Origin of the sequence: Janthinobacterium sp. 61, from assembly GCF_002846335.1 — a bacterium.
Lineage (GTDB): Bacteria > Pseudomonadota > Gammaproteobacteria > Burkholderiales > Burkholderiaceae_D > Janthinobacterium.
Genome location: NZ_PJMQ01000001.1, coordinates 566,269 through 623,358 on the forward strand (window position 1 = coordinate 566,269; position 57,090 = coordinate 623,358).

Here is a 57,090-nt window from a genome sequence, read left to right on the forward strand (position 1 = left end):
TTGAAAGGAAGCACCATGCAAGATCAACTGGAAAGACTGGCCGTCCCTGCCAAGCCTCCCATGAGCAAGCCCGCCATATCGTACCGGCTGCCCGAGCCGCTGGCCGAATTGCTGTCCAAGCTGCCGCCGTATCCCGCCTCCTGGCTGTTCGTGCAAGGCTTGAATCGCTTGCTGGCGCCGCAATTGCCCGACGATGTGCGGTGCAGCCTGGAAGGACGCAGCCTGCGCTTGCGCCTGTTGGACGCGGGCATCGCCTTCGATTTCGAGTGGCAGGGCACCGTGTTCGTGGCCGAGCGTTATGTGGACGTGCCGGACCTGTGCATCGCCGCCAGCGTGCACGATTTGATGCTGATGGCGCGGCGCCAGGAAGATCCGGACACGCTGTTCTTCAGCCGCCGCCTGAGCCTGGAAGGCGATACGGAGCTGGGCTTGCTGTTCAAGAATACGCTAGACGCCATCGAGCTGCCGCCATTCGACCTGCAGGCGCTGGGGCCGCGCCGCGTGCTGGCGCATCTGCGCGACCGGGGTGCGCGGGGAGGGTGAGCGGGGAGCTGGCGGCAGCAGGCGTTCAGTGGCGGCAGTGGCCGCAGGCGCCGCTGCACGAGGCCAGCTGTTCTACCGCCGTCGTCTCGCCCATGAAGCCGGCGTCATTGACGGCGGCCAGTAGGCGTTCCTGCGTGGCCAGCCGTTCGTCAAATTGCACCGTGGCGCCGTGGCGCGCCAGAGAGACGCACACGGTGGCCACGCCGGTGACGGCTTCGAGCGCGCCCGTGAGCCTGTCGGCGCAGCCTTCGTGATCCATCCCGATAATATTCAAGCGCGCTGTTTGCATGGGTTCCTCTTGTTTTTCAAATAAAAAACAGCGTAGGCGAGGGGCGTGCATGCCGTCCAGAGCGGCACGCAAGATTTATTTTTTTATTTACGAGTTTATTGATCTGGATTAACTCCCACCCCTCTTGCTTGGTCCGAAGTTGTTGTTTTTGTCTACATAGTCTGCCTATTCCAGTCGACAAGCACAGCATGCTGCGCGATACTGTCATTCAGATAAGAACGCTATGAAAGCGCTGGAAAGGAGGGGCCATGCAGCGCCGCCCCCTGCTCATGCTTGCCGGCCTGTGGCCGTTGGGCGCCACCGCCAATGCGCGGCTGCCGCCGTTACCGCTCGTATATCCGCGCCACCAGGCGCTCAATGATCCGCAGCAAGGTTACGTGACGGCCTTGCTGCAAATGGCGCTGGCGCGTTCGGGCCAGGCGTATGCATTGCGCCGTTCGGAACTGCGCATGGTGCAGACGCGTGCCATGCAGGAAATCGCCACGGCGTCGGGCAGCGTCGATGTCGTCTGGGCCATGACGAGCCGCGCGCGCGAAACGCAATTGTTGCCGGTGCGCATCCCCATCGACCGGGGCCTGATCGGCTGGCGCGTGGCCCTGATCCAGGCGCGCCAGCCGCAGCTGCTGCGGTCCGTACGCAGCATCACCGCCCTGGCGCGGCTGTCTGCCGGCCAGATGCGCGACTGGCCCGACTCCGCCATCCTGCAGGCGAACGGCTTGCGCCTCGATACCTCGAGCACCTACGAAGGCCTGTTCCAGCAACTGGCGGCAGGGCGCATCGATTACTTTCCCCGTTCCGTAATCGAGGTGCAAAGCGAGCTGGCCAGCCATGCGCAATTGCCGCTGGCACTCGATGCCCATCTGGTCATCCGCTACCCGGCGGCGCTGTATTTTTTTGTCGGCAAGCACCGGCCGGAACTGGTACGTCACATTGAAATCGGGCTGGAAACCATGCTCGCCGATGGCAGTTTCGCGCAGCTGTTCCAGCGGCATTTTGGTCGTCTCGCAGATGGCTTGAAGCTGTCCCATCGGTACGTGCTGGAACTGGCCAATCCCGACTTGCCCGAGGAGACGCCGCTGGCGCGCAAGGCACTCTGGTATCGTCCAAATCATCACTAGTGGTTTTGTTGATCGGTGTCAAACCACCGCTTCAATCGTGCGCAGGATGTTTGATGGCGTCAAGGTGCAGGCCACGCTGGAAATGGCAGGCCACTTTTTTCTCATGCTGGAAGCGCCCGTGCTGCAGGACCGAAAGTGAAGGCTCTTCCTCGTCACCCGTGGCAATCCGCCAGCCGTCAATTTCGATGACGACACCCTGGAATATATGGTCATGATCATCAAAGAGTGCCCGGACCTGATCATTTTGAACGATGATGTGTACGTCGCGTTTGCCGATAATTTCGTCACGCTGTTCGCCATCTGCCTGTCCAGCACCATCCTCGTGTATTCCTCCTCGAAATACTGCTGCGCGACGCGCTGGCGCATGGGCGTGGTGGCCACGCATGAAAACTAGGTGCTCGACGACACGATCGCCAAGTTGCCGGACGCCATCAAGAGGCAGCAGGACGCGCGCTATCATTCGCAGGGGCGGCTGAAAAAGATGACACCGAACGACGCGCTGTTCCGCCTGGCCGAGGAAACGGGCGTCAAGTAGGGGAAGCAGCATGTCGGTAGCCGCTTACTCCAAGTCAAGCGGGCACCCCGCAAGAGGAGCCCGTTTTGACATGGCAGCTACCGTAACCAATAGTGCAGGCTGGAATAGACATCCGTAGATATAATTGCTATTGTGAAAGTATAAACATGGCAACCCCGTGCTTTCCCCTCATTCATTGACTGGACGCTACATGGGCAGATTGCAAGGACACTTATCAGTATTGCTGGCGACGGCGCTAGGCGCGGCCCTGCCCGCCCTGGCGCAGATGCCGGGCGGTGCGCCGCTGACCTTCAGCGAAGCGCTGCAGCAAGCGGCAAAGGCTTCGGGCGCCGTGCAGGGCGCCGCGCTCGACGTGCGCGCAAAAACACTCAAAGCGGAAGCCTTGTCGAATATCGACGGACCTTCCGTGGACTTGACGGCGTTCCGCGGCCGTCTGTCGACGGACTTGAGTATCGATACGAGCGGCTTGTCGGGCGTGGTGGGCGGCATCGAATCAGTGCTGCCGCCCATCCCCGGCTTGCCCACGCCGCACATCCCCAATTCCCTGAACCGCGAAGTGGTGACGGATTTGACCTCGTTCGGCTTGCTGGGCATGTGGCCCATCTACACGGGCGGGCGACTGGACGCCGTCAAGGGACTCGCGTCCAGCCTGACCCTGGCCGCACACGCGGAGCGTACGGAAGCGGAAGAGCAACTGGCTACCCTGGTGGCGCAGCGCTATTTCCAGTTGTTGCTGGCCAAGCGTGTGGTGGCCGTGCGGGCCGAAGTGACGGTCGGCGTGACGCAGCACCAGCGCGACGCGGCCAAGCTGGAAAAGGGCGGCCTGATTTCGCGCGCGGAACGCTTGCGCGCCGACGTGGCCCTGGATAGCGCCCGCAGCGAGGAAGCGCAGGCGCGCAGCGATGAGGAAATCGCGCAAGTGGCGCTCGACCGTTTGCTTGCCGTCAACACGCAAGTGCGGCCCAGCACGCCGCTGTTCGTCAATAGCTTGCCGGTTGGCACCTTGCAATCGTTCATCAGCACGGGCATGCGCGAAAACGCGAACTGGAAAAAGATCGACAGCAAGCGCGTGCAGGCCGAGCAAGCCTTGAAGGTGCATGGCAAGGAATACGCGCCCACCGTGTTTGCCATCGGTAACTACAATTTGAATCGCGGCAACGAAAAACTCGTGCGCTCAAACTGGGCAGTCGGCCTGGTCGTGTCCGTGCCGCTGGTGCACCGCATCAATACAGGCAAGATGATCGCCGCCGCCAAGCTCGACCAGGAGCGGGTGGAAGTGGTGGCGCGCCAGGCTGAGCGAGACATTCCCACCTTGATCGAAAAGAACTGGCGCGCGCTGGAAAACGCCCGCATCCAGTATCTGTCCACGGCGTCGTCGGTGGAGCTGGCGCGCGAAAATATCCGTTTGCAAACGGTGGCCTTCCAGCAAGGGCAAGTGACCTCGCTGGAAGTCGTCGACGCGCGCCTGAACCTGGCCAAGGTGGAAACGCAGCGAGCGCAGACTGCCTATAACTATGTGATGGGGCTGGCGCAATTGCTGGAAGCGACAGGCGAGACGCAGCGCCTGGGCAGCCTGGCCGCTGCGGCCGATATCCAATTACCTGTGGACAAATAATAATGAGTACCTCCAAAAAACCATTGGCCATCGGCGCCGCCCTCATTGTTCTGGCCTTCGTGGGCTGGGGCCTGTACCAGGCATTTCAGCCGCAGCGCCTGCCTTTGCAGGGACAGATGGATGCGCAGGAAGTCAATGTGTCGTCGAAAGTGCCGGGCAGGGTGGGCGAACTGTACGTCAAGCTGGGCCAGACGGTGCCGAAAGGCCACTTGCTGTTCCAGCTGACGAGTCCGGAAGTCGATGCGAAGATAGCGCAAGCGACGGCCGCCACGCAGGCGGCCGATGCCGTGGCAAAGAAGGCGCAAGCGGGCGCACGGCCCGAGGAAGTGCGTGCCGCCAAAGCCAACTGGGAGCGGGCGCAAACGGGGGCGAATATTGCCAAAACCACTTATACCCGCGTCAACAATATGTTCGAGCAAGGTGTGATTGCCCAGCAGAAACGTGACGAGGCGCAAGCGCAATGGCGCGCCGCCGAGCAGCTGGCGCAAGCTGCCCGCGCGCAGTATGACATGGCGCAAACGGGCGCCCGTCCGGAAGACAAGACGGCCGCCGCCGCCCAGGCGCGCCAGGTGGGCGCCGTGTTGACGGAAGCGCAGATCGCTCTGGCGGAAACGAAGATCGCCGCGCCGGTGGCGGGCCAGGTCAGCAAGATCCAGATACAGCCGGGCGAACTGGCGCCGCAAGGTTTTCCCGTGATCACCCTGGTAAACCTGGACGATGCCTGGGCCGTGCTGCAAGTGCGCGAAGATGACATGGCGGCGTTTGGCATGGGCAGCACGCATGCGGCGAATGTGCCAGCGCTGAAACAGCAGGTGAGCTTCAAGGTCAGTTCCGTGGCCGTCCTGCCGGACTTCGCCACGTGGCGCGCGGCCCGTCCGGGCGGCACGGATTTGCGCACCTTCGAAATCCGTTTGCGCCCCGCCATCAAGGTCGAGGGCTTGCGTCCGGGCATGTCGGTCGTGTTTCCCCCGCACTGATAGCCGATGAGCGAAGCGGATAAAGAGCCGGTTTCAGCGCTGGCGCGCGAGTGGCGGCGCTTGCGCGGCGACTTTTGGGATGTCGGCATGCTCAGCTGGATTCCCATCGTGATGTGCGGCATGTTGTGGCTGGTGTTTTCTGCCGGCATCGCCCGCGACTTGCCCATCGTCGTCATCGATAACGACAACTCCACCCTGTCGCGCCAGCTGACGCGCTGGCTCGACGCCTCACCTGGTATCGAGGTCACGGCGAAAGTGGCGTCCAGCGACGAAGCCCTGCATCGCTTGCGCGAACGCACGGCGTTTGGCTATCTGCTGATCCCGAATGATTTTGAACAGAAATTGCTGGGTGGCCGCCAAGCCACCGTACAGTGGTTGTACAACGCGCAGTTTTCCTCGCATGCGGGCGCCTTGCTGCGTGATGTGCGTACGGTCAGCACGACCTTGTCGGCCGGCATCGAGATGACGGCGAGGATGAAAAAGGGCATGTCGGGCGTGCAGGCGGCGGCCCAGTTCGAACCGATACGCACGACCTTGAACAGTTTGTACAATGAAAACATCAGCTATGAAGCGTTTTTGACCTTGGCCCTGATGCCGGCCATGCTGCAGATTTTCATCGTCGTCGCCGTCGTCACCTCCATCGGACGCGAGTTGCGCGACGGCACGGTGCCGCAATGGCTGGCCTCGGCCAATGGTAGCTGGCTGCGCGCCGTCGGCGCCAAGCTGTTGTTTCCCCTCATCGCCTACAGTGCGCTGGCGCTGCTGTATCTGTTGTTTTTCAGCCTGGCGCGGGACTGGGCCGTGGCGGGCAGCTTGCCGGCCTTGCTGCTGAGCATGTTGCTGCTGGTGCTCGCCTACTGCGGTCTGGCCACTTTGTTGATAGCCGCTACCCTGTCCTTGCGCCTGGCCCTGTCGGGCGCGGCATTTATTACGGCGCCGGCGTTCGCGTTTGCGGGCCAGGCCTTTCCCTTGATGGCCATGCCGGCGCCGGCCCGCGCCTGGGCGGAAGCCTTGCCGCTCACGCACTATTTGCAGTTGCAAACCAAATACTGGCTGGCCGGCGCGCCGTGGCGCTATGGCGTGCAGGAAATGTTGATACTGGCTGGCTTTGCCATCGGCTGTGGCGCCGTGGGTGTATTCCTGCTGGCGCGCCGCGCGAATGCCCCGGATGCCTGGGGGCGCACATGAATAGCTGCTGGTCCGCCTTTATTGCCACCTGGCGCGCCATGCTGACAGACAAGGGCGCGCTGACCTTGCTGTTCATCGGCGGCATCATTTATTCCTTCTTTTATCCTTTGCCATACTCGACGGAAATCGTCCAGCGCGTGCCCGTGGCGGTCGTCGACCAGGACCGCAGTGCCATGTCGCGCCAGTTGACGCGCTTTGCCATGGCCCATCCGTCGCTGGACGTGATCGCCGTCACGCCGGACTTGCCGGTCGCGCAAGATTTATTGTGGCGCGACAAGGTCATGGGTGTGCTGATCCTCCCCGACGGCTTGCAGACAGATGTGCTGGCCGGCCGCGCCGCCCACGCGCAGGTGGCGGGCAATGGCTTGTATCTGATGCTCAACAAGGTGGCCCTGAATGGCCTGGCCGAAGTGGTGGGCACCGTGTCGGCCGGTATTGAGCTCAAGCGTTTGGGCGCGGGTACGCCGTCCACCATCCAGGCCAACCAGCAGCGCTCGCCCATCGCCTTCGCCGCCGTGCCCCTGTTTAACGTCAAGGAAGGCTATGGCGCGTATGTTGTGCCAGGAGTGGCTACTCTCATTGTGCAGCAGACCTTGCTGATCGGCATGACCATGCTGTTCGGCACCTGGTATCAGCGCAAGCGTTTTCCCCTTGCCGGCAAGCGCACGACGGGCGGCTATGCGGGCATGCTGCTGGCGTTTGCCTGCGTGGCATTCATCAACTGCTGCTATTTCTTCGGTTTCGTCTTCTGGTTCCAGGATTACCCACGTGGCGGCAACTTCGGCGGCATGCTCTTGCTGCTGGTGCTGTTCTCTCTGGCGGAAGCGGCTTTCGGCATGCTGCTGGGCATGCTGTTCCGCACGCGCGAACGGGGCACGCAGCTGATGATCGCCACCTCGATGCCCGTGCTGTTCCTCGCTGGCCTGACCTGGCCTGTGTCATCCATGCCCGTCGTGCTGCAATGGCTGCGCTGGCTGCTGCCATCCACGGCCGGCATCCAGGGCTTTGTCGCGCTCAACCAGATGGGCGCCTCGCTGTATGAAATCCGCCATGAAGTGGCGGGTTTGCTGGCCTTGCTGGTGGCCTGCGTGGCGCTGGGCTGGTGGCGCTGGCGCAAGCTGGAGGAAGCCGTTGTTGATTTGAACAAGGCGTAGTGGGAACGATATGCAATAATTTCGTACCCGGGGTCAGACCCGCCGGGTCTGACCCCATTTAAAGTAAACGAACCATGTCCGCCTTCAATTTGTTCCAGCGCCTGTCCCAAGCCCCCACCAAGCCCAAGGCCGCGCCTGCCGCGCGGCAGTTCGACGTGGCGGACCTATACCAGGGGCCCATCGCGCTGGGAGCAGAAGGCGAGGAGCAAGCGCGACCTTTCGATGAAAAACTGCGCCAGGCCTATTTCTGGATCGTCAACCACGCCATCATCAGCCCGCATTACGACATCGAGTACAACGATGGCCCGTCGCAGACGTATTCGGTGGGCGACAGCCGCCGCACCCTGAACTTGCCGTCGGCGCAAAGCTATTCCAGTTTTATTTTGTTGCCCCTGCTGACCTTTGCCACGCGCCGAAAATGCCTGTTCGTCGGCGGACCGGGGCGGGGCAAGACGGCCAGCGCCCTGCTGATGGGGGTGTTGGCCGGTTCGACCGTCAAGGAAGTCAAACGCGCCATGCAGCATGGCCACCCGCAGATGACGGTGGCCGACTTGCTGGGCAATCCGCTGCCCGCCGACCTGGTGAACGCGCAAAGCATGGACGAGATCCGCATCGCCTGGCGCGCCTGGCTGGGCATGCGCGTCAAAATCGTCGATGAATACAACCGCATCCCCACGCGCACGCAGAGCGCGCTGCTCACCGTCATGGGCGACAATTACGCGGAAGTGCTGAACCATATTTACGAATGCCCGGAAGCGGCCTGGTATTTGACGGCCAATGATGACCAGGGCGGAGGTACGTATCAGGTGATCGAAGCGCTGCGCGACCGGGTCGACGTGACGGTGCAGGCGCTGGCTTTCAATCCGCGCTTCCTGAATGAACTGCTGCTGCGCGTGGAAGAAAACGTGCGCCCCGAAGAACTTGTGCCGCCCGAGATCATCTTCACGGAAGGGGAGGTGGATCAAATTGGCGTATCCATCCGCCAGGTGGGCATACCCGACGCCGTGCGGCGCCGCCTGGAATTTTTCGCCAGCCAGTTCGAGCTGTTCGAGACGGCGGGCGGCCAGTTCGAATACATGACCAAGGATACGGCCCGCCTGGCCGGCGCCGACCGTGGCGCCGCGCAGGCGGCCGACAATGGGCGCGACCGCCTGAAGGACCTGGGCTGCCAGACCCTGAACGGCATCTCCGTGCGCACCCTGATGGCGCTGCTGATCTACGCCAAGGCCATGGCCTACTTCCGCGGTAACGGCGAGGTGGAGCTGGAAGACTTGCGCCAGGTGCTGCCCTTCGTCTTGCATAACAAGCTGCAGCCGGACCCGGACGCGCCCTTTTTCGCGCTGCCGGAAAACGCCGCCTACCGCAGCGATAGATTGGGCTGGCTGCGTCGCCTGTTCGATTTGTCGAACGATGAATTCAACCGCCTGGACCTGGACCGCGATGATCCGGTGGGCGTGCTGTCGGCCGAATTCGACCTGGGCCTCGATGGCGTCAGCGAGCGCGAAACCCTGGCGCGCCTGAACCGCATCGAAAAGCTGATCGGCGAACGCACGAAAGGGCGCAAGCTGTATGGCCCCCTGTACGACGACCTGCTCAAGCTCAAGTACCTGCATCAGCGCTATACGAATTACCGCAGCTGGCTGCGTTCGCAATGAATTACGCTCTGAATGTGGATCACTGCCGAGGTTTTCTCGGCGCGCTTGAGAGGCTGAACAGCGAGGCCAGCGACCTGTGCGCAAGCTACGAGCTGCAGCGCCTGCCCGACGCACCCGATCTCGCCACGGCGCTGGGCTTGCGCGTCGAAGATTATGCCTTGAACGTCATCGAGCCCGCACGCGACTTGCCGGCGCCCCTGTGGCACCTCAAGGTAGCGCCGTGCGGGCGCGCACAGCTGGAGCAGGTATGCCAGCGCTGGTTCTTCTCGTCGGACCACATGCAGACGGCGCCGCCGGGCCGTTTTCGCGCCTGCCTCGTCGACGCATTCCTCGAAGCGCTGGACATGTCGCTGGCCGGATTCACAGTGCATGTCGTGGAGATGGCGCCGCCGCCTGGTTTCTGGTACGCCATCCACTGGGATGAGATCGCGTTCGAACTGGGGGATGAACGCTATCTGCTGCACTTCTCGCACAGCGATTGAGGAGCGGCGATGATCTCTCCTGCTTTTGCCTCGATACTTGCCAGCGGCCGCGCCCAGTTCAACGGCCGCGCTGCGGAAGCGCGCCGGCGTTTTCCATCGCTGGACATGGCCGCCTTCGGCGCTTTCCTGCACGATGGCGTCGATCCGCTGGTAGTGGCCGTAGCCGCCGCTGCGCCTGAGCGCGCAGGCGGCGTCACCCTGGCCGCCTACGACATGGCCCTGGAGCTGGTGGGCCACGGCCTGGCAGGTCCGGCGGCGAAAAATCCCCTCCTCAATAGCGTCTGGCGCGAACTGGCGCCATCGTTTGCGCCGTTGCTGGCGACGGCGCCCGTCGAGGTGCTGGGCATGCTCAGCAACGCCGCCATCCACATGGCCTCCGTGGCGGGCGCGCGTCCCGCGCAGTGGCAGCGCGAGCTGGCTGCCCTGGCAGCGCAGATCGCCACGGTGGCGCAGCTGCGCGCCGTGGGCCAGGTGCTGGCCTGGCGCGCCGGTGTCGCGCATTTCCGCCTGGGCGCGCTGGCCGCCGCCGATACCTTGCCGCCTGCGCTGGCGCTGGCCGCCTTTGGCGAGCCGGCTGCGCACTGGCCGCAGGTGCATGCGCAGTTGCTGGCGAATCCCTGGCGCGGCAATGCCGAGGGCAGGGAGTTTGGCAGCTTCAGCGGCCTCGGTGGCGCTTTCGGCACGCCGCCGCAAGTGCGCGCGACAAACGACGGTTTTGTCGTGCGCAGCGCCGAGCGCCACTACCTGCTGGTGGCCGACGCCTGCGGCGCCGTGCTGCACAGCGCCACGGCGCAGGAGTTCGAGCAGGCGCCAAACGGGCAGCCATCGTCCGTGCGCGTCGATGGTGCGAGCCTGCATATCGGCGCGCGCAGCATCGTGCTCGATGTGCCGCCCGGCGACATCGCTATCGCCGCCAATGCGCATACAGTTGCCATCACGTCGCCGTGGACGCACGCGATCCGCTTGCTGCCGCTCGCATGAAGAAGGACGCCGAACCCGCCCTGATCGACGCCTGGCAGGCTGCCTGGCCCGAGGCCCTTGCCGTGTGGAGCAAATTTACGCGCCTGCGCGACCCGAGCCTGTGCACCAGCCACGTCCAGGCCAGCAAGAAGGGGCTGTCCGGCAGCTTTGCCATGATCCGCCTGCTGGACCAGAGCGTCGTGGTGGACTTGCCGCTGGTGACGGAGCTGGGGCTGGACGACTATGCGCTGGAAATCCTCGCCCATGAAATCGGCCACCACATCCTCGCGCCGGGCAGTGCCAGCGACCAGTTTCGCTTGCTGGCGCGCATGCGCCGTGCCTTGCCCACGCTGGAGCAGCACGCACCCATGGTGGCCAACCTGTATACGGACCTGTTCATCAACGACCGGCTGCAGCGCCAGGCGAATTTGCGCATGGCCGACATTTATCGCAAGCTGCAGCAGGGCCGCGAGCCTTCGCCGGACGGCAAGGCCAGGGCCAGCGGCGGCGTGTGGACCCTGTACATGCGCATCTATGAAAACCTGTGGCAGCTGGAAAAGGGTGAACTGGGCGGCGGCCAGGCCGACGAGCGCCTGGACACGGATGCCTGGCTGGGTGCGCGCCTGATCCGCGTCTACGCGAACGACTGGATGCTGGCGGCGGGGCGCTTCGCCACCTTGCTGTTGCCTTACCTGGTGGACGACACGGATGCCCTGGGTGGCAGTCTTGACCCCAGCCGCTACCTGCAGGACACGCGCGACGCGGCCCGTGGCTGCCAGACGTATGGCGCGCAGCAGATCGAGGATGACGAAGAGGGCGGCGCCATCCATCCCGTGCACGACAAGCGCATCTCCGGCCTCGACGGTGAAGAGCCGCAAGCCGAGGCGCCGGCCAGGGCGGGTGGCGGCCAGTTGCGCGAGCCGTTCGAGCTGGGCGACATTTTGAAGGCCTCGGGCATCAACCTGAGCGACCATGAGATCGCTATCCGCTACTACCGCGAACGCGCCTTGCCGCACCTGGTGGCGTTTCCCAGCCGCCCCGCGCCCGAGTCGCAGGAGCCGCAGATGGAAGGGCTGGAAGCGTGGGAGATCGGCGACCCTTTGGAAGACATCGACTGGCTGCAATCCGTGATGCAGTCGCCGCGCCCTGTGCCCGGCGTGACCACCATGCGCCGCGTGGTTGGCCGCGAACCGGCGCGCGCCATCGACGCCGTGCCCGTCGACCTGGACATGTACGTGGACAGTTCCGGCTCCATGCCCAACCCGCAGGCGCACACCTCGTTCCTGACCCTGGCTGGCGCCGTCATCGCCTTGTCCGCCCTGCGCGCTGGCGCGAAAGTGCAGGTGACCCTGTGGAGCGGCAAGAATGAGGTGATGCAGACGCCAGGTTTCGTGCGCGATGAAGACATGATCCTGGGCGTGCTGACGGAATTTTTTGGCGGCGGCACCTGTTTCCCCATCCATTGCCTGCGCAAGACGTATGCGGCCAGGCGCGAACGGCCCGTACACATCCTGATGATTTCCGACGATGGCATCACCACCATGTTCGACGACGATGAACTGGGCAACAGCGGCTGGGATATTTCCGCCAAGGCGCTGGCGCAGGGCGGTGCGGGTGGCACCATGGCCCTGAACCTGGAGCGCGGCTGGGATGGCGTGGCGGCCAACAAGTGGCTGCAGCAAACCTATGACGACCTGAAACGGGCGCGCCGCGAGCAGGGCTGGGATATCCACGCCGTCGAGCGCTACGAAGACTTGCTGGACTTTGCGCGGGCGTTTAGCCGCAGGCATTATGTGAAGAGTTAAATAAGATGAATATGCGCAGCAGAATTCCGGGGTCAGACCCGGCGGGTCTGACCCCAGCATTTGCCGTTGGGTTGAGGTAATGACATCATGATGCAAATCGGTCCCCACCTCGAAACACTGACCCACCGCCTGGCCGACACCCCCGTCGAGTTCCTCGCCGAGCCCCGCATCGCCGGCGTCGCCAACGCGCAGGCGGTGGCGGTTGCCGCACTGGTCAACGACATTTTGCTGCTGCATGGCACCCGCGCGCCGGCCGCGTCACTGCAGGGTTTTATCGGCGCGCAAGTGAAGGCGGACCGCAATCGCCTGGCGCTGGCCATGATCTTGTGCTGGCTGCTGGCCGACGAGTGGTTCATCGGCCAGCAATTGCGGCAGCAGGATTTGCTGCAGGTGCTGGGCGAGACGGCGCGCGAACTGGCCGCCGCCACGCCAGCCCACCAGTTCACGCACGACCCGGAGCGGCGCGAGGAGCTGGCGCGCATCGTGCTGGCGCGCCTGGCCTTTCGGCCCCGTGACGAAAGCGTGGCGCAGGCGACGGACAGATTGTCCGCCATCAGCGGCACGGAGCGCCGCCGCCTGCTCGAAGCGAGCCGGCTGGCCGAACAGCGCGCGCGGGAGATCCGCGAGGCGCTGGCGAAGAAGGCGGCCGAGGAATCGGCCGACAAGTGGTCGCGCGAATGACGCTCGCTGGCAAACCTGATGTCAATCTGCCGGGCGGCGCCTGGGAATCGGACCGCCACTACTGTCCCACGCTGACGCAAGCGGGTGCGCGCATGCTGGAAAGACTGCGCAGCCATCCGGCCGCCCCCCAGTACCGCAACCGCAGCGGCAACAAGCTGCTGGCGGCGGAAGTGGCTGCCCTGCGTGTCTATGAGCAGGAAGTCATGGATGCGGCGATCAGCTGGAGCCGCGCCGCGCCGCCATCCTGGCTGCCGGAGTTTCTCAGGGCGACTTATGCCACGGTGCCCTACTATCGTGCCTGCGGTTCGCCACCGGCGCGTCTCATCGATGCAACGCCCATCAGCCGCGCCGAACTGGCGCACGATATCGCCGCCTTCGTGCCCGACGATGCGGACTTGGCGCGCATGATCAATTTCCAGACCACGGGCACCACGGGGCACCCGTTGCTGATCGCTTCGCACCCGCTGGTGGCGGGGCGCTACCTGGCCTTCCACAAGCGCGCGCTGCGGCGTTTTGGCGTGACTTTACGCCATGGCGCGGGACAGGTGGGCGTCATGCTGCTGGGGCATCAGCGCCGCTGCTTCACCTATGTCTCCGTCACGCCCACGATGGACGAATCGGGCCTGGCGAAGATCAACCTGCACGTGGACGACTGGCGCGAGCCGGACGACCGCGCGCGCTACCTGGACGCCATGGCGCCCGAATTGATCGCGGGCGACCCCATCTCGTTTGCCGAGCTGCTGACCTTGCGCATGACGTACAGGCCGGCCGCGCTGCTGTCCGTGTCGATGATGCTGTTGCCCGGCATGCGGGCGCGCCTGGAAGAACGTTTCGGCTGCCCCGTGCTCGACATCTATTCGCTCAATGAAGTGGGTCCCGTGGCCGTCTACGACGAACAGGCGGGCGGCCACGTGCTGCTGCAGCACCGGCTGTACGTGGAAATCCTCGACAGGGAAGGGCGGCCCGTGGCCGACGGGGAGCGCGGCGAAATCACCGTGACGGGCGGTTTTAATTTTTGCCTGCCCCTGGTGCGCTACCGCACGGGCGATTACGCGTCGCTGATGCATGGACCGCACGGTCCCGTGCTGGTGGGCCTGGCGGGGCGCAGCCCCTTGCGCTACAGGATGATCAACGGCGAATGGATCAACAATATCGACATCACGCACGCCCTGAAGCCGCTGGCCATCGCCCTGTTCGGCGTGCACCAGCATGGCGACGGCAGTGTCGTACTGCGCCTGGCGCCGGGCGCCATGCCGCAAGCCGACCGGGCGCGCGCCTTGCTCGCCCCCTTTTTCGGCGCCATTACGGTCGAGACTTTGCAGGCGGAAGACAAGATCATTCAATACACCTCGGATTTGCAGGAAGCAGTGGCATGAACCTTTATAAACGCGGCCTCGTGGTGGGCAAATTCTGCCCGCTGCACAAGGGCCACGAACTGTTGATCAATCGTGCGCAGGAGGCCTGCGAAGAGCTGCTGTTGGTCAGCTACACCAAACCCGAATTTCCCGGCCTGGACCCGGCGCGCCGGGAAGGGTGGCTGCGGGCGCAATTTCCCCAGGCTGTGGTCGTCGCGCTGGACGATGCGCGCCTGGCCGCCCTGTGCGCGGTGCGCGGCGTGCCTGCGCGTTCGCTGCCGCACAATGACGACGAGGGCGACGAGCAACGCCACTTCATGGGCTGGCTGTGCTGGACGGTGCTGGCGCTGCCCGTCGATGCCGTGTTCAGCAGCGAAGACTATGGTCCCGGCTTTGCGGGCGTGCTGGAACGGCATTACGCGATGGGAGCGGTAGCGCATGTCAGCGTGGATCAGGCAAGAGCGCTGGTGCCCGTGTCCGGGACCTTGGTGCGGCAAGACCCGCAGGCGCACAGCGCCTTCCTGTCACCCATCGTGCGCGCCGATTTCGTCACGCGCGTGTGCGTGCTCGGTGGCGAATCGAGCGGCAAGACGACCTTGACGCAGGCGCTGGCGCGGCATTTCGAGACGGAATGGGTGGCCGAATATGGCCGCGAGCTGTGGGAAAGCCAGGATGGCGTGCTGGCCTATGATGATTTGCTGAAGATCGGCCGGGAACAGCTGCGCCGCGAAGCGCAGACGCTATTGGCTGCGCGGCGCTGGCTGTTTTGCGATACATCGCCCCTGACCACCTATTTTTACTGTGTCGAGATGTTCGGCAAGGCCGAGCTGGAGCTGGCGCAACTGGCCGAGCATCGCTACGACCTGGTGCTGCTGTGCGCGCCCGATTTCCCCTTCATCCAGGACGGCACCCGCCGCGACGGGGATTTCCGCGCGCGCCAGCATGCGTGGTACCAGGCAGAGCTGGCGCGGCGGGGGATCGCCTTTGTCAATGTCTCCGGCACGGTGGCCGAGAGGATCAGGCAGGTGGCGCAGTTGTTGGCGGAGCGTAATCCGACATGACCACTCCAGCGGCCGCACGGGAATGCAGATCTCGCAAGAGAATTCGCCGGTGGTCGGGTTCATCGCCGTGGCGGCGGAGAAGCGCTCGAAGCACGGGCGCTCATCCCACTGCAGGCCGCTGGCTGGCAGCCATTCGCGCGTGATGCGCTTCCACGTGCACGGCATTCATGCGCCGTGCATATTCGGTGCGGAACAGGCCGGAAGCAGCCTGTTCCGGCGATGGTAGCGGGAGTTCATGTTGCTGATTATGCCATGAAATTTCCCGCTGGCCGCATGAAGAAGGGCTTACGCCGCGTTCAAGGCCTGCTCCAGGTCTTCGCGCAAGTCGTCGATATGCTCGATGCCCACGGACAGGCGCAGCATGTCTTCGGAGACGCCCGCCTTGGCCAGTTCCGAGGCATTGAGCTGGCGGTGCGTGGTGGACGCCGGGTGGGTGGCCAGCGACTTGGCGTCGCCGATATTGACCAGGCGCGTGAACAGCTGCAGGGCGTCGAGCACGCGGGCGCCGGCCGCGCGCGGGTCCTCGCCAGCGGCCAGTTTCAGGCCGAACGACAAGATGCCCGAGGCGCGGCCATTCATGTATTTTTTCACCAGCGCGTGGTCCGGGTGGTCTTCCAGGCCCGCGTAATTGACCCACGCGACTTTCGGATGGTTTTTCAGGTGCTTGGCCAGGGCCAGGGTATTGTCGCAGATGCGGTCCATGCGCAGGGCCAGGGTTTCGATGCCCTGGATCAGCTGGAAAGCGCTCAAGGGCGAGATGGCGGCGCCCATATTGCGCAGCGGAACGACGCGCGCGCGGCCGATGAAGGCGGCGGGGCCGAATGCTTCCGTGTAGACGACGCCGTGATACGACACGTCCGGTTCATTCAGGCGCTTGAAGCGTTCCTTGTGTTCGGCCCACGGAAACTTGCCGCTGTCGACGATGGCGCCGCCCACGGTGGTGCCGTGGCCGCCCAGGTATTTGGTCAGCGAATGGACGACGATGTCGGCGCCATGCTCGATGGGGCGGAACAGATAGGGGCTGGGTACCGTGTTATCGACGATCAGCGGGATGCCGTGCGCATGCGCGATTTCGGCCAGTTTTGCCACGTCCGTCACATTGCCCAGCGGGTTGCCGATCGATTCGCAAAAGATGGCCTTGGTGCGGCTGTCGATCAGGGCTGCGAAGGTCTCGGGCTGGCGCGCGTCGGCAAAGCGCACTTCGATGCCGATCTGCGGCAGGGTGTGGGCAAACAGGTTGTAGGTGCCGCCGTACAGCTGGCTGGCGGAGATGAAATTGTCGCCCGCTTCGGTGATGGTCTGGATCGCGTAGGTGATGGCCGCCATGCCCGACGCCACGGCCAGCGCAGCTACGCCGCCTTCCAGCGCCGCGACGCGCTTTTCCAGCACGTCCTGCGTGGGATTCATGATGCGCGTGTAAATATTGCCGGCGACCTTGAGGTCGAACAGGTCGGCGCCATGCTGCGCATTGTCGAAGGCGTAGGCCACCGTCTGGTAGATGGGGACGGCGGCGGCCTTGGTGGTCGGGTCGGGGGTGTAGCCGGCGTGTACGGCCAGGGTTTCGATTCTCATGTGGTCTCCGGTATCGGTGGTATGCGGTGGTCAAATCCGCAGCCATTGTGCCATGCGCCCGTTAGCTCGATGCTACCCTTGATAGAATATTAAGCTATAAGCTAGTGCTGTCTTGATATAAGTCATGCAGCTGTGGCAGCCCGATGAACCGTTCATGCGTGCCATTCTGCGCGCAGGCAAACGCGCCGGCGATGGCGCCGCAGCGCATGGCAGTGTCCAGGCCTGCATCACCCAGCCAGGCGTGCAGGAAGGCGGCGACAAACGAATCGCCCGCGCCATTCGTGTCCACCACGGGCAACTTCAGGCCTGCCGCCGGAGTGTGCCGCACGGACGCGCTGCCCCGTTCCAGCACATACGCGCCCTGCGCGCCGGCCATGGCGATCACGGCCTGTGCGCGGCCTTCCGCGACTATCGTGCGCATGACGGATTCCGTGCGCTCGGCCAGCGCGGCCGTGCTGAGGAAGACCAGGTCGGCCCGCAGCGCGAACATCTTGTGGTGCGGGTTGATGCCATCCCAGTCGTGCAAATCGGTCGACACCGTGGTGCCGCACACTTGCGCGTCGTCAAACAGCGCCGCCACCCAGCCCATGATGGAAAAGTGCGCATGGCGGGCCGGGCCCAGGTAGGGCAGGTAGAAATTGGGCGGCATGCGCACGTCTTCCGGGTGGCGGCCGTCGTACAGCGACAGTCTGCGTCCTTGCGGGTCGACCAGGTTGACGCTGCGCCGCGTGCCGGACGGTTCGACGATGTGTGAAAAATCGAGCTTTGCCGCTTTGTAACGCTGCAGGATGGCCGCGCCTTGCGCATCGTCGCCGATGAAGTCGATGAACTTGCAGCGCAAGCCCAGCGCATGGCAGCCGAGCGCCACGCCATTGCCAGTGTGCGCCACGTAGTCGTGGATGGGTGGCACGTGTACGGAATCGGCGACGGGCAATTGCAGGTCGGGGACGCGCACGATGGTGTCGATGCCGGCGCCGCCGACTACTAAGACGTCATAGGTACTCATGGTGCAGCGTTCTCCAGCAGGACGGTGCCGGCCGCGTTCACGGCGACGGCGCCATCTTTGACGATATAGGTTTGATGCGTATAGGCGTCGCGCAGCTTGCTGCCATCGGCGAAAACGCCGTGTATCTTCAACGTGATGATCCCCTGCGCCTCGGGCACGGCGATGATGGCGTCATCCTGCGCCACGCGGGCAAACGCATACGGTTTCTCGTCGATCAGGCGATGCTCGCCGCGCGCCAGGGCAGGGTGGCGCAAACGGAACTGGCCCAGCTTGCGCGCATGCGCCAGGGTGGCAGCGTCCAGCGAGTCCCAGTTCATGTCGGAGCGGGTGGCCTGCTGTTCGTCGCCGATGGGTGCCGCGCCAGGCTGGCGGCCGCTTTCATCGCCGTAGAACAGCTGCACGCCACCGGGTGCCAGCAGCAGGGCGGACAATCCATGTTTCAGCTCCTTGCGCGGGAACAGGCTGGTATCGTGCGAAGAGATATACGACAGGATGTCGTAGCGGGGCTCATTGCCAATGCGCTTGCCCAGCAAGCCCGCGTACTGGCGGTAGACGCCATCGATGCTTTTCCAGTCGCCGCCAGCGCGGTGTTGAAAGTCGAAATTGATCATCGAGTCGAAGCCCGCGTCATGCCAGCTGCTGCGCTCTGGACCATGGCCCCACGCTTCTCCCGTCATCCAGAACGGGGCATCGTCGATTTTCTGTTCGGGATGGCGCGTTTTCCAGTCCTTCAATGCTTCCGTGGCGGCAGCGCGCAGGGCCAGCCAGCTGGCCGGCTCCACGTGCTTGACGGTGTCCGCCCTGAAACCGTCGACGCCGAATTCGCGCACCCAGTCGGCCAGCCAGTGGACCAGGTAAGCGCGCACGGTGGTGTCGGGCAGGGCGACGGCGCGCGTGTCGGACTTGCGCTGCAGGATAGGCGGCAAGCCCACGGCCTTGCCGCTTTCCGTGCGGAAGTCGGGCAGGAAGGCCAGCTGCATGGTGAAATCATCCTGGCCGCCGTCGGGATAGCCGGGCAAGCCCGCGCGCACCCAGTCCGGGCCCCACCACTGCTTGAATTCGAAGTTGTTGTAGTCGATGAAGCTATGATAGTCGCGCAGGGTGGCTTTTTCATGGCCGGGCCACAGCACGGGCACCTTGTACTGTGCCAGGGTGCGCAAGTCCGCGTAGCCGGGATGGTTCAGCACCACGTCGAACAGCACGCGGATGCCCTGCGCGTGGGCCGTGCTGATCATCTCGCGCAATTCTTCGCGCGTGCCCATGTTGGCGTCCATGGTGGTGTAGTCGAGCGCCCAGTAGCCGTGGTAGGCGTAGTGCTGGAATTGCTGCTTGCCGCCCACTACCCAGCCGTGGATCTGTTCATACGGCGCCGTGATCCACAGTGCGTTGACGCCCAGGTCTTGAAAATAGCCGGTTCTCAGCTGCTGCGTGATGCCGGCGATGTCGCCGCCGTGAAAGCTGCCCACATCGCCGCCTTGCGGGTCGGCCGCGCGGCCATAACTATGGTCGTTGCCGGGATTGCCGTTGGCGTAGCGATCTGTCACGGCAAAGTAGACGATAGGGTTGTCCGCGAAACTGCCCGCCTGCGCCGGTGCGCAGAAGAGCAAAGCGGCGAGGGCGGTCAGCATGGTCTTCATGTCAGCCCTTCACGCCGCCAGCCGTCAGGCCGGAGATCATCCACTTCTGCGCCAGCAGGAACACGGCCGTGATGGGCAAGCCGGACAAGATGGCTGCCGCGGCGAAGTCGCCCCACAGGTATTTTTGCTCGTACAGGAACAGTTTCGAGCCGACCGCCAGGGTCAGGTTGTTCTGTTCATGCAGCAGCACGGAAGCGATCGGATACTCGATGATGGCGCCGATGAATGACAGCAGGAATACCACCATGAGGATGGGCACCGTCATCGGCAGCAGCACGTAGACAAACGCTTGCCACTGCGTGGCGCCATCGACCTTGGCCGCTTCTTCGATCTCGATGGGGATGGTTTGATAGTATCCCTTGATGGTCCAGATATGCAGGGCGATGCCGCCCGTGTAAGCCAGCACCAGGCTGCCGTGGTGGTCGATGCCCAGCCATGGCACGTAGCTGCCCAGCACATCGAAGATGGCGTAGATGGCCACCAGGGCCAGCACGGCGGGGAACATTTGCAGCAGCATCAGCGCGGACAGGGTCTGCGACTTGAAGCGGAACTGCATGCGCGCGAATGCATACGCGCAGGTGGTCGACAGCAGCACGGTGACGGTGGCGCTCATGCTGGCCACCTTGATGGAATTCCACAGCCACAGCAGCACGGGAAAGTCCGGCTCGACCAGGGTGCCGTTGGGCGCCTGGTAAGACATGCCCAGCGCCAATCGCCAGTGCTCGAAGCTGATCTCGGGCGGTATCAAACTGCCCGAAGCGAAGTTGCCGGGCCGCAGGGAGATCGACAAAATCATCAGGAAGGGAAACATCACCAGCGCAATCAGCGCGATCACGGCGACATGGGCCGCCAGGATGCGCCAGCGGTTGGAACGGTCGACAACGATAGCCATGAACTGTCCTTTATGCTTTGTTCATGCGCGTCAGGCGCATGTTGACCAGCGAAATCGCGGCCACGAGGAAGAAGATCAGGGTCGAGATGGCAGCGGCCAGGCCAAAGTTCTGGCCGGAATCCTCGAACGCGATGCGATAGGTATAGGACACCAGCAAGTCCGTCGTGCCGGCAGGCAAGGTCGTGTCGAGGAAATCGGGACGCCCGCCCGTCAGCAAGCTGATCAGCACGAAGTTGTTGAAATTGAAACCAAGGCTGGCCACCATCAGCGGCGTGAGCGGCTTGATGATCAGTGGCAGGGTGATCTTGAAGAAATTCGTCAGCGGTCCCGCGCCGGCCAGGGCCGACGCTTCGTACAGGTCCGACGGGATCGCCTTGATCAGGCCCATGCACACCACCATCATGTAGGGGTAGCCGAGCCAGGTGTTGACGATCAGGATCATGGCCTTGGCCAGCGTGGTGTCCGAGAACCAGGCGGGCTTGATGCCGAAGAGCGCATCGAGCACCAGGTTGATTTCGCCAAAGTTATTGTTGAACAAGCCCTTGAAGACGAGGATGGAAATGAATCCGGGCACGGCATACGGCAGGAACAGCAGGGTGCGGTACAGGCCGCGGAAGCGCAGCGCATCCCAGTTCAGCAGCACGGCCAGCGCCATGCCCAGGCCCGTCGTGGTGGCCACGCTGATCAGGGCGAAGACGATGGTCCAGACGAAAATGCGCAGGAAGGGGCCGCGAAACGCTTCGTCGGAGAAAATCTTCACGAAGTTGGCGAAACCGACGTTGACCTTGAAGCCCGGTTCCAGTTTCGTGCCGTCCGGCATTTCATAAAATCCCGTCTTGAAATTCGGTGTCACGAGTTCGCCCGTGGCGATCTTCTTCAGCGTCTTGTCGGGGAGTTGCTTGTAGACATGCGCAACGGGGCCGAATTCACGCAAGCCCACCATGCGCAGCTCGATCCTGTTAGGCAGGATGAGTGTCAGCAGCTTCAAATCCTTTTGCAGGGCGATGATGTCCTTGATGGGCAGCGGCGGTGCCAGCACGGGTGCCTGCACGGGATCCGGCGGCGCCACCTCCACGTTCAGGGGGACGGCGCGCTTCAGGGCCAGCGGCTGTGTCAGCAGCACTTCGCCCGTGTCCGGGCTTTCCAGGCGCAAGCGGTATTCCTTGTTGTCCGGGTGCACGGTCAGTGCGTAGCCCGTGCTTTCCACGCGCTGTGTCTCGTCGAGCAGGTATTGCGTGGCCCGCTCATAGGTGAGCAGGTTGCGCGAACTGAAATTGGTAAAGCCGATCGACACCGTGTACACCATCGGCAGCAGCACGAAGACGATGACTGCCGTGATGCCGGGAAACAGGTAACGGTAGGCATAGGCGCGCGGCGACGTGAAGACAAACGTCGTCAGGGTCAGCAAGCCGAGGAAAATGGCGGCCAGCATGGTCTGGCCGGAAATGTACAACATGAAGAGCAGATACAGACCCAGCGCCATGCTGATGGTCAATACCGTAGGGCCGATAAACTTGCGCACGATGGATACCTGTGAAGATGGAATGATACGAGGTGGCGTAGGTCGGATTAGCGCTTGCGCGTAATCCGACAACACTGTTGGCTGCTGGTGTCGGATTACGGCCCTTCGGGCCTAATCCGACCTACGCCTTGACCTGCTTAATTGGCGGTCGTAATCCGCTTCGCCGCCGCATCCAGGCCATCCTTGGTGGTCTGGCGGCCTTGCGTGATGTTTTCCAGCGCCGATTGCATCGACGACCAGAAGCGGCCCATTTCCGGGTTGTTCGGCATCGGGCGGCCCGCTTGGGCGCTTTCCATCGTCGCCTGGATGTTCGGATTGGCTTTCAATTCCGCGAACAGCACTTTGTTGGCTGGCGTGCCCAGCGGGACGTCGGCGTTGATGGTTTTCAGGCCATTGAGCTGCAGCATCTGGTTTTCCAGGAATTCCGTCGCCAGGTCCTTGTTCGGGCTCGCCTTGGAAATCATTGCGCCCAGCACACCCACGAATGGGGTGGCCGTCTTGCCTGCCACGGTAGGAATCGTTGCCACGCCGTAATTGATCTTCGATTTGCGCGCATTGTCCCACGACCATGGGCCGTTGATCATCATGGCGATCTTGCCCTGGTTAAAGCCGGCTTCCATTTCCGCGTAGCCCGCGCCCTTCGGCATGGCGCCACTGTTGATCAAGGTCATCAGCGCATTCACGCCAGCTTGCGAACCGGCATTGTTGACACCCGTCTTGGCCGCATCGTAGCGCCCATCAGCCTTGACTTCAAACGGGAAACCGCCGCCCGCGCCCAGCAAAGGCCAGGTGAAATAGGTATTCGTGTAATCCCACAGGATGGCTTTCTTGCCTTGCGCAGACAGTTTTTTGTCCAGCGCGGCGATTTCCTCGAAGGTTTTTGGCGGCGTCGGCACCAGGTCCTTGTTGTAGACGAGGGCCACGGCTTCGATGGAGATCGGGTAGCCCCAGGTCTTGCCGCTAACGGTGAAGGCGTTCCAGGCCAGCGGCAGGATGGCGGCGCGCGCTTCCTTGCTTGGCGTCACTGGTTGCAGCAAGCCGGCGTCAATCCAGCCGCCGATACGGTCATGCGGCCAGATCCAGATGTCCGGGCCCTTGCCGGCGGCCGCCGCCTGCTGGAATTTGTTCGGTGCATCTTCCGGGTGCTCGACGACGACCTTGATGCCCGTCTTCTTGGTGAATTCTTCGCCGACCTTGGCCAGGCCCTTGTAGCCCTTGTCGCCATTGATCCAGATCAAGAGGGTACCTGCTTCGGCCGCGTGCGCCATGCTGACGGCGGCCAGGTTGCCGATGCCGGCCAGGGCGGCGGCGATCAGGGTGGTTTTGATGAAGCTGCGTTTCGGGTGTGTGAAGGACATGTCAATCTCCAGTGTCTTTTTTTATGTGAAGTATCAAGGCTGAAACGATGCAACCAGGCCAGGCGGCGCCTGTAGCGCCTGGCCCCTTAAATTCGGAATCAGTTACGGGTCTGGCCGTGCTCGTCGAACACGTGGACGCGGGCGGGCGCCACTTGCAGCGCCACGGACTGGCCGATGGCCCAGTCCGTGTCTGCATCGGCGCGCACCACCAGCGGCTCGTCGCCGCCCGGCACCTGCACATACAGATAGCTGATGTCGCCCAGTTTTTCCACCGCCTGCACGCTGGCCGTGATGGCGGCCGCAGCGCCGGGCGCGCACGCCTGCACGTGTTCAGGGCGGGCGCCGATGGTGACGGGGGTGCCGCTTGCCAGCGGCTGCTGGAGTGCCGCCTGCAGCAAGCCGCCTGCATTCGTGGCAATGGTGGCCACGCCGTCTGCGTAGCTGTGGATCTTGCCTTTGAGGAAGTTCATGCGGGGCGAACCGAGGAAGCCGGCCACGAACAGGTTGGCGGGATGGTGGTATAGCTCCAGCGGTGCGCCCACTTGTTCGATGCGGCCCGCGTTGAGTACGACGATGCGGTCGGCCAGGGTCATCGCTTCGACCTGATCATGCGTGACGTAAATCATGGTCGAGCGCAATTCGCGGTGCAAATTCGCCAGTTCGATGCGCATCTGCACGCGCAGCGAGGCGTCGAGATTCGACAGCGGTTCGTCGAACAGGAAGACGTCGGGTTTGCGGACGATGGCGCGGCCGATGGCCACGCGCTGGCGCTGGCCGCCTGACAAGTCTTTTGGCTTGCGTTCCAGCAAAGGTTCGATGCGCAGGATTTGCGCGGCGCGCTGCACGGCGTCAGCAATTTGTACCTTACTCATGCCGGCCAGTTTCAGGCCAAAGGCCATGTTTTGCGCCACGCTCATGTGCGGATACAGGGCGTAGCTCTGGAATACCATGGCGATGCCGCGTTTGGCGGGCGGCACGTCGTTCATGCGCGTCTTGCCAATATACAAGTCGCCGCCGCTGATTTCTTCCAGGCCGCAGATGCTGCGCAGCAAGGTGGACTTGCCGCAGCCCGACGGTCCCACGAACACCATGAATTCGCCGTCGGCGATCTCCAGGTCGATGCCGTGCAGGGTTTGCACGTCGCCGTATGCCTTTTTCAGGCCTGTTAACTTCAGTCCAGCCATGTCGTCCTCGTTCTCTCAATTTGGCCCCGCTGATGCGCGGGGCTCGTTATTGTAAATGGCGGCATGGCCGCCAAAGCCTGCGATTTACGCCAAGGTGCCGAACCAGCCGCCATGCGGAGGCAGACTGATCTGTTGGTCAACTTTACTGCCCGGTAAGCCATGACCGGCCAGGTCGGCCGCTGGCGCCGCATCGGGCCAGGTGAACGTCACGGCTTCCGTGCCCAGGTTGAAGGCGGCTAATACAGAAGGTTGGCCGGGCAAGTCGCGGCGCAGGGCCAGCACGGGTTCCGGCGCATCGAAGAAAACGATGTCGCCACGCAGCAATTGCGGCAGGGTGCGGCGCCAGGCGAGGATGTTCTGCGCAAACTGCAAAGGCGAGGCGGCGTCGCGCACTTCGACGTCAACGGCACGCGCAAGATGCTCGGGTGGCACGGGCAGCCAGGGTTTTGCATTGCTGAAGCCGCCGTGCGGCGCGTCGGCCACCCACGGCATCGGCGTGCGGCAGCCGTCGCGGCCCTTGAACTGGGGCCAGAACGGGATGCCGTACGGGTCCTGCAGCGCCTCGAAAGGAATGTCCGCTTCCGTCAGGGCCAGCTCGTCGCCCTGGTACAGGCACGGTGTGCCTTTCAGCGCCGCCTGCACGGCCAGCACCACCTTGGCCAGAGATGGCGATGGATTCTCGCCGCCCCAGCGCGTCATGACGCGCACGCTGTCGTGGTTGCCTACGGACCAGGAAGCCCAGCCGTCGGTCACTTTGGCTTCGAATTCTTCCACCTGCGTGCGGATGTGCGCGGCTGAAAACTCCGCCGTCAGCAAGTTGAAACTGTAAGCCATATGCAGCTTGTCGCCGCCCGTGGTGTAGGCGGCCATGGTGTCCAGCGCATTGTCGTCGCCCACTTCGCCGATGGAAATGGCTTGATATTCGTCAAGCACGGCGCGCACGCGCTGCAGGTAGGCGATGTTTTCCGGCTGCGTCTTGTCATACACGTGCGCTTGCATGCCATACGGGTTGATGGCCGACACGCTGCTCGCGTCGCGCTGCGCGGCTGGCGGATTATCGCGCAGCAACTGGTCGTGATACGGGAAGTTGCAGGAATCGAAGCGGAAGCCATCGACGCCGCGTTCCAGCCAGAACCGCAGGTTATCCAGCTGGGCCTGCTGAACGGCCGGATTGTGGAAATTCAGGTCGGGCTGGCTGGCGAGGAAATCGTGCAGGTAGTACTGGCCGCGGCGCGGCTCCCATTGCCAGGCGGAACCGCCAAACACGGACAGCCAGTTGTTTGGCGCCGTGCCGTCCGGTTTCTGGTCGGCCCACACATACCAGTCGGCCTTGGCATTGTCGCGGCTGGAGCGGCTTTCCACGAACCACGGGTGAAGGTCGGACGAGTGCGACAGCACCTGGTCGATCATCACTTTCAAGCCCAGTTCATGGGCGCGCGCCACCAGGCGGTCGAAATCGGCCAGACTGCCAAACATGGGGTCGACGTCGCAGAAGTCGGCCACGTCGTAGCCGAAGTCTTTCATCGGCGACGTAAAGAAGGGCGAGATCCACACGATGTCGGCGCCCAGGGCGGCGATGTATGCGAGCTTGGAGGTGATGCCGGGCAAGTCGCCGATGCCGTCGCCATTGCTGTCGAGGAAGCTGCGTGGATATACCTGGTAGATGACGGCGCTGCGCCACCAGTCGGCGGGCAGGTTGGCGAGATTGTTCTGGATGGTCGGCATGAATGATTTCTTAAAAGTTGCCTGTAGCCGTGGCTATCAGGGTGGCGCTGCTGGTTGGTAGGCGAACGTCTTATTTTAAAATTCAAAGCGCTTTGGGTATGAAATGAGTATAGTTCAAAGCGCTTTGAAAAGTAAAGCGATACACGCACCAGACATACGATTTTTTTATGAGGGTAATTCAGGACGGCGAGGCGGGAGAGCCGGGGTCAGACCCGCCGGGGGATTGCGTCCCAGTGGGACGCAATCCCCTCACGCAGTGACTGACCCTGGTATTTTACGGCTTGTGCGGCGAGAGGCTGAATCAGGAGGGTATTGCCGGTCCGGCCGACTCGCCCGGCAGCAGCTCGCACGGCCACAGTTCCTGCAGTTCGGTGACGGGCGTGCCGTCCATCAGGGCCAGCAGCATGTGGATCATCTTCGCGCCGGCGCCACGCGGGTCGGGCTGCACGACGGTGGTGACGTTGTGGCCGGCCAGGGAGTCTTCCATCACGCCCCAGACGATCAGGGACATCTCGCTGCCGATGGCGATGCCCGCGTCGAGCAGGGCGCGCACCGCGCCCACGCCCGACATGTGATTGTCGACGATGACGGCAGTAGGGCGGGGCGAGCGGGCCAGCAGGCGCTGCATGGCCTGGTAGCCGGCGCGGCGGTCGTGCGCATTGTCGACCAGGTTGTCCGGGTCGACGGCAAGGCCGCCCGCCTGCATAGCGTGCTGGAAACTCTCGACGCGCTGGCGCACGAAGTTCAGGTCCGGCGTGGCGCTGATCAGGCCGATGCGCTGGTGGCCCAGCTGTGCCAGGCGTTCGACGGCCAGGCGCATGCCCGCCTCATTGTCGTAGTCGAACCAGGCGTGCGGCTGGTTCAGCTGCGTGCGGCCATGGGCGACAAAGGGCATGCCCTGCTGCGCCAGGTAGGCGATGCGCTCGTCGAACGGTTTTGTCCGTCCGACCACCAGTCCGTCGATGCGGCGTCCCTTGACCATACGTTCATAGGTGTGGAATTCATTGGTGGCCGACGCGGGCGCGATCATCATGTCCATCTGCTGCGCTTCCAGCGCTTCCGACATGCCGCCCACGATCTCGATGAACATGGGGTCGGCCAGGTCGTTCGGCATCAGCGGGTAGATGATGCCGACGATATTCGTGCGCCCGACGGCCAGGCTGCGCGCCATGGGATTGGGACGGTAGCCGGCCGCCTGCGCGGCGGCCAGCACCCGCTCACGCGTGCGTTCACTCACTTCCGGATAGCCATTCAAGGCGCGGCTGACGGTGGTTTCGGATATTCCTAGCGTTTTGGCGAGATTTTTGAGGTTCATGGATGCTGCAGTCGGGGGCTATCTTGAGTGGGTCTTGCCGCTGCCGGCGTCCTGCCGTTGGGCGGGAGCGGTGCAGTGCAATGCGATTAGGGGTAGTTTATCTGATAAATGCCGGAATGATCAGGGTCATGACCAGCGGCGGCAGCGCCCAAAAAAATACGCGGGCAAACCCAGGGGCGCCCGCGCTAAAAGAGGATACTGCTGAATCACTACATTGAAGCTGCCGGCCATCGCGTGCAGCGGCGAAATGGTGGGTCCGGGTAAAGCATGCCCCCAGGAAGGCGGGCGGTGTTGCTGCCAGTGGCTGGCGCCTTGCGGCATCAGCCAGTGTTGGATGCTCTTACCACCAGGATTCCACTTGGAAACCCATGGAGCTGCCGTTTGTTTTTCCACCAAACACGCCCGTCGACGACAGCGCGGTTTCCGCTGCGGCGGCCGACTGGGCTGCCTTGTTCCATTTGGCGTAGGTGTAGAAGGCGCGCAGCACAGGGCGCGACCAGAAGCTGTTGCCAGCCGACAATTGCGGCGCGAAGGTCAGCTTGGTCAGGTTGCGGCTCTCGCCACCTTCCGGCTTGACGATGTCGTGGCCCAGTTCCACGGCCAGGCTGTAGTTGTCCGTGAAGTGGTAGATGGGACGCGCGCCGATCGAGGTCCATTTGCTGCTGACGCCGGCCGTTTGCTTGTCTTCGTAGACGAAGGTGCCCATGCCGGACCAGGAACCTTTGGGCTGGATCATGATTTGTTCCGTCAGGCGCGTGACCTTGTCGTCCTTGTCGGCGCCCAGGCTGAAGCCGCCCGTGTTGGCGGCGCTACCTTTGCCGAACTGCAATGCTACTTTGTTGAAGCCGCCCAGCAGATTGCCTTGCGTATGCATGATGGTCAACAAGTGGCCGCTGGCGATGGGGGCCGCGCCTTGCGCATTGCGTTTCTGATTGAATTGCAGGCCCAGCGTCAGTTCACCGTCCGGGTTGACCTTGATGCCGGAAAAGCGCAAGTCGTGGGACAGGCCCATGCGCTTGCTGTCCTTGTCGTCGGCCGTGCGTACGATGGCGTAGGCCAGCTTGGCGGCGCCCAGGTCGATGTTTTCCAGGCCGGCGCCAGGGCCGCTGTTGTTCCAGAAGTAGTAATCGGTGATGTGCACGTCCTGGCGGTCGTAGTAGCGCTTGCCGACCCAGGCGCGCGCTTCGGCGAAGGCGCCCGTGCCGATCTTGTCAGCCACCACGTTCATTTCACGCCACGACGGGTCCGATTGTTCCCAGTCCTGGTTTTGGTTGACGGAAAACGCCACCAGGGTATTGATGCGGAAGGTGGTGCCGTTGGCTGCCTTGAACGCTTCGCCGCCGAATTTCAGCTCGCCGTAGGTTTCGCACTCATTGCCCAGACGATACTTGGACGAGGCGCCGGCCAGTCCGAAGCAGGCTTCCTTGCCGCCTTCGCTGCTGGTGCCGAAGCCCGAGCGGATGTAGCCGCCGAAGTCGATCGGCAAGGCAGCCTGGGCCGATGCGCTCAGGGCCATGAGCACTGCCGCTGGCAACGCTTTCAAGAAAATTTTGTTCATTGTGTCTCCAGGTTTTTTATAGGTGTGGGATCGGCGAGCATCATTTTGCACAACCAAAGCGCTTTAACTATATTTCAAAGCGCTTTGAGTATAGTTCAAAGCGCTTTGATAAGTAAACTCGTTTTATTCTTCACATCCTTTGGAAACTTGGCAGATGTTGCAGAGAAACATCAAAGGCGGGCGGCGGCGCATGGGCGCCGCCGTGTACGGCAAGAGGAATCAGGATGGAGCGTCGCAGGCGGGCAGGGCGGCCGTGTCCGTTGCCGCAGGGGCCGGATGACGCAAAAAAGCCAGGATCAGAAGGGCCGAGGCCGTCGTAATGCTGGCCAGCACATACAGCAAGTGGCGGAAGGCATTGCCATACGCTTGCGCCAGCTCGGCGGTTCCTGCCTGCGGCAGCAGGGTAGCCGCATGGCGCAGCTCACCCAGCGCCAGGAACGGCCCGGCGTGCGCCGCCTGTGCCGTGCCGACGCCGGCAATGCCGGCGCCGCCCAGCGCTGCCACCGTGAAGGTGCCCAGCAGCGCGCTGACGATGGCCAGCGCCAGGCCTTCGCCCGCCACGCGCGTCGTATTGAAGATGCCGGCCGCCATGCCCGCCCGCTCGACCGGCACGACGCTGATGGCCAGGCCATCCATCAAGCCCCAGGGCAGGCTGATGCCGCAACCGATCAGCAGCAACGGGCCCAGCAAGCTGGCGGGCGACTGTCCCGGCGCGCAGCTCGATAGCCACAGCAGGCCGCCCGCCGCCAGCAGCAAGCCGCAGGCGCAGATGTGCGCGGCGTCAATGCGCTGCGCCGCCATGCCAGCCAGGACCGGAAGCACCAGCATGGGCGCGGACAGGGCGATCATCATGCGTCCCGCTTCCAGCGCGCTGTAGCCTTCGATACCGATGAAGCGGGCCGGCAGCAGCACCAGCAGCACGACAAAGGAAAACGCGGGCGCGGCGGCCAGCAGTTGCACGCCGGCAAAGGCGGGCAGGCGGAATAGCGACAGATCCAGCATGGGTCGCGCGGCGCGCCGCTCCACGCGGATGAAAGCGGCCAGCAGCAAGGCCGCGCCACCGAGCAGCCCCAGGCTGGCGGCGCTGCCCCAGCCACTATTGGGCGCCTGCAGCAAGCCATACGTAAACAAGGAGAGCGCGCCGGTAAACGTCAGGGCGCCGGGCCAGTCCACGCCCTGCGCCTGCGGGTCGCGCGATTCGCGCATGGCGCGCGCGGCGGCCAGCAGGGCGGCCAGGCCGGCTACGGCCGTAGCGATGAAGATGGCGCGCCAGCCCGTGTGCGTGATCAAGGTGCCTGCCAGGAAGGGGCCGAAGGCCAGGCCCACGCCGAAGGCCGTGCCGATCAGGCTGAAGGCGCGCGCGCGGGACGGGCCGTCGAATTCCTGCGCCAGGGCCGCCAGTCCGCTCGACAGGGCCATGGCGCAGCCCAGGCCCTGGACGGCGCGCAGCACATCGAGCCACAGGATGCCGGGCGCGGCTGACAATGCCAGCGCGGCAGCGGAAAACACGCCCATGCCCAACAGGAACACGCGTTTGCGGCCATAGCGGTCGGCAAGCGCGCCGGCCACCATCAGGCAACCGCCAAAGCTGAGCATGAAGGCATTCGTGATCCACGCCAGCGCCAGCGGCGTGCCGTGCAGGTCGGCGGCGATGGCGGGGATGGCGATGGCGGGGCCCGTAAAACTGAGCGGCATGCACAGGGCTGCCAGGCAGACGGCGGCCAGCACGAAGGCGCGCCGGGCCGGGGAGGCAGGCTTCATACGGTGATTCGTATCCATGGGAATGATTCCAGAAAGAGGGAATCCGATGATAATATGGACGCAATCTATGAAAAAGTGGCTGAAATTCCACTCATAGCGGACATATTTTCCCTAATCGAGATGACATGGATAATCTGAACGGCATCTCCGCTTTCGTGCGCGCGGCGGAAACGCGCAGCTATGTGGCGGCCGGGCGCCTGCTCGGCGTGTCGGCTTCTGCCGTGGGCAAGAGCGTGGCGCGGCTGGAAGAAAAGCTGGGCGTGCGACTGTTGAACCGCAGCACGCGGCGCATCAGCCTGAGCAATGAGGGCGCGCTGTTCTACGAGCGTTGCCAGCGCATCCTTGCCGACCTCGGCGATGCCGAGGCGGAACTGTCGCACCTGGCCGTGGCGCCACGCGGCAAGCTCAAGGTCAGCCTGCCCGTGATCGGCTACCGCATCATCCTGCCCCTGCTGGCCGAGTTTACAAGGCGGTACCCGGAGATCGAACTCGACCTCGATTTCAACGACCGCCTGGTCGACGTGGTGGCCGAAGGCATTGATGTGGCCGTGCGCAGCGGCACCTTGACCGATTCGCGGCTGATGGCGCGCGAGCTGGGGCCGTTTGCCTTTGCCATCGTTGGCGCTCCCGCGTATTTCGCCCGCCATGGCGTGCCGGCCACGCCACGCGCGCTGGAACGGCACGCCTGCGTACGCTATAAATTCCCCACCACGGGGAAATTACAGGAATGGGCGCTGCAGCGCGCCGACGGCGACGGCGGTGGTGAACTGCGCTTGCCGACGGCCTTGACCTGCAACAATATCGAGGCATTGATCGGCGCCGCCACGCAGGGCGTGGGCCTCGCCTATTTGCCTGACTTTATCGTGCGTGACGCCATCGCACGGGGCGAGTTGCAAGCCGTGCTGGGCGAGTACCTGCTGTACTCGAGCAAGTTCTGGGTGCTGTGGCCGTCGAGCCGCCATCTGTCGCCCAAAATTCGCGTTTTTGTTGACCATTTGTGTACCCACCTGCATTTTTCCGCGCCCCCTTCCTCCCCCTGACCAGCCTGGCGGCCGCCATGGCGGCCAGTTGAGGAATATTCCTACCCCAAAGAGATTTTTCCTAACATTGCAGAATATTTATTTGCTGCGATGCACCACGCTACGCCGCATATTGTCAGCTTATACCCTTTCTGAATACCCATCATGCGTTAATTAAATTGCCATAAGGAATTTATTTATGTTAATTTCATATCTGTTTCTGCAATATTGCAATAGTTTCCTGTTGCTGGAACATGGGCATGAATCAGCGTAATAAGCGTGTAGTAACCAACAATTAGGGCGTGAGCCCGGTTCCGTTCAGGGAGTGTGCATGAAGACAGTAAGCACGACGCCGCCACATCCGGCGCCAGCCGCGACACCTGCCCGCAAGACGGGCTTGCTGCTTGGGGGCGGTGCACCAAACTCCACCTTGATCGCGGGCGCGCTGGCCGCGTTTCTCGACGAAGGCATCGAATTCGATGTCATTTCGGCCTCCGGCGCCGGTGTGCTGATGGGTTTGCTTTATACGACGCCGCATGAGGCCACGCCGCGCCAGGCCTTGCAAAGCTGGGCCGACACGGGCGTAGCCGACAGTATCTACAAGATGATTCCGATCAACTACAAGGTGTTCCAGAAGCCGGGCATGCACGCCAGCACATTTCGCGACGCCTTCCAGCCGCCGGCCAACAATCCTTTTTTCCAGGCGTTCCAGCAAACGTTTGCGGGCGTGCCCACGGCCTGGTCGGACTGGGGGAAATTGATGGTGTCGTCGCTGTCGCCATCGGACCTGTCGGCGAAAAGCCTGGGCCTGTGCGCGCACTTGCCCTTCCTGGAAAAAGCCGTGGATTTCTCGGGCGTGGCGCGCATGCGCCCCGATTTCTACATCAATGCCTACAACCTTAGCGAGCACCGCATGCAAATCTGGGGCAAGCACGAGATCGCACCGATCCACGTGCGCGCGGCCCTGTCGTTTCCCTTCCTGTATGCGCCCACGACCATCGATGGCGACGACTACATCGAAGGCGCGGCGCTCGATACGCTCAATTTCGAGCCGTTTATCGAAGGCAAGGGCGAACACCATGACGCCGATACCCTGGTCATCCTCGACATCCTCGGCGACGAGCGATTGCTGCGCAAGCCGCGCAATCTGTACGACGCCTGGGTACGCTCCATCATCACGCCACTGGTAAAAATTTCCAAGAGCGAGCTGCGCCTGTTCGAGCTCGAGCACAACACGGACGCGCGCACGGGCCAGCCCAAGCGGCGCCTGCTGAAACTCGACCTGATGGGCGGCATCCCGGAGCAGCACTGGCCCGATACCCTGGACTGGTCCAGTTCGAACATGCAGCTGCTGTTCGACGTGGGCCACAAGGCGGGCCTGGCGTTTTGCCGCCAGCATGGCGACTTGCTGCGCCGCACGCCTGACGCTTCCCCGCTGGCGGCCTAGCACCGTTCTCCGGCCACCTGATCGGCAGCTACTCATCCTGCCTGGCCTCGCCAGGCTGTTTTTTTGACTGTGAAACACCATGAATATCACCAAGCAATTAATTCTGACCCTCACCATCGCCTTGCTGGCCCTGCTGGTGCTGGGCGCCGGCGGCGCCATCCAGCTGCAGCGCGCCCAGGAGCGTTTTGACACCGTGCAAAACCGCATCATCCCCAGCATCCAGGGCTTGAATGCTGCCAAGGGCTTCCTGGCCGATTCGCGCCTGGCCGGCTACCGCCTGTCCGTGTTCTCCAACCTGGCAGACAAGACGGCGCTGGACAAGGCCGTGGCTGACGCCAACACGAATTTCGACAAGGTCATCGCCACGTATCGCGCCGAGCGCCTGTACGACGCCACGGACAGCAAGATGCTCGACGCTGACCAGGCCGCCATGGAAGCCTACCGCCGCGCGCTGGTACCATTCTTTGCCGCCGCCTACGCGGGCGACATGGATGGCGTGCGCGCCACCTTGCTGGCCGGCACGCCGCTGGCCATCACGGCCGCCGCCGCGAAAAAAAGCATGGATGACCATATCGCCTATAACAACAAGCTGGTCGATGACGTAAAGGCCGAAAGCCTGGCCGCCTACGATACGGCCTTCAACACCATGCTGGCCGTGCTGGGCGTGGCCGTGCTGCTGACGGGCGCGCTGGCCTGGCATATCTACCGCACCATCAGCGGCGGCCTGGGCGATATCGAGCATACGCTGGAACGCGTCAGCGCCTCGCTGGACCTGTCCGCCGCCATGCCCGTCGAGCGGATGGATGAAGTGGGCCGTACGGCCACCGCCTTCAACAAATTCCTCGAACGTATCGTCGACGTGATCGCCACCGTGCGCACTTCGGCTGATACGGTCAGCGTGGCGGCCGCGCAGATTTCCGCCGGCAACGCGGACTTGTCCGTACGCACGGAGCAACAGGCGTCTTCCCTGGAAGAAACGGCGTCCAGCCTGGAAGAGCTGACCTCGGCCGTGCGCCAGAATACGGACAATGCGCGTCAGGCCAATACCCTGGCCGTGTCCGCCTCGGACGTGGCCCGCAAGGGCGGCGCCGTGGTGGCGCAAGTGGTGGGCACGATGGGTTCCATCAATGAATCGGCGAAGAAGATTGCCGACATTATCGGCGTGATCGACGGCATCGCCTTCCAAACCAATATTTTGGCGCTGAATGCAGCAGTGGAAGCGGCCCGTGCGGGCGAGCAGGGCCGCGGCTTCGCCGTGGTGGCCACCGAAGTGCGCAACCTGGCGCAGCGCTCGGCGGCGGCGGCCAAGGAAATCAAGGGCTTGATCGAGGATTCCGTGGATAAAGTCAACACGGGCAGCGCGCTGGTCGATCAGGCGGGCGCGACGATGGAAGAAATCGTCGCCAGCATCCGTCGCGTGACGGACATCATGGGCGACATCGCCGACGCCAGCCACGAGCAAAGCGCCGGCATCGAGCAAGTGAACCAGGCCATTTCGCAAATGGACCAGGTCACCCAGCAAAACGCGGCCCTCGTGGAAGAGGCGGCCGCCGCCGCTTCCTCGCTGCAAGAGCGCGCCGTGGAACTGGTCGACGTGGTGGCCGTGTTCCGCCTGCGTGGCGATGCCCAGGCCAAATCGTTGAAGGTGGCGGGCGGTTTGCCAGCCCGTGCTACACCTGCCTCTGGCCGGCGCCTGGCGCTGCCCGGCCGAAGCGTCAGCGCTTGACCCTTGTGACTACCCCGGTACGCCGGGGTTTTTTTTTGCGGTGGAGCCATCCAGTGCGTAAGCGTTGACGTGCTGCACCTGTGGCGGGCGGCGGTAAAGTTGCCGGGGCTGGCAGGGCGGAAGGGATGGCGGGAGGCACCGCCTGGTTCTGCACAGGGTATCAGCCTGACTTTCGTGCGCGTGATTCCGCTTTCGTCCCGAAGCAGACCTTCGCAATGCTGTCATGTGCGCCCAGCCATTGGTGAACATATTCAAGGTCGGAAAAGCTCTTTTTTTGGTCGATGGCGGACGGTGGTGATACCAATATTGTCTCAGGTCGGACAGCCACAGGGAACGGTACCAGATGAATAAATCAGTGCCTCATCGGAAACTGTTGTAGCTCAAAAGCTTTTTAGCAGGTTTTTTCAATATTCAACCGGAGCCCTCTACTCTTCGCAGCACGCACAATTTCCTCAGAAAGCAATGGATCAATCCATATGATTTTATCGACAAAGAAAAAATCTAGCTTCTCACCTTCAGGCTGTTCTATACAAAGATTTTTTATCCCCCTGACCTTATAATCAGGTGAAAGCTCACCACTGGCAAGCTTGCCTAAAACCATAGGCTTTCCCGAATAATCCGAATTGATATAATCAAAACATAAAACTTTATCATTGGCATGAATTAGGAAATACCTTCCCTCTGTGGCTTTCCCATTGAAATAACTGGCGTCCACTGGAAAAAATTCCAAGGAGGTATTATGTTCATCTATAATTTCTTTCATTTGTTCAGAAATAAAGAATGCGCCGCATGTTGTAAGAAAAAAATCGGCTTTGAGTTTTTTTATGCGCTTATCTAAAACAAGGCTAACCTTAGTCTCACGCAAGAGAATTTTTTCACCTAGCTGATAGTGCTCAGGAAGCGCCGGAAAAAACTCCACATCACCATCAATAAACCCACCATCTGGATCTTCATGCCGAAGAATATAGTATTGCACGTTACTTCTCCTAACAAGTCAAACGAGTACCTTCAAGTCTCGGATCTGTATTTTTTAATAGCAGGTTATCAGTGCCTAAGTAGCGACCTCGAAGAGATAATAGTCAAGTAACTCTTGAGCGGACAAGGATAAGCTCAATTCCGCATATACCTCGCGCTCTACGCATTCTGCAGGAGTCTCGCCAATCCCGATGCGACCACCAGGAAGTTCTCACTCATCCCAGCGCCATTTTCCCAGGCGATCGCGCGACTCGATGTGATTGCACAACAACGCTTTACCCGAGCCCTGCCTCACACACATAAGCAATAGCAAACGATTCGTATGGCTGCAGGCTGAGGTGGTCGGTCCAGCTATCACGCTGGGCATAGTTGCTGATCAAGCCTTGCCCGGCAATGCCGTGCAGCATTGCCGGCAGATCCAGTTCGACGTGTTCGCCGGAGAAGTTGTTGACGACAACCAGCTGTTGGCTTCCCAAGCTGCGCCGATAGGCGAATACGTGCGGGTGCTGCTCCAGCAATGGCAGGTATTGTCCGTAAACCATGACGTCCCAGTGCTTGCGCAGTTCGATCAGCTTCTGGTAGTGGAAGAAGACCGAATTGGGTTGTTCCTGCGCGGCCGCGACGTTGATCTCACGGTAGTTTGGATTCAGCTTTAGCCATGGCGTGCCACTACTGAAACCGGCGTTGTGTGTGCTGTTCCACTGCATTGGGGTGCGCGCATTGTCCCGCCCGTTGGCGTGGATGCCGGCCATCATCGTCTCCGGTGAAACGCCGGCGGCCGTGCGTTCGCGGTAGAGGTTGAGCGATTCGATGTCGCGATAGTCGTCGATGGAATCGAAACGTACATTGGTCATGCCTATTTCCTCGCCTTGATAGACGTAGGGGGTGCCCTTGAGAAAATGTAGCGCGGTGGCCAGCATCTTGGCCGACTCGACCCGGTAACGGCCGGGGTCGCCGTATTTGGATACGGCGCGTGGCAGGTCGTGGTTATTCCAGAACAGCGAGTTCCAGCCGGCATCGGCCAGCTCGGTCTGCCACTTACTGATGATCTGCTTGAATTCGATCAGATCGAACGGCCGCGACTTCCATTTCCCTTCCTTGGTATCGTGGGTCATTGTGATGTGCTCAAACTGGAAGACCATCGACAGCTCCTGGCGCGCCGGGTCGGAATACAGCTTGGCGGTCTCCGGGGTGGCGCTCCAAGTCTCGCCCACCGACAATACATCGCGTGCCGCCAAGGTCGCTTGGTGCATTTGCTGCAGCAGCGGGTGCAGTTGGGCGCCGTTGGCGATAATCTGCTGGTCGACCTGTTTGCCGATGAGATCGATCACATCCATGCGGAAGCCGCCGATGCCCTTGTCCAACCACCAGTTCATCATGCGATGCACCTCTTCCTGCACCTGGGGATTTTCCCAGTTCAGGTCCGGCTGTCGTCTCGAGAACAGATGGAAGTAATATTCATCGCTGGCGGTATCGTATTCCCATGCACTCCCGCCAAAATAAGAACGTTGCTGGTCGGGCGGGGAGCCATCGGCGCCTGGATTGCGCCAGATGTAATAGTCACGGTAGGGGCTATCCTTGGATTTCTTCGCCTCGACGAACCAAGCATGTTCGTCAGAGGTGTGGTTGACCACAAGATCCATCAAAATACGGATGTCGCGCTTGGCCGCCTCTGCGATCAACTGCTCCATCTCGGCCAATGTGCCGAATTCAGCGGCGATATCCTGATAGTCGGAGATGTCATAGCCGTTATCGTCCATCGGCGACCGGTACACCGGCGACAGCCAGATCAGGTTGATTCCCAGATGTTGCAGGTAGTCCAGTCTGCCGATGATGCCGGCCAGATCACCGACCCCATCGTGATTGCTGTCTTGAAAACTACGTGGGTAGATCTGATACACGACGGCGTTATGCCACCATTTCTTATCCAACATGATTATCTTTCTCGCTTATGGATTGGCGGCACTGTCTTGCAACGTGCCAAGGGATCGTCAGGGGTAGGGTAGATCCGATCTCGTCGTTGGATCCGGCAGCGATGAGATCGCACACCAGAAGTGTGGCAGGACACCGAGGCTCCAAACACGATCCATCGTGTTTTCATCGTCCGAGAACCATGGATGAGGAGATTCTAAGCTACCGATGGCGTTTTGCTGCAATGGCACCGTCCGCTTCCGCACCTTACAGCGGACAGTCAGAGGTTTTTTCTTTTAACTGGTCTCGACATGCTCGTCCATCACTCAGGCGCAGGCCGCCTCTTTAGTCGATTTGGACACCGCTACGCTCTCTAGAAAAGACGACATTGAGCACCCGCGGGTTGTCGACGATGAATCCGGTGATCCGCTGACGGCTGTCACGGGTAAAACGCAATAGGTCTTGATCATCGACGGTCACAGTGAACGCGTCCTCGAAAACCGGATTCATCGGTTTAGTCGCCTCGCGCTGCACTTGCTTGAATAGCTTGCCGTCTTTCGCAACGATGGTCCAATGCACGTTGATTTCCGGACTAAAATAAGTTCCGGTATAGTCTTCCAAGTGTATGTAATCTGTTTGAATAGGGCGTACTCGATCCAGTTCGACCGGTTCCCCAGACTGATATACGATATTCAAGAGCTGACGCTTATCCTGCTTCGAAAACTGAAAGGTATTCTCCGTTTTTCGCGGTAATCGGAAACGCTGTTCGCCGCTCTGCTCCAGGGCAACACGTTCCCGCTGCGGCGCAATATACCAAAGTTGACCGTCCTTGAGCTCAATGGTATGGAGCGACTGAGCGTAACGGTCAAGATAAACGCCGGTGTAGCTCGCGAGCTCGGATTCCGAAGACATCGTCTTTCGAGCGGGCGCAATGACAGCATCCTTCGCAGTTTGATTCGAGGAAGTCGCGCCGCGTTTCTTGATCTCCTCGGCCAGGAAAAGATCGGCCACTTTAAAGCTGAGCAGAGTCTGGTCTACGCCGTCGACATTACATAAAACCATTGCAGAAAATCTCTCGTCGGGCAGCCGCAACAACTGCGCGTGGAAACCTGCGGTATCTCCAGCGTGGTGTACCGACCTCATTCCGCGATAAGCACCATCGACGATCAGTCCACGTGCATAGCTCAAGGCGACACCGTCGCTTCGAACAGCATTCTCTTGCATCTGCTTGACCAGCCATTCGCCACCAACGCGTGATTCGTAGAAATTCTGGTCCCATTTCGCTAGGTCCGACACGGTGGTCAGCACGCCCGTATTGCCTACCTGCTCCCAGTTGACGTCCTTCATGCTGAATCCGCCGCCCCCCACTGGTGCATAGCCCATTGCACGCTGCGCTACCACGACGTCGTACTTGTCACGAAGACGAGTGTGGTGCATACCCAGCGGTTGAAAAATACGGTCCTGCAGGAATTTCCCGAAATTCCTATGGCTGACTCGTTCGACAATCTTTGCCAGTAAGAAGTAATTCGTATTGCTGTACATGTAATGCGATCCCGGTGCGAAATTCAACGACCTCTGCCGCAGAATGACCGCCATCGCATCCGCATCTGACGAATAGTCAACTTCACGCACACCAGTCCCCATCGTCATAAGAACCGTATAGTCCCGCAAGCCGCTAGTATGCGACAGCATTTGATCGACTGAAATCGCCGTGCCGTAATTGTGCATCTCAGGTAGATGCTTGCGAATATCATCATTCAGAGAGATTTTTCCATCCTGCACGAGCAACAGAATGGCCGCAGCCGTGAATTGCTTGGAGGTCGATCCAATGGCAAACAGTGTTTTTTCTGGATCAATAGGTACGCCAAATTCAAGACTGGCGTTTCCGTATCCCTTTTTGTACACAAGCTCGCCGTTTAGGATCACGCCGAGTGCGCAGCCCGGGCTGTCGGCGGCATAGGCCGAAAACAAGGCATCCACACGGCGTGCAAGTTCGGCTTTTTGCAAGGTGTTGTTCACGTCGGCCATCGCTGCTGCGCTGAAAAAGATGGGCGCAATTGAGAAAAAATGCCGGCATGTTGCAAGGAAGTTCATTACGACCTTTCATTAAAAGACGCTGCATGGTTATAGTCCGGTCAGGTGCACAAGTTCGATCGTTGTGCTCCTTTGCGGAAAACACCTTCGATTCCACGGACGCCGGCTTCTGGCCAGCGTTTTCCTTCAGCACCAAGATGAAATGCTCCCATGCTCATGAGGAGCCTGTTTGCACGATAAGAGTTCCGAAAATAGTAAGCATCAACTCCTTCATTGGCGGGCTGCAGCAAGAGTGAATTCAGCAATCCGCTGCTGACCGGTAGTTGCCGGATGCTACCCAGTCCCAAATCAGCAAACTCTGCCTCCAATTGTCAACGGCCTCAGAGGATAGCAAATTACCAAATGGGGAAACTCACACATTGTTACGTCAACGCGAATGGCTGCTCCTGGCAATGCAGGGTTGATGAAAATGGCCATCGCAACCGATTGCGCGTGCCAAATTTGGCAGGTTTACCTGCATGAAAATTACGACGATTAGCCCAGTTGGAAGGCCAACATACAAAAGTCACCTTCCTTGGAGTCTTTAAAAAATACTGGAACAATCCAGCAGGGTAATCCCTCCCAGCAAATGATCGCGTTTAAAGCTGGAGGACGAAAACCGGCGCCTGAAGAAGATGTATGCCGAAGAGCGCTTAAAAGCCGAGATCGTCGACGAGGCCCTGACAAAAAAATGGTAGCGCCATCTCAGCGGCCGGAGATGGCGCAATGGGCCGTGGCCCAGCGTTCAGCCACCATAAGAATGGCCTGCCAAGCACTATCCAGGCCTGCAATCGCTAACGCGCCAAGCTCGATGCGGAAAACGCTGTCGTGGCTGACTGGCTGCGACGCCTGACCAGCGAGCAGCGCAACTGGGGCTTCGGCCTGTGCTTCCTGTCTTTGCGCAACGTGAAGGGCTTTAAATGGAACCGCAAGCGCGTCGTCTACCGGATCTATCTCGAACTGGAACTGAATTTGCGGATCAAGCCACGCCATCGGCCGGTGCGCGAAAAACCGCTGCCGCTGGCCGTGGCTGTACAAATCAACGAGAGCTGGTCGATGGACTTCATGCACGACCAACGGGCTGATGGCCGTAGCATCCGCTTGTTCAACGTGATTGACGATTCCAACCGTGAGGGACTCGGCATCGAGCTTGATTTCTCATTGCCGTCCGAACGGGTCATCCGGTCCCTTGACAGTATCATCGAATGGCGTAGCAAACCCTAGGCCATTCGCTGCGATAACGGCCCGGAGTACATCAGCGCCGTGACGCCGGCCTGGGGCGCCAGGCGCGGCATACGCATCGTTTTTATCCAGCCTGGCCAGCTGCGGCAGAACGCTGATGTCGAGCGTTACAACCGCACGGTGCGCTATGACTGGTTGGCCCATCACTTGTTTGAAACGTTCGAGGATATCCAGGACTTCGCAAGCCGCTGGCTGTGGAATTACGATCACGACCGGCCCAACATGGCACTTGGCGGCATCACGCCAAAACAGAAGCTTGCCTTGGCCGCTTAACCTCTACTTTTAGCGCGCTCTGGAAATGGGCGGATTACCCCGATGATTTTCCGTTCTCTAGGTGAATTTCAGAGTCATCGCATATCTCAACCAGGCAGTAGCCGCCTCGGACTGAATACTTTGGCTGTCACGATGAAGTGCAAAGGGAAAAGGGCGCAGCCGATACTCAGGACTTGCCCGCGCTGCTGGCGGCGCCGCTGGCGCGCGCCAGGCTCGAGCGCGCGCCAGCCACCGCGCGCAGGCGCTCTTCAAGATAAGCGCTCACGCGGGGATGCTGGCTGAAAGCGACGTTGAAGCGGATGTGCTGGTCGGGCGTGTCGTTGGCCGAGAACGCCGCGCCGCGCATCAGCAGGATCTTGTTGCGGTAGGCATCCTGCACAAGCAAGTCCACGTCCAGCCCTTCGGGCATGCTGCCCCACAGGAAAATTCCTGCGTCGCCGGGCTGCTCGAACAGCACGCCGGCCGCGCTCAGTTGCTGCGTGCTGGCGTTGCGTGCCACCATGATTTTGCGTTGCAGCCGCTCCAGGTGCTTGCGCAGGTTGCCGGCCTTGAGCACTTCCAGCAGAACGTATTCGTTCAGCGCAGGCAACGTCATGATGGCGTGGATCTTGGTTCGCATCAGCAGTTTGAGCAGGGCAGGCGCTGCGGCCAGGTAGCCCATGCGCAGGGCCGGGCTCAGCGCCTTGCACAGGCTGGAGTAGTAGATCACGCCGTCCAGTCCGGACAGCGATGCCAGCCGCGTGCTGTGGGCCTGCTGGAAATGGCCGTGCACGTCGTCTTCGGCGATCAGGAAGCCATGCTGCTGCGCCATGATCAGCACCTTGTGCAGGTTGGCGGCGCTGCTGCTCCACCCGGTGGGATTGTGCAAAGCCGTCTGCACGAACAGCAGGCGCGGACGGTGCGCGCGGCAGGCGGCTTCCAGTTCATCCAGGTCGAGGCCATCGGGGCGGCGCTTGATCGGCACCAGGCGCACGCCGTCCTGGCGCAGCCTGCCGAACATCAGGAAGTATCCGGGGTCTTCCACCATCACCGTATCGCCGGGCTGCAGGAAGGTGCGGCAGATCAGATCGATTGCATGGGTGCCGCCGAAAGTGGTGAGGATGTGGCTGGCGTCCGCAGCGATACCGATGCCGCGCAACAGCAGCGCGACCTGTTCGCGCAGTTCGGCCAGCCCTTGCGGCGGACAGCGCGAGGCCATGCCGGCTGCGCTGCGCGCCAGGCCACGTTGCACGGCGGCCGCCGGCAGCGCATCCTGCAGCCAAGTGGGCGGCAAGGCGCCGCTGCTTGCCAGCAGCACGCCCGGCCGCTGGTCGTTCACTTGCTGGCTTAGCCAAACGGGTTCCTGCTCCTGGCCCGCTTCCAGCGCCACCTCGTCGGGAATGGCGTGGCTGGCATCAGTTGGTGCGCAGACGAAGAAGCCCGCCGTGCCGTGCGTATCGATGACGCCTGCGGCCACCAGCCTGTCATAAGCCACCACTACGGTGTTGGTGCTCACCGCGAGCTGCGTGGCGAGCTGGCGGATCGACGGCAGCTTGGTCCCGCCAGGCAGGACGCGTTGCGCGATCTGCTGGCGCAATGCGGCCTCGATCTGCTTGAACAGGGCGATGGGTGAGGAGCGGTCGATGGCGAACATGGGTAGAAGTCTAGCGTAAAAACATCACGGCGAGGACCAGCAGAATAGCACCCATCGCCAGATTGAATATGCGCTGGTTGCGGGGCGCTTTCAGTACGCTGCGAATCGAGACGCCGAACAGCGCCCACATGGTGTTGCACGGCATGCCCACCACGGTGCCGATCACGGACACCAGCAGCGCGTTGGCGAGCATGTTGCTTTGCGAAGGCATGAAGACCGACGCCATGGTGATCGCCTTGAGCCAGCTCTTGGGATTCAACGCCTGAAACAGCGCCGCCTGCGCAAACGACACGGCCTTCGGCGCGCTGCTTCCCGCCACCGAGGCGCCGGCAAGCTTCCAGGCCAAAAACATCAGGTACAGCGCGCCCGCGATCCGCAGTCCCTGCTGCGCCATCGGGTACGCGACGAAGACACTGCCCAGCCCCACGCACATGAGCATGGTCTGCACAAAGATGCCGACCTGGATGCCGAGGATCACCGGCAGCGCACCGCGATAACCGAAATTGGCGCCGGTGGTGGCCAGCATGACGTTGTTTGGCCCGGGCGTGGCGGACATCACAAAGCAATAGCTCATCAGGGGCAGGAGTTCGGTCATGGTATGCAGTCGCAGCGTGGAGAAGGCCCCAGTCTAGAAGCGCGGCACGGCAGAGACAAGGCACAAGGCGCCGCATACAAGCACATGCTGTATCAATCGAACGACTGCTACAGCGGCGAGACAGGCCGGCCCGTCCGGACAAACTTCAGAAACGTCGTTTCATCTGTTACCGCTTCAAGCTGTTCGTGCATGTCATCCCTCGTCGTTGGATCAGGCAGCCACGACATATTGCAAGAACTATGGGGCAGGAAAGTGCAGGCGGGCCGGGCTAGCGTCTATTTTGGCGTGATGGCCCTAGGGGCGAATGATATAGTGGCGGGAATGTATACACTGAAAGAAACTGCCATGAAAAACGACGCAAGCGCTCGCCCGAAAGCAAGTCAAGCCCCTGCCAGGCTCAGCAAAGGGGACTTCGTCACCGCACTGCGCAAACTGCTGCAAGAAGCAGGAAAGGCCGGCGAGACCAGTGTGGACGTGCGCGCTGCGACCCTGCACACCGACGTTGGCGTGTATCCGGCGCGCGGCCATTCGATGCCGACCTGTTGCACGGTGATGTATGAAGAGATGCAGCCGGGTGACGAGATACTGCTGACGCCACCCAGCGGCAAGGGACCGACGCTGCTGGTACGGTATAAATTCCCGCGCTGAAAATCGTGGTCTTAGAGACAGTTTATAACTTGGCGGAGATGTAGGCGATGCAGTCGCAGCGAAGCCTTTGCCAAGTAATTCCTGGTCTCTGATTCGTCCATGCGCTGCTCGTCATCACGCACCAATCGTCGGTAACTTACAATCTATCGGCTTTTCATCATTCAAGAATTATGGATCAGGAGAGTCCAAGCTGCTGTCGGCGATGTAGCCCGCCAATCGGCTCCGTCTGCTTCCGCCCCAGTGCAGTCATTCAGTTTGCCAGTAGTCGACTGCTGCGGGAGGCGCTCATTAAATCGGGTTTTACCTGACTAGTGTCAAGCAGTAAAAGCGGTCCGCTCCACTTTCTGGTTTTGGGTCCGGGCCACGAACCCATCCCAAAGACGCATACAGGTGAACCGCAGCCCCCAGGTCGCCCCAAGTCTCGAGTTCCAGGGAAGAGCTTTACGGATTGACATTGCTACCTTTTAAGTGAATCAGAGTAATGATTCTATGCGAGGGCTTCTTGTCAGTCGAGTGAGCGCCATTCTTCCCATCAATCACGGACCGTCTGGTATTGGCCGTACTCGGTTCAGAGCAGGGGGCGCTTCTTGTTCATGCGAGAAGCTATCGAATTGTCGCTCCGGAAGTTCTTTCAATTGAACCGGCACCATTTTCGTAACGCCGCCATCTTCGTATCTAGCCTCAATGTCATAGTCCGCTGACTCGACGAGAGCGAAAGACACTTCCCTACCGATACGCGTTCCAATGCCGTGGCAAAAAAGAGCTGCTTGACGACCTTCCAATAATGGCTTCAATTGATGAGCGCGAAGCGCTGCAATTTTATATGGTAAGCCGTCTAACAGTCCGCCACATTGAATGCGTCTCAACCCATTTGGGATTAGTCCAGGGGATTCGCAGTTATGCGGTTGCACTTGCTTCGTTTGACGATGCGAATATATAGCTTTGAATTCTTGCCTCCACTACAGTTGAGATAATAGCTGCTTTCCAGTAATCCATCCGCTTTTGGCTGAACCCGAGCGTTAATCAGAGACAATGCGCTGTCCCACCTCGAATTCATTCTCATGGCAATAAAACAGGATAAGCGGCGTGTCGTTCGAATAGACCATTGCATCGTCACGTGAAGGGACAAAAATATCCGACCAGTTTTCGACCAGGAACTCGCTGCTGCATAAGAAACAGTCGTTTTCTCCAAACACAACTACGACCTGCTGAATTTCAGGCACGCGCGCACGTAACCACTTGGTTGCGATGGCCGCATCATCTCCAAATTCGATTCGTTCGATTGAGCCAACGGTGTTAACGTTCAAGCCGAGATGCGTCTTCGAGTCATGAAGGCCCACTAAATCATATGCACGGCGCGCACTCTCGGCATTCAGCCAGGCGATATTCGCGGAGTGATGCTCCAGCTCCTGAATCCTCCAATGTGTTGTGTTCATCATCTCTTAAAATCCAATATGCTCACCGCCTTGACGAGCGGGAATTTGTCGTCGAACCGGGCCAACGCTTTCAGGATGGTATCGTACCAGGGTGTGAAATACACGGCTCGTTACTTGTCTTGACAGGGGCGGCTCTGTTTGCTGCCATATTAATGCCAGCCTCCTTAAGCCTGGGTCCAAACAAGTCTGCCATCATGGCCTGACTGTGTCTGCGACAAGTGCCGCCAGAATTTAATTATATTGATATGGCCGACAAACTACAGTGTATCCTCCCATTCCGGCAAGGCTGTTTTTGTCGATGCAAAGGAAAAGCTGCGGTGTTTGTTTCGGCTAGCGGAGTATCTTTTGCTTGGCGCAATGATCATGCAGATACTGCATGATGAATACTATGCCGCAGACCAATATCCCGACGCTGCACGGCGCCGGATAGAAGGCTTAATTACTTCATCAAAATGATAGAGAGATACCCAATTGACGCATATCGAAGAAAGCATCCACATTGCAGTCGCGCCCACGGTCATTGACCAAATTTGGAGCGAAGTCGACCGATGGCACCTGTGGGATCCGGACACAAAGCAAGCGCGGCTCAATGGGCCATTTGCGGCTGGGACACAGGGCAGGATAGTTCCCAATAAAGGGATGGGTATTCCGATGGTGGTTACCGAGCGCTCCGCAGGCCGCTCGTTCACCGTCGAGGGCTACATCCTGTTGTTCCGTATCCACTTCGAGCACACGGTTACTGCCGTAGACGGGGGATCGGAAGTCGTTCACCGCGTGTGGTTCACTGGAGCGCTTGCCTTTCTGTTCGGGCCTGGCGTTGCCAAGCAGGTTCGGCAAGGGCTTCCCAAAACGATGCGCTCACTCAAGGCCTATGCCGAGAAGCGCAACGAGACTCTCCATGATGGCGAGGTGGGCGAGGCCAAGGTGACAACAGGTTGATAGATAGTTTCCCCTCGTCAATTCCTTGCAAAGTGCCGCGTCAAATTAACGTGCCCTTCCCGTCATGATGGAATACAATTCCTGCGTGGCAGCCAGCGTGCCTGGCAAGGCCGGGCACGGCGTCACGCTTTGACCTTGGAAAGATGTTTGCTTATGACTCTGCAGTTCCCCCTGCCGAATGTGCCCCTTGCGCCGCGCGCGCCCTCGATTCTGCTCCAGCCATTCGGCTCTCTGTTTACCCTGACCCTGTTCTGCCTGATTCCCGCAGCGTCCGCTGTGGCGGCCGCGCCTGCCAGCAACAGCGTCATGCTGGAAGAACTGACCAGCTCGGAGTTGCGCAGCCGTATCGACCACGGTGCCACGACAGTGCTGGTGCCGATTGGCGGCGTCGAGCAGAGCGGGCCGTATATCGCGCTGGGCAAGCACAATGTGCGCGCCGGGCTGCTGGCGCGCCAGATTGCGCAAAAGCTGGGCAATACCATCGTCGCACCCGTCGTTTCCTACGTGCCGGAAGGCGCGATTTCTCCGCCGGCCGGCCACATGCGCTTTGCCGGCACGATCTCGATACCGCCAGCCGCCTTCGAAGCCGTGCTGGAAGGTACGGCCACCAGCCTGCGCCAGCATGGTTTTCGCGACATCATATTCCTCGGTGATCACGGTGGGTATCAGAAGAACGAGCAGAATGTGGCGAATAAACTCAACCGTGCCTGGGGGAAAGCGTCTGCTGCCAAAGATGCCCGTGCGTATGCCTTGCTCGACTACTATGACATTACGCAATCGCAATATATTGCCGATCTGCAAAAGCGCGGCTACAGCAGCGCCGAGATCGGCCTGCATGCGGGCTTGGCGGACGCGGCACTGATGCTGGCGACGGACCCGTCGCTGGTGCGCAGCGAAGCCATGGCCCACGGACCCAAGCCCGGCGTGGCGGACGGCGTGCGCGGCGACGCCACCCGCGCTACGGCTGAATTGGGCCAGATCGGCATCAAGCTGCAGGTGGACACCTCGGTGGCCGCCATCAAACAACTGCTACAACGTAACAAGTAAATTCTCCGCCGGAAGTGCTTAACTTCTGGCTTTTGCAACGAAAAGATGCGAAATAACATGAAAAAAACTCAACGACGTACTATCGTCACCTTGTCCGCCCTGGCTGCCGCGCTGGCAGGCCTGGGCATGGCCAGCCAGGTCATTGGCGCCAGCACGCCGGCCCCTGCCGCTGCGGCGCCGGCTGCCGCCTATTCTCCGCTGCCGGGCATGCCGCCGCTGGTCGATCCGAAAAACGTGTATGGCAGCATTGCCAGCAGCAATATGAGTCCCGTCGTCAAGGATCACTTGCGCCGCGTCTACGTGCCCAACCTGCGCTCGAACGATGTTTACGTGATCGACCAGGACAGCCTGAAAGTGGTCGACAAGTTCAAGGTCGGCAGCGGTCCGCAGCACGTGGTGCCCTCGTGGGACTTGCGCACCCTGTGGGTGGCGAACAACGCCGAACGCACGGACAAGGGCAGTCTGACCCCGGTCGACCCTTTGAGCGGCAAGCCGGGCAAGGAAGTGCCCGTCGATGACCCCTACAATATGTACTTTACGCCGGATGGCAAGTCGGCCATCGTCGTGGCCGAAGCGCGCCACCGTCTCGATTTCCGCGATCCGAAGACCATGGCGGTGCAGTATTCGATCGACACGCCCCAGTGCGGCGGCATCAACCATGCGGATTTCTCGAATGACGGTCGCTACGCCATGTTCACCTGCGAGTTCGACGGCACCATCGCCAAGATCGACCTGGTGGGGCGCAAGGTCGACGGCTACCTGAAATTGCAGATGCCGGCCAAGCGCTTTGCCGAGTCCGGTCCCGTGGGTGGCCCCGCGAATGAAATCTGTAGCGTCAAGAAGGGCATGCCACAAGATATACGCATCTCGCCGGACGGCAAGAAATTCTATATCGCCGACATGGATGCCGACGGCGTGCACATCGTCGATGGCGCCACCCTGAAGGAAATCGGCTTCATCCAGACGGGTGTGGGCGCGCACGGTCTGTACCCTAGCCGCGATGGCAAGAAACTGTACGTGGCCAACCGCGGCACGCACCGCATCCACGGCAAACCGAAGGGCAAGGGTAGCGTCAGCGTGATCGATTTCGCCACCGAAAAAGTGGTGACGCAGTGGCCGATTCCCGGTGGCGGCAGCCCCGATATGGGCAATGTCAGCGCCGATGGCAAGTATCTGTGGCTGTCCGGCCGCTTCGACGATGTGGTGTATCGCATCGATACGAACAGCGGCGACGTGTCCAAGGTGAAAGTCGGCCAGGAACCGCATGGCCTGACCGTGTGGCCTCAGCCGGGCCGCTATTCGCTGGGCCATACGGGCAACCTGCGCTAGGCGAGGCAGCTGCACGGTCATCGTACCGGGGCTCCTGCGCGGGCATACTCCGCCCGCGCAGGAGTTGTTGTTTTGATTGCCTAAAAAGCAATATTGGCGCATACTGTGCTTCCTGTCCCCTTACCTGCAAGGAGCACCATCATGATTCTTGATCACATCGGTTTGAATGTCAGCGATGCACAGGCCAGCAAGGCCTTTTTTTCGGCCGCCCTGGCGCCCCTGGGCGTGTCGGTGGTGATGGAAGTGCAGGGCTGGGTCGGCCTGGGCAAGGACGGCAAGCCCGATTTCTGGTTCGGCGTGGGCGGTGCGCCGCATGCCGGCATGCATCTTGCCTTCGCGGCGGACAACCGAGCTCAGGTGGACGCGTTTTACAAGGCCGCGCTGGAAGCAGGCGGCAAGGATAACGGCGCCCCAGGCATCCGCGCCATCTATCACCCGAATTACTACGGCGCCTTCGTCCTGGGTCCGGACGGTCACAATGTCGAAGCCGTCTGCCACCATCCCGAACCCTGACACCGTTCATTAACAAAAGAGAGCAGCATGAAGCACAGCGCCACCCTGTTTGCCGACGATGCCGGCCGCTATGCCTATGTGAAAGCGGGTTTTTCCTGGCCGGCCCTGTTGCTGGGCTCGTTCTGGGCCGTGGCCAAGCGCCGCTGGTGGCTATTGCTGCTCATGCTGGCGATGGATGCATGCCTGTGGTTTGGCAGCCATTTGGCCACCGAACTGCGCATTGGTCCGATGATGCTGCTGATGGCCGCCGCGGAACTCAGTTACCTGCTGGCGCGTGGCTGGTATGGCAACCGCTGGCTGGAAGCCTCGCTGCGCAGCCATGGTTACAAGCCCGTCGTGCCGGCCACGGGCACTGCCCGTTGAGCGTGCCTGGCACAGAATTTCTTTCCCCTCACTGACGTTTTGCCAGGGCAAGCCGTCCAGCCGAAACTTTCTGCGCAGCTTAACGCACGTTTGATCCAGATCATCCCTCACCTGCGGTGCTCGCGTAGCCTTGGGACTCGCGTTGCAAAGCATCTTCCCACCAATCGGATATGTTTTTTCGCGTTTCGTGGCGTAGCCCGGTCGTCTGCTTCACCGTTCGACAGCCGGTGGTGTCGCCTTGTGTCTACCCAACCGCTATTGAATGAGGAATTTCATGTATCCATATTCCCGTAGTGTTACCCCTGCCGTCAAAAACCACCTGGAAGCGCAACTGGCTTTTTTCAATAGTCTGTCGAAGTCCTTGTTCCAGTCGGTGCAGCACTTTAATGACCTGAACATGCAGCTGGCGCAAGGCTTGCTGGAAGAGGCCACTGTCTCCAGCCAGAAGCTGCTGACGGTCGAGCGCGCTGAAGATGTGTTCCAGGTGGCTGCCGCTGTGGGCCAGCCAGCCGCCGAGCAACTGCGCAAGTACCAGGAACAGGTATCGCGCCTGGCAGCCGATACGCAGGTCGAACTGGCCAATGTGGCAGAGCGGCATGTGACTGAAGCGAGCCGCACTGCCAAGGCCCTGGCCGAAGAAGTGGCCCGCACGGCTTCGGAAGAAGCGCAGAAAAACGTGCGCAAGCAGCAGGAAGTCATGCAGCGCGTCGCCGTACCATTTCAGGCCAACCATCAAAACGGCGCCAACCGCGACCAGCAGCGCGGTGCGCAAAACCGTGAGGGTCAAAGCCTGCAAAGCGCCAGCCAGCAAGGTAGTCAGCAGTCGGCCGGCAGCGAAAGCTCCGCCAGTGTCAGCGCATCGCAAGCGGGTTCGGCACAAAGCAAAACCAGCGGTGCAAGCCGTAAAGAGTAAGCGGGCTGCTGCTAGCCGATGACAGCTGAATACGCATCGCGAGGGGCTAGCCTTGGGATGCGCTTAGCTGGCGCAGCATCGTGCGTCGTGGTCCGGGCAGAACGCCCGTTCTTCAGGGGGCGGGCGTTTTGTCGTGGGCGCGCGCGGCGCCAGCCTGCGTGACGGCGCTCTGCGCCTTTGCCGGACGTGGCAGCGTGGCGGGGATTTCCCGCCCGTCCGTGGCCGCGCCCATATTACGTGTCAGCGTGGTATCGACCTTGCTGTTGGCGTCGATAAAGGCGCTCACGGCGTCCAGCGTGGGGGCCAGCATGCGCAAGGGGCTGGCCAGCGAAGCGACCAGGGTGGTATGGCTGACCTTGTCGAAATACGTTTCCGTCACGGGCCTGGCCAGCGTCCGCAAGGCACTGGCAAGGCCACCCGTGTTGCGCTGTGGATTGACCAGCTTGTCCTGCCCGGGCAGGGGGGCTATCAGCAGGGCGGGCGGGGCTTCGGCGGTTACGTGATGGATAGGCTGCGAAGAGGCGGGCGTGTCCGGGTAAAAGAAGACGGGCCGGGTGGTGGTGTTTTCAATCGGCAAGAAATCATAGGGACCGGCCAGGCCTATCCAGCCCCGCAAGTCGTGCGGGTGCATGCCGTGGCGTGCCAGCAGGCTGGCGTCGAGCGCCACCATCGCCGCATTGTAAGCGCCGGCGCTATGGCCCATGACGAACAGGCGGGCGGGGTCGCCGCCATGGCGGCTGGACTCCATCGCGGCCCAGGCCACGGCGCGGGCCGCATCTTGCAAGATCTCGGGGTAGTGCACCTCCGGATATAGCCGGTAGTCGGCGATCACGGCCATGTAGCCGCGCGCAGCGAGCGCGTGGCCAACGAAGGCATAGTCTGCGCGCTCGCCCGCCGTCCAGTTGCCGCCATAGAAGAACACCACCACGGGCACGGGTCCCGTGCGGATTTTTGGGACATACACATCGAGTTTTTGCCGTGGCAGGGGGCCGTAGGCCAGGCCCCGCGTCACTTGCGAGGCGCTGCCGGACGACAAGGCATTGATGGCGGTCAAGGGCGAGCAGGCAGCCAGGCCTGTGGCCAGCGGGATGGCCGCCAGCAAACCGAGCAATGTAGTGCGCAGGATCGTCATGCTGGCTCCTGATACTTGTGGGTGATGCTTGCAGTGTAGACCAGGCAGGGCAGGGCGCGCATGGGGAAGTTGCTGTCCGTCATAGATAAATGTTGCATGCGACAATCAATCCTGCAGCAGCCATTTGCGCGCCGTGGCGATGACGGCGTCCGACAAAGTGCGCGTGAGCGGCGTCTGGATATCCCAGGCATGCCAGGTCAGGGGCACGTCGAGCGCTTGCCCCGCCGCCACGTCGACGAGCCTGCCGGCGGCCAGCGCCGTTTCCGCCTGCAGCAAAGGCACCATGCCATAAGCATAGCCCGCTTCGATGAAACGCACGAAGTCGCGCGCCGAACCGAGCACATGGTGCGGATAGCGGCCCGTGTAGCCGAGGCGGTGCTGCAAATAGCGCTCGTGCAGGGCATCCTTGCTGCCAAACGTGATGGCGGGCGCCTGGCTGACGGCCTCCACTGTAAAACCATGGGGGAACCATTGCTGCGCAAATGCGGGCGACGCCACGCACAGGTAGCGCATGCCGCCCAGCGGCGTGGCCGTGGTGCCGGCCACCAGGTCGTTGGCGCTGGTGACGCAGGCAAACACGCGTCCTTCGCGCAGCTGGCTCAGGGTGTGGTCCTGGTCGTCGAGACGGATGTCGAGCAGGCAGGACGGCGGTGACAGCAGCGGCCCCAGCGCTTCCGGGATCCAGGTGGCGGCGCTGTCGGCGTTGACGGCGATGGCCAGCGCCGGCAATTGCGTGGTGGGGCCGGGCTGGGCGTCGAGCGCCGCCTCGAGCAGCTTGACTTGCCGGTAGTGGGCGATCAGGCGCTGGCCCGCTTCCGTGGGCAGGGGCGGGTGGCTGCGGATGATCAACAGGGTGCCTTCCAGGTTTTCCAGGGTGCGTATGCGCTGCGACACGGCTGGCTGGCTGATCGCCAGCGCCTGCGCGGCCTTTTCAAAGCTGCCCAGGCCGATTACGGCGTCGAGGGCGGCCAATCCACGGTAATCGACGACGCGCATAAGTTTCTCTTATATATGGTTAGAATCATTCATTATACTTATATTTACTTTTTCTTTACACTGTTGAAATAGGGTAACAACTCCACTCTCCCGCGCGGTCCTCCTGGTTCCGCTACACCCTCCACTTACCTCTGATGACTTTGCCGTTGCCGGCAGAGCGTGGGCGGCCGTGCGCGTGATGGAAAGCAATGGAAAGGAATCGATATGGACAGCGCAATTTTCTTGAAAGGCATGGGGCTCGGAGCGAGCCTGATCGTGGCCATCGGCACGCAAAACGCATTCTTGCTCAAGCAGGGGCTAAAGCGCCATTACGTGCTCACCTGCATCCTGGTGTGCTTGCTGTGCGACGCCATCCTGATCACGGCCGGCGTGGCCGGCATGGGCACGTTCATTGCCGATAATCCTAATTTCCTGCTGTGGGCCAAGGCCGGCGGCGCCACGTTCCTGATTGCGTATGGCTTGCGCGCTGCAAAGTCGGCCTGGCGTCCAACGGCCATGACAGTGTCGGCTGCCAAGGCGCCCGAAGGCTACTGGGCCGTGATCGGCGCTGCGCTGGCGTTCAGTCTGCTGAACCCGCACGCCTTCCTCGACACGGTCATCCTGCTCGGTTCCATCGGCGGCCAGCATGAAGGCGTAGGACGCTTCTACTTCGCCGGCGGCGCCATCATGGCTTCGGCCCTGTGGTTCTTCCTGCTGGGCTTTGGCGCCCGCTACCTGGCGCCCGTGTTTGCCAAGCCCATGGCGTGGCGCGTGCTCGACGGCATCATCGCCCTCGTGATGTGGGCCATCGCTGCCTCGCTGTTCTTGTAAGGCATCAACGCGTCAGGAAGGCCAGCACGCGGCTGGCCAGCTGGCCATACGGCGGCCACAGCAGTTTCAGCGCGCTGTAGCGGGCCTGGTAAAACACGGGCCGCAGCTTGCTGAAGGTGTGAAAACCTTCCACGCCATGGTAGTGGCCCATGCCGGACTCGCCCACGCCGCCGAAGGGCAAATCGTGCTGGCCCACGTGATACAGTGCATCGTTGACGGACACGCCGCCCGACATCACCGTGTCGATCAGCAGTTGCACGGTATCTGCCTGATTGCTGAATGGATAGATGGCCAGCGGGCGCGGCCCCGCGTTGATGCTGTCGATCACCGTGTCTAGGGTCGCATAGCCGCGCAGCGGCAGGATGGGGCCGAAGATTTCGCGCGTCAGCAGCACGCTGTCCTCGGGCGCATCGAGCACGATGTGCGGCGCGATCTTGCGCGTGGCCCGGTCGTAGGCAGGCCCTGGCAGCAAGGGAATCACTTGTGCGCCCTGTTCCCGCGCTTCGTCCAGCGCCTGCAGCAGGCGCTCAAAGGCGGCCTCGTCGATGATGGAGGTGTAATCGGGCGTATCCAGCCGCGGGTAGCGCGTGGGCATGATCTGGCGCGCGTGTTCGACGAAGGCGGCGATGCTCGCTTCGGGCAGCCAGGCGTGGTCGACGCTGGTACAGATTTGCCCCGCGTTCAGGTATTTGACAAACAGGATGCGCTCGGCGGCCGTGCGCAGGGGAAAGTCTGCGCAGACGATGGCCGGCGCCTTGCCGCCCAGTTCCAGGGTGACGGGGCACAGATTGCGCGCGGCTGCCGCCATGACGGCGCGGCCCGTCTGGCCGGACCCCGTGAACAGCAGGTGGTCGAACGGCAGCTGTGAAAAAGCCATGCCCACGCCGCCTGTCTCTTCAAAAAACTGCAATTTTTCCGGCGGGAAGTAGGCTGGCATCTTCTCGATCAGCAGCCGGGCCAGGTGGCGCGAGTTTTCGCTCATCTTGACCATGGCACGGTTGCCAGCGGCAAAGATGTAGGTCAGGGGAACCAGGCTCAGATTCACAGGAAAATTCCACGGCACGATGACGCCCACCACGCCCAGCGGCTGGGGAAGCACGCGGTTGCGGGCGCCCAGGAAATTGCGCCAGTCCACGCCACGGCGCTGCGGTTTCATCCATTTTTTCAACTGTTTCAGGACATGGGCGATGCCGTCGATGGCGGGAAAGATCTCCGCCAGCAAGGTTTCGTGCCGGGAGCGGTTGCCATAATCGGCACTGATTGCCTCGCACAGCGCCTCTTTATGGTCCTGGATGAAGCGCTGCAAGGTTTGCAAGTCGCGCTTGCGCTCGACAAGCGTGGGCACGGGGCGGGCCAGGTAGGCTGCATGCTGCAAGGCCAGGGCGGCGCCGAGTTCTGCGTGGGCTGGCTTGCTGCTCAAATCCATGTTTTCTGCGACATCGGGCATTGTTTTCCTTGGCTGGCCGGGCAATGTGCGCGCCGTTCCAGCACACTATAGTGGAGTATTGGCAAATGCGCCGCCAGCGTGCCGACGGCGCTGCACGATACACCGTAAAATGTTCGGCAACTGTACGCTACCCATTCCAGGAATGCCATGACCTCGACCAACCCAGATTCCCTGCACATCGTGTGCCCCCATTGCGACGCCGTCAACCGCCTGCCGGCAGCGCGCTTGATTGAGCAGCCCACTTGCGGCAAGTGCCAGAAGGATTTGTTTACGGGACAGCCCGTGGACCTGGCCAGCGCCCGTTTTCTCAAGCATATCGAGCGCAGCGACATACCCGTGCTGGTCGACTTCTGGGCGCCCTGGTGCGGCCCGTGCCGCAGCATGGCGCCATTCTATGTGCAAGCCGCCAAGACACTGGAGCCCGCGTTCCGCGTCGTCAAGGTGAATACGGAAGCGTCGCCGGACCTGGGCAGCCGTTTCAATATTCGCAGCATTCCCACCCTGGCCCTGTTCTCGCGTGGCGTGGAAGTGGCGCGCCAGCCGGGCGCCATCGATGCACAAGCCATCATCGCCTGGGCGAGGGATAAAGCGCGCCTTTGAGCCGCTGGGCAAACCATCATGGTTTTCCATTTGACATTTAGTATGGCGCCATATTATATTGCGCCATATGATAAAGCTCGAACAGAAATACACGGCCCTGCTGGGCGATGTGCAGCGCCGCGCCAGCGGTCTCGACATGACGCAGTCCACGGAGCGCCTGCGCCTGTGCTTTGAAGTGCTGGGCCTGGCATCGGCCATCGATGGCGATTGCGCCACGCGCCTGGGGCGGCATGGCTTGTCAGAAGGCAAGTTCGTGCTGCTGTCCCTGCTGCGTGACGTGCCCGAAGGACTCTCGCCGCACGCACTGGCCGAGCAGGCTGGCGTGACGCGCGGCACCATCACGGGCTTGCTCGACGGCCTGGAGCGCGACGGTTTTCTGGCGCGCCACGCGGACCAGTTTGACCGGCGCAAGCTGCTGGTGCGCCTGAGCACCAAGGGGGAAGCTGCCGCCTCCACGCTGGTCGATGAGCATGCGCAATGGATCGCCAGTCTGTTTGCCGATTTCTCGGCCGAGGAAATGCAATTGTTGAGTTCGCTGTTGGAAAAAGCCTGGCGCAAGACGGATAAAGGTGAAATACAGGGTGAAATGCAGGGTGCATCATGAGCCGCGGCGTCGCCGATGTGACTGCGGAGCGCCTGGCCCTGCTGAACGGGGGAAGTGTGGCCAGCGCCACCCTGACGGAAGGGCTGGCCATCGATTTTGCCCAGCTGCTGGCTGCTGCCGTACCCGCTATCGGCGCCATCCGCCTGGACCGGATGCGCGCGCAGGCCGCTGAGGGCATCACCAGGCGCATGGCCTTGGCGGCGCAATTGCTGCTGGAGGCCAACGTTGACCTGGCGCAATTGCAAGGTCATACCTCCGACACGGTACGGGGCTGGGCCTGCTTTGCCATCGCCGCCCAGGCGCAATGGACCTTGCCGCAGCAACTGGCGGCCATGCGGCCGCTGGCCGACGATGGCCACTTCGGCGTGCGCGAATGGGCCTGGCTGGCGCTGCGGCCCCATCTGGCGGCGAGTCTTGACGAGGCCATTGGCCAGCTGGCGCCCTGGACGGCGGACCCGTCGGAAAGAGTGC

General features: G+C 61.6%; 50 protein-coding genes and 3 pseudogenes (1 of these 53 only partly in view). 30 read left to right on the forward strand and 23 right to left on the reverse strand.

Annotation, left to right across the window (positions count from 1 at the left end):
• Window positions 1–15: 15 nt before the first annotated feature.
• Window positions 16–543, forward strand: a complete 528-nt coding sequence (locus CLU92_RS02620; RefSeq protein WP_101480597.1) for an SCP2 domain-containing protein — start codon at window positions 16–18, stop codon at window positions 541–543.
• Between the two features lie 25 nt (window positions 544–568).
• Here CLU92_RS02620 and CLU92_RS02625 read toward each other — a convergent pair whose 3' ends face one another.
• Window positions 569–832 (reverse strand): heavy-metal-associated domain-containing protein, encoded by a 264-nt coding sequence (locus CLU92_RS02625; protein WP_166674821.1) that lies wholly within the window; start codon window positions 830–832, stop codon window positions 569–571.
• A 248-nt stretch (window positions 833–1,080) separates the two neighbouring features.
• Between CLU92_RS02625 and CLU92_RS02630 the strand changes: the two genes are divergently transcribed.
• The 14 genes from CLU92_RS02630 to CLU92_RS02690 all read left to right on the forward strand — a co-directional run bounded on the left by CLU92_RS02630 (window position 1,081) and on the right by CLU92_RS02690 (window position 15,418).
• Window positions 1,081–1,950: an ABC transporter substrate-binding protein gene (locus CLU92_RS02630; RefSeq protein WP_218973435.1), complete on the forward strand. Its 870-nt coding sequence runs from the start codon at window positions 1,081–1,083 to the stop codon at window positions 1,948–1,950.
• Window positions 1,951–2,161: 211 nt separating this feature from the next.
• Window positions 2,162–2,344, forward strand: coding sequence for a hypothetical protein (locus CLU92_RS27650; RefSeq protein WP_180338405.1), 183 nt, complete (start codon window positions 2,162–2,164; stop codon window positions 2,342–2,344).
• Window positions 2,345–2,485 (forward strand): hypothetical protein, encoded by a 141-nt coding sequence (locus tag CLU92_RS27655; RefSeq protein WP_180338406.1) that lies wholly within the window; start codon window positions 2,345–2,347, stop codon window positions 2,483–2,485.
• Between the two features lie 190 nt (window positions 2,486–2,675).
• Window positions 2,676–4,100, forward strand: coding sequence for a TolC family protein (locus CLU92_RS02640; RefSeq protein ID WP_257560925.1), 1,425 nt, complete (start codon window positions 2,676–2,678; stop codon window positions 4,098–4,100).
• 2 nt (window positions 4,101–4,102) lie between these two features.
• A complete protein-coding gene (locus CLU92_RS02645) occupies window positions 4,103–5,077 on the forward strand; it encodes an HlyD family secretion protein (protein WP_101480601.1) in 975 nt (324 codons plus the stop codon).
• Between the two features lie 6 nt (window positions 5,078–5,083).
• Window positions 5,084–6,265: an ABC transporter permease gene (locus CLU92_RS02650; RefSeq protein WP_101480602.1), complete on the forward strand. Its 1,182-nt coding sequence runs from the start codon at window positions 5,084–5,086 to the stop codon at window positions 6,263–6,265.
• Window positions 6,262–7,419 (forward strand): ABC transporter permease, encoded by a 1,158-nt coding sequence (locus CLU92_RS02655; protein ID WP_101480603.1) that lies wholly within the window; start codon window positions 6,262–6,264, stop codon window positions 7,417–7,419. The genes CLU92_RS02650 and CLU92_RS02655 overlap by 4 nt, the downstream gene beginning before the upstream one ends.
• 74 nt (window positions 7,420–7,493) lie before the next feature.
• Window positions 7,494–9,074, forward strand: a complete 1,581-nt coding sequence (locus CLU92_RS02660; RefSeq protein ID WP_101480604.1) for an AAA family ATPase — start codon at window positions 7,494–7,496, stop codon at window positions 9,072–9,074.
• A complete protein-coding gene (locus tag CLU92_RS02665; RefSeq protein ID WP_101480605.1) occupies window positions 9,071–9,556 on the forward strand; it encodes a hypothetical protein in 486 nt (161 codons plus the stop codon). Before CLU92_RS02660 ends, CLU92_RS02665 begins: the two co-directional genes overlap by 4 nt.
• Window positions 9,557–9,565: 9 nt before the next feature.
• A complete protein-coding gene (locus tag CLU92_RS02670) occupies window positions 9,566–10,537 on the forward strand; it encodes a hypothetical protein (RefSeq protein WP_101480606.1) in 972 nt (323 codons plus the stop codon).
• The gene (locus CLU92_RS02675) at window positions 10,534–12,321 is read left to right on the forward strand and encodes a VWA domain-containing protein (protein WP_101480607.1); all 1,788 of its coding nucleotides are present in this window, start codon (window positions 10,534–10,536) and stop codon (window positions 12,319–12,321) included. The genes CLU92_RS02670 and CLU92_RS02675 overlap by 4 nt, the downstream gene beginning before the upstream one ends.
• An 87-nt stretch (window positions 12,322–12,408) precedes the next feature.
• Window positions 12,409–13,002: a hypothetical protein gene (locus CLU92_RS02680; RefSeq protein WP_180338407.1), complete on the forward strand. Its 594-nt coding sequence runs from the start codon at window positions 12,409–12,411 to the stop codon at window positions 13,000–13,002.
• Window positions 12,999–14,378 (forward strand): AMP-binding protein, encoded by a 1,380-nt coding sequence (locus tag CLU92_RS02685; protein ID WP_101480609.1) that lies wholly within the window; start codon window positions 12,999–13,001, stop codon window positions 14,376–14,378. Before CLU92_RS02680 ends, CLU92_RS02685 begins: the two co-directional genes overlap by 4 nt.
• Window positions 14,375–15,418, forward strand: a complete 1,044-nt coding sequence (locus tag CLU92_RS02690; RefSeq protein ID WP_101480610.1) for an AAA family ATPase — start codon at window positions 14,375–14,377, stop codon at window positions 15,416–15,418. The genes CLU92_RS02685 and CLU92_RS02690 overlap by 4 nt, the downstream gene beginning before the upstream one ends.
• A 24-nt stretch (window positions 15,419–15,442) precedes the next feature.
• Here CLU92_RS02690 and CLU92_RS02695 read toward each other — a convergent pair.
• The 12 genes and pseudogenes from CLU92_RS02695 to CLU92_RS02750 all read right to left on the reverse strand — a co-directional run.
• Window positions 15,443–15,583 (reverse strand): annotated as a pseudogene (locus tag CLU92_RS02695) (AraC family transcriptional regulator); the annotation flags it as partial.
• 120 nt (window positions 15,584–15,703) lie between these two features.
• Window positions 15,704–16,990: an O-acetylhomoserine aminocarboxypropyltransferase/cysteine synthase family protein gene (locus CLU92_RS02700; RefSeq protein WP_101480611.1), complete on the reverse strand. Its 1,287-nt coding sequence runs from the start codon at window positions 16,988–16,990 to the stop codon at window positions 15,704–15,706.
• 94 nt (window positions 16,991–17,084) lie between these two features.
• Complete coding sequence (locus tag CLU92_RS02705) at window positions 17,085–17,996, reverse strand: carbohydrate kinase family protein (RefSeq protein WP_101480612.1); 912 nt, start codon at window positions 17,994–17,996, stop codon at window positions 17,085–17,087.
• Window positions 17,993–19,633, reverse strand: coding sequence for an alpha-amylase family glycosyl hydrolase (locus CLU92_RS02710; protein ID WP_101480613.1), 1,641 nt, complete (start codon window positions 19,631–19,633; stop codon window positions 17,993–17,995). The genes CLU92_RS02705 and CLU92_RS02710 overlap by 4 nt, the downstream gene beginning before the upstream one ends.
• A 1-nt stretch (window position 19,634) precedes the next feature.
• Window positions 19,635–20,525, reverse strand: a complete 891-nt coding sequence (malG, locus tag CLU92_RS02715; protein WP_077402472.1) for a maltose ABC transporter permease MalG — start codon at window positions 20,523–20,525, stop codon at window positions 19,635–19,637.
• A gap of 10 nt (window positions 20,526–20,535) precedes the next feature.
• Entirely contained in the window at window positions 20,536–22,047 is a 1,512-nt protein-coding gene (gene malF, locus CLU92_RS02720) for a maltose ABC transporter permease MalF (protein ID WP_101480614.1), read from the reverse strand.
• A 137-nt stretch (window positions 22,048–22,184) separates the two neighbouring features.
• Window positions 22,185–23,405: a maltose/maltodextrin ABC transporter substrate-binding protein MalE gene (malE, locus tag CLU92_RS02725; protein ID WP_180338408.1), complete on the reverse strand. Its 1,221-nt coding sequence runs from the start codon at window positions 23,403–23,405 to the stop codon at window positions 22,185–22,187.
• 98 nt (window positions 23,406–23,503) lie between these two features.
• Window positions 23,504–24,589, reverse strand: a complete 1,086-nt coding sequence (locus tag CLU92_RS02730) for an ABC transporter ATP-binding protein (RefSeq protein WP_101480615.1) — start codon at window positions 24,587–24,589, stop codon at window positions 23,504–23,506.
• Between the two features lie 84 nt (window positions 24,590–24,673).
• Window positions 24,674–26,314 (reverse strand): alpha-amylase family glycosyl hydrolase, encoded by a 1,641-nt coding sequence (locus CLU92_RS02735; protein WP_101480616.1) that lies wholly within the window; start codon window positions 26,312–26,314, stop codon window positions 24,674–24,676.
• Between the two features lie 301 nt (window positions 26,315–26,615).
• The gene (locus tag CLU92_RS02740) at window positions 26,616–27,629 is read right to left on the reverse strand and encodes a substrate-binding domain-containing protein (protein ID WP_101480617.1); all 1,014 of its coding nucleotides are present in this window, start codon (window positions 27,627–27,629) and stop codon (window positions 26,616–26,618) included.
• Window positions 27,630–27,969: 340 nt separating this feature from the next.
• A complete protein-coding gene (locus CLU92_RS02745; protein WP_101480618.1) occupies window positions 27,970–29,187 on the reverse strand; it encodes a carbohydrate porin in 1,218 nt (405 codons plus the stop codon).
• 219 nt (window positions 29,188–29,406) lie between these two features.
• Window positions 29,407–30,966 (reverse strand): MFS transporter, encoded by a 1,560-nt coding sequence (locus CLU92_RS02750; RefSeq protein ID WP_101480619.1) that lies wholly within the window; start codon window positions 30,964–30,966, stop codon window positions 29,407–29,409.
• Window positions 30,967–31,073: 107 nt separating this feature from the next.
• Here CLU92_RS02750 and CLU92_RS02755 point away from each other — a divergent pair, with 107 nt between their 5' ends.
• The 3 genes from CLU92_RS02755 to CLU92_RS02765 all read left to right on the forward strand — a co-directional run bounded on the left by CLU92_RS02755 (window position 31,074) and on the right by CLU92_RS02765 (window position 35,140).
• A complete protein-coding gene (locus tag CLU92_RS02755; RefSeq protein WP_101480620.1) occupies window positions 31,074–31,988 on the forward strand; it encodes a LysR family transcriptional regulator in 915 nt (304 codons plus the stop codon).
• A 310-nt stretch (window positions 31,989–32,298) separates the two neighbouring features.
• Window positions 32,299–33,414 carry a patatin-like phospholipase family protein gene (locus tag CLU92_RS02760; RefSeq protein ID WP_101480621.1) on the forward strand — a complete coding sequence of 372 codons (1,116 nt, stop codon included), beginning with the start codon at window positions 32,299–32,301 and terminating at the stop codon, window positions 33,412–33,414.
• 79 nt (window positions 33,415–33,493) lie between these two features.
• Window positions 33,494–35,140 (forward strand): methyl-accepting chemotaxis protein, encoded by a 1,647-nt coding sequence (locus tag CLU92_RS02765; protein ID WP_101480622.1) that lies wholly within the window; start codon window positions 33,494–33,496, stop codon window positions 35,138–35,140.
• Between the two features lie 391 nt (window positions 35,141–35,531).
• On the opposite strand, the gene CLU92_RS02770 is transcribed toward CLU92_RS02765, so the two are convergent.
• From CLU92_RS02770 to CLU92_RS02780, 4 genes and pseudogenes are all read right to left on the reverse strand, one after another.
• Window positions 35,532–36,116 (reverse strand): imm11 family protein, encoded by a 585-nt coding sequence (locus CLU92_RS02770; RefSeq protein WP_101480623.1) that lies wholly within the window; start codon window positions 36,114–36,116, stop codon window positions 35,532–35,534.
• A 75-nt stretch (window positions 36,117–36,191) separates the two neighbouring features.
• Window positions 36,192–36,311: pseudogene (locus CLU92_RS28460) on the reverse strand (hypothetical protein); the annotation flags it as partial.
• Window positions 36,312–36,390: 79 nt separating this feature from the next.
• A complete protein-coding gene (locus tag CLU92_RS02775; protein ID WP_306821357.1) occupies window positions 36,391–38,049 on the reverse strand; it encodes an alpha-glucosidase in 1,659 nt (552 codons plus the stop codon).
• Window positions 38,050–38,371: 322 nt separating this feature from the next.
• Window positions 38,372–40,120, reverse strand: a complete 1,749-nt coding sequence (locus CLU92_RS02780) for a serine hydrolase (protein ID WP_101480625.1) — start codon at window positions 40,118–40,120, stop codon at window positions 38,372–38,374.
• 572 nt (window positions 40,121–40,692) lie between these two features.
• On the opposite strand from CLU92_RS02780, the pseudogene CLU92_RS28075 reads away from it, so the two are divergent.
• Window positions 40,693–41,614 (forward strand): annotated as a pseudogene (locus tag CLU92_RS28075) (IS3 family transposase); the annotation flags it as partial.
• Between the two features lie 166 nt (window positions 41,615–41,780).
• On the opposite strand, the gene CLU92_RS02795 reads toward CLU92_RS28075, so the two are convergent.
• Window positions 41,781–43,247, reverse strand: a complete 1,467-nt coding sequence (locus CLU92_RS02795) for a PLP-dependent aminotransferase family protein (RefSeq protein WP_101480628.1) — start codon at window positions 43,245–43,247, stop codon at window positions 41,781–41,783.
• A gap of 10 nt (window positions 43,248–43,257) precedes the next feature.
• Window positions 43,258–43,842, reverse strand: coding sequence for a LysE family translocator (locus CLU92_RS02800; protein WP_101480629.1), 585 nt, complete (start codon window positions 43,840–43,842; stop codon window positions 43,258–43,260).
• A gap of 345 nt (window positions 43,843–44,187) precedes the next feature.
• Between CLU92_RS02800 and CLU92_RS02805 the strand changes: the two genes are divergently transcribed.
• Window positions 44,188–44,490, forward strand: coding sequence for an HNH endonuclease (locus CLU92_RS02805; RefSeq protein ID WP_101484460.1), 303 nt, complete (start codon window positions 44,188–44,190; stop codon window positions 44,488–44,490).
• Window positions 44,491–45,509: 1,019 nt separating this feature from the next.
• On the opposite strand, the gene CLU92_RS02810 is transcribed toward CLU92_RS02805, so the two are convergent.
• Window positions 45,510–45,929 (reverse strand): hypothetical protein, encoded by a 420-nt coding sequence (locus CLU92_RS02810; RefSeq protein WP_101480630.1) that lies wholly within the window; start codon window positions 45,927–45,929, stop codon window positions 45,510–45,512.
• Window positions 45,930–46,397: 468 nt separating this feature from the next.
• On the opposite strand from CLU92_RS02810, the gene CLU92_RS02815 reads away from it, so the two are divergent.
• The 6 genes from CLU92_RS02815 (at window position 46,398) to CLU92_RS02840 (ending at window position 51,030) form a co-directional block, all read left to right on the forward strand.
• On the forward strand, window positions 46,398–46,865 hold the full coding sequence (locus CLU92_RS02815; protein ID WP_101480631.1) for an SRPBCC family protein: 468 nt from the start codon (window positions 46,398–46,400) through the stop codon (window positions 46,863–46,865).
• A 153-nt stretch (window positions 46,866–47,018) separates the two neighbouring features.
• Window positions 47,019–47,912: a creatininase family protein gene (locus tag CLU92_RS02820; RefSeq protein WP_101480632.1), complete on the forward strand. Its 894-nt coding sequence runs from the start codon at window positions 47,019–47,021 to the stop codon at window positions 47,910–47,912.
• A gap of 57 nt (window positions 47,913–47,969) precedes the next feature.
• On the forward strand, window positions 47,970–49,241 hold the full coding sequence (locus tag CLU92_RS02825; RefSeq protein WP_101480633.1) for a YncE family protein: 1,272 nt from the start codon (window positions 47,970–47,972) through the stop codon (window positions 49,239–49,241).
• A gap of 141 nt (window positions 49,242–49,382) precedes the next feature.
• Window positions 49,383–49,754, forward strand: coding sequence for a VOC family protein (locus CLU92_RS02830; protein WP_101480634.1), 372 nt, complete (start codon window positions 49,383–49,385; stop codon window positions 49,752–49,754).
• A 27-nt stretch (window positions 49,755–49,781) separates the two neighbouring features.
• Window positions 49,782–50,117: a hypothetical protein gene (locus tag CLU92_RS02835; protein WP_101480635.1), complete on the forward strand. Its 336-nt coding sequence runs from the start codon at window positions 49,782–49,784 to the stop codon at window positions 50,115–50,117.
• Window positions 50,118–50,391: 274 nt separating this feature from the next.
• Entirely contained in the window at window positions 50,392–51,030 is a 639-nt protein-coding gene (locus CLU92_RS02840) for a phasin family protein (protein WP_101480636.1), read from the forward strand.
• Between the two features lie 112 nt (window positions 51,031–51,142).
• Here CLU92_RS02840 and CLU92_RS02845 read toward each other — a convergent pair whose 3' ends face one another.
• A complete protein-coding gene (locus tag CLU92_RS02845; RefSeq protein ID WP_101480637.1) occupies window positions 51,143–52,162 on the reverse strand; it encodes an alpha/beta hydrolase in 1,020 nt (339 codons plus the stop codon).
• A 105-nt stretch (window positions 52,163–52,267) separates the two neighbouring features.
• Window positions 52,268–53,158, reverse strand: coding sequence for a LysR family transcriptional regulator ArgP (locus CLU92_RS02850; RefSeq protein ID WP_035817600.1), 891 nt, complete (start codon window positions 53,156–53,158; stop codon window positions 52,268–52,270).
• A gap of 204 nt (window positions 53,159–53,362) precedes the next feature.
• Between CLU92_RS02850 and CLU92_RS02855 the strand changes: the two genes are divergently transcribed.
• The gene (locus tag CLU92_RS02855; RefSeq protein WP_070312363.1) at window positions 53,363–53,968 is read left to right on the forward strand and encodes a LysE/ArgO family amino acid transporter; all 606 of its coding nucleotides are present in this window, start codon (window positions 53,363–53,365) and stop codon (window positions 53,966–53,968) included.
• Between the two features lie 4 nt (window positions 53,969–53,972).
• On the opposite strand, the gene CLU92_RS02860 is transcribed toward CLU92_RS02855, so the two are convergent.
• On the reverse strand, window positions 53,973–55,415 hold the full coding sequence (locus CLU92_RS02860; RefSeq protein WP_218973436.1) for a coniferyl aldehyde dehydrogenase: 1,443 nt from the start codon (window positions 55,413–55,415) through the stop codon (window positions 53,973–53,975).
• Between the two features lie 147 nt (window positions 55,416–55,562).
• Between CLU92_RS02860 and trxC the strand changes: the two genes are divergently transcribed.
• From trxC to CLU92_RS02875, 3 genes are all read left to right on the forward strand, one after another.
• Window positions 55,563–56,015, forward strand: coding sequence for a thioredoxin TrxC (trxC, locus tag CLU92_RS02865; RefSeq protein WP_101480638.1), 453 nt, complete (start codon window positions 55,563–55,565; stop codon window positions 56,013–56,015).
• A 70-nt stretch (window positions 56,016–56,085) separates the two neighbouring features.
• Entirely contained in the window at window positions 56,086–56,619 is a 534-nt protein-coding gene (locus CLU92_RS02870) for a MarR family winged helix-turn-helix transcriptional regulator (RefSeq protein WP_373918899.1), read from the forward strand.
• On the forward strand, window positions 56,616–57,090 hold the 5' portion of the coding sequence (locus CLU92_RS02875; protein ID WP_101480640.1) for a HEAT repeat domain-containing protein. The gene runs 272 nt beyond the window's last position; the window shows 475 of its 747 coding nt (coding positions 1–475); its start codon is at window positions 56,616–56,618; its stop codon lies beyond the right edge, outside the window. Before CLU92_RS02870 ends, CLU92_RS02875 begins: the two co-directional genes overlap by 4 nt.

Bases quoted from the DNA above. Each gene is read 5' to 3' on its own strand.
- CLU92_RS02680 (WP_180338407.1), top strand. From the start codon at position 12,409: ATGATGCAAATCGGTCCCCACCTCGAAACACTGACCCACCGCCTGGCC.
- CLU92_RS02650 (WP_101480602.1), top strand. From the start codon at position 5,084: ATGAGCGAAGCGGATAAAGAGCCGGTTTCAGCGCTGGCGCGCGAGTGG.
- CLU92_RS02765 (WP_101480622.1), top strand. From the start codon at position 33,494: ATGAATATCACCAAGCAATTAATTCTGACCCTCACCATCGCCTTGCTG.
- CLU92_RS02795 (WP_101480628.1), bottom strand. From the start codon at position 43,247: ATGTTCGCCATCGACCGCTCCTCACCCATCGCCCTGTTCAAGCAGATC.
- CLU92_RS02660 (WP_101480604.1), top strand. From the start codon at position 7,494: ATGTCCGCCTTCAATTTGTTCCAGCGCCTGTCCCAAGCCCCCACCAAG.
- CLU92_RS02840 (WP_101480636.1), top strand. From the start codon at position 50,392: ATGTATCCATATTCCCGTAGTGTTACCCCTGCCGTCAAAAACCACCTG.
- CLU92_RS02750 (WP_101480619.1), bottom strand. From the start codon at position 30,966: ATGGATACGAATCACCGTATGAAGCCTGCCTCCCCGGCCCGGCGCGCC.
- CLU92_RS02830 (WP_101480634.1), top strand. From the start codon at position 49,383: ATGATTCTTGATCACATCGGTTTGAATGTCAGCGATGCACAGGCCAGC.
- CLU92_RS02645 (WP_101480601.1), top strand. From the start codon at position 4,103: ATGAGTACCTCCAAAAAACCATTGGCCATCGGCGCCGCCCTCATTGTT.
- CLU92_RS02835 (WP_101480635.1), top strand. From the start codon at position 49,782: ATGAAGCACAGCGCCACCCTGTTTGCCGACGATGCCGGCCGCTATGCC.
- CLU92_RS02855 (WP_070312363.1), top strand. From the start codon at position 53,363: ATGGACAGCGCAATTTTCTTGAAAGGCATGGGGCTCGGAGCGAGCCTG.
- CLU92_RS02700 (WP_101480611.1), bottom strand. From the start codon at position 16,990: ATGAGAATCGAAACCCTGGCCGTACACGCCGGCTACACCCCCGACCCG.
- malE (WP_180338408.1), bottom strand. From the start codon at position 23,405: ATGTCCTTCACACACCCGAAACGCAGCTTCATCAAAACCACCCTGATC.
- CLU92_RS02745 (WP_101480618.1), bottom strand. From the start codon at position 29,187: ATGAACAAAATTTTCTTGAAAGCGTTGCCAGCGGCAGTGCTCATGGCC.
- CLU92_RS02730 (WP_101480615.1), bottom strand. From the start codon at position 24,589: ATGGCTGGACTGAAGTTAACAGGCCTGAAAAAGGCATACGGCGACGTG.
- CLU92_RS02675 (WP_101480607.1), top strand. From the start codon at position 10,534: ATGAAGAAGGACGCCGAACCCGCCCTGATCGACGCCTGGCAGGCTGCC.
- CLU92_RS02825 (WP_101480633.1), top strand. From the start codon at position 47,970: ATGAAAAAAACTCAACGACGTACTATCGTCACCTTGTCCGCCCTGGCT.
- CLU92_RS27650 (WP_180338405.1), top strand. From the start codon at position 2,162: ATGATCATCAAAGAGTGCCCGGACCTGATCATTTTGAACGATGATGTG.
- CLU92_RS02655 (WP_101480603.1), top strand. From the start codon at position 6,262: ATGAATAGCTGCTGGTCCGCCTTTATTGCCACCTGGCGCGCCATGCTG.
- CLU92_RS02690 (WP_101480610.1), top strand. From the start codon at position 14,375: ATGAACCTTTATAAACGCGGCCTCGTGGTGGGCAAATTCTGCCCGCTG.
- CLU92_RS02800 (WP_101480629.1), bottom strand. From the start codon at position 43,842: ATGACCGAACTCCTGCCCCTGATGAGCTATTGCTTTGTGATGTCCGCC.
- CLU92_RS02780 (WP_101480625.1), bottom strand. From the start codon at position 40,120: ATGAACTTCCTTGCAACATGCCGGCATTTTTTCTCAATTGCGCCCATC.
- CLU92_RS02760 (WP_101480621.1), top strand. From the start codon at position 32,299: ATGAAGACAGTAAGCACGACGCCGCCACATCCGGCGCCAGCCGCGACA.
- CLU92_RS02705 (WP_101480612.1), bottom strand. From the start codon at position 17,996: ATGAGTACCTATGACGTCTTAGTAGTCGGCGGCGCCGGCATCGACACC.
- malG (WP_077402472.1), bottom strand. From the start codon at position 20,525: ATGGCTATCGTTGTCGACCGTTCCAACCGCTGGCGCATCCTGGCGGCC.
- CLU92_RS02805 (WP_101484460.1), top strand. From the start codon at position 44,188: ATGAAAAACGACGCAAGCGCTCGCCCGAAAGCAAGTCAAGCCCCTGCC.
- CLU92_RS02710 (WP_101480613.1), bottom strand. From the start codon at position 19,633: ATGAAGACCATGCTGACCGCCCTCGCCGCTTTGCTCTTCTGCGCACCG.
- CLU92_RS02740 (WP_101480617.1), bottom strand. From the start codon at position 27,629: ATGAACCTCAAAAATCTCGCCAAAACGCTAGGAATATCCGAAACCACC.
- trxC (WP_101480638.1), top strand. From the start codon at position 55,563: ATGACCTCGACCAACCCAGATTCCCTGCACATCGTGTGCCCCCATTGC.
- CLU92_RS02850 (WP_035817600.1), bottom strand. From the start codon at position 53,158: ATGCGCGTCGTCGATTACCGTGGATTGGCCGCCCTCGACGCCGTAATC.
- CLU92_RS02860 (WP_218973436.1), bottom strand. From the start codon at position 55,415: ATGCCCGATGTCGCAGAAAACATGGATTTGAGCAGCAAGCCAGCCCAC.
- CLU92_RS02670 (WP_101480606.1), top strand. From the start codon at position 9,566: ATGATCTCTCCTGCTTTTGCCTCGATACTTGCCAGCGGCCGCGCCCAG.
- CLU92_RS02625 (WP_166674821.1), bottom strand. From the start codon at position 832: ATGCAAACAGCGCGCTTGAATATTATCGGGATGGATCACGAAGGCTGC.
- CLU92_RS02640 (WP_257560925.1), top strand. From the start codon at position 2,676: ATGGGCAGATTGCAAGGACACTTATCAGTATTGCTGGCGACGGCGCTA.
- CLU92_RS02665 (WP_101480605.1), top strand. From the start codon at position 9,071: ATGAATTACGCTCTGAATGTGGATCACTGCCGAGGTTTTCTCGGCGCG.
- CLU92_RS02620 (WP_101480597.1), top strand. From the start codon at position 16: ATGCAAGATCAACTGGAAAGACTGGCCGTCCCTGCCAAGCCTCCCATG.
- CLU92_RS02845 (WP_101480637.1), bottom strand. From the start codon at position 52,162: ATGACGATCCTGCGCACTACATTGCTCGGTTTGCTGGCGGCCATCCCG.
- CLU92_RS02755 (WP_101480620.1), top strand. From the start codon at position 31,074: ATGGATAATCTGAACGGCATCTCCGCTTTCGTGCGCGCGGCGGAAACG.
- CLU92_RS02775 (WP_306821357.1), bottom strand. From the start codon at position 38,049: ATGTTGGATAAGAAATGGTGGCATAACGCCGTCGTGTATCAGATCTAC.
- CLU92_RS02685 (WP_101480609.1), top strand. From the start codon at position 12,999: ATGACGCTCGCTGGCAAACCTGATGTCAATCTGCCGGGCGGCGCCTGG.
- CLU92_RS02820 (WP_101480632.1), top strand. From the start codon at position 47,019: ATGACTCTGCAGTTCCCCCTGCCGAATGTGCCCCTTGCGCCGCGCGCG.
- CLU92_RS02810 (WP_101480630.1), bottom strand. From the start codon at position 45,929: ATGATGAACACAACACATTGGAGGATTCAGGAGCTGGAGCATCACTCC.
- CLU92_RS02735 (WP_101480616.1), bottom strand. From the start codon at position 26,314: ATGCCGACCATCCAGAACAATCTCGCCAACCTGCCCGCCGACTGGTGG.
- CLU92_RS02630 (WP_218973435.1), top strand. From the start codon at position 1,081: ATGCAGCGCCGCCCCCTGCTCATGCTTGCCGGCCTGTGGCCGTTGGGC.